The organism is Salinactinospora qingdaonensis (genome assembly GCF_039539445.1).
GTDB classification, from domain to species: Bacteria; Actinomycetota; Actinomycetes; order Streptosporangiales; family Streptosporangiaceae; genus Salinactinospora; species Salinactinospora qingdaonensis.
This window is the reverse complement of record NZ_BAABDD010000002.1, coordinates 301,404-359,074: the sequence shown is the minus strand read 5'-3', so window position 1 is coordinate 359,074 and position 57,671 is coordinate 301,404. Positions and strand designations below refer to the sequence as shown.

Genomic DNA, 57,671 nt, shown 5'->3' with positions numbered 1-57,671 from the left:
TGGGCGTGACCACGGTCTACGTCACCCACGACCAGACCGAGGCGATGACGCTGGGCGACCGCGTGGCCGTCATGCGCGACGGCAAGCTACAGCAGGTCGACACGCCGAAGAACCTCTTCGATCGCCCGGTCAACCTGTTCGTGGCGGGCTTCATGGGCTCGCCCGCCATGAATTTCGCGACCGCGCGTGTGGACGCTGACGGCGACGCCGGCAAGCTGTCCTTCGCCAACACGGTGCTGCCGATCCCGACCGAGACGCTGAACCAACGTCCGCAACTGCGCGACTACTTCGGCCGCGACGTCATCGTCGGCATCCGCCCCTCCGACTTCGACGACGCCGCGCTGGCCTCTCACACCAACGGCACTTTGGAGGTCGTCGCCGACGTCACCGAGGAGTTGGGCACCGAGATCAACGTGATCTTCAGCGTCGACACCCCGCCGGTGGACCACGACGCCACGGGCACCGCCAGCAGCGATTCCGACGATGAGGAAGACGCCGCACTGCCGCTGTCGGGTGAGAACCGTTCGGTGTTCACCGCTCGGGTCAACCCGCGCAGCAATGTCCGGCCCGGCCAGACCGTCCAGCTTGCGGTGGACACCCGGCACGTGCACTTCTTCGACAGCTCCACCGGCATGGCCATCGGCCTGTCCTGAGCCCAGCGAGCCCACGGCCGGCTCGGCTCGCCGGCACCGGCAGCCATGGCGCGGGGACCGATTCCGCTGTTGAACGGCGCCGGTCCCCGCGTATGTGCCCCTCCCGGATGGCACACGTCGGCGGGCCGGGCGGGACGCGGGCGCCGGCCTACTTCACGGCGCCCGCGGTGAGACCTTGGACAAAGTAACGCTGGAAGGCAAAGAACACCAAAAGCGGGATGACCAGCGACAGAAACGCCCCTGAGGCCAACACGTCGATGTTGGCCCCGAATTGGCGCATCTGCGACTGCAACGCCTTGGTCATGGGCTGCGTATCGGCGCCGGCGAACACCAGCGCTACGAGCAGATCGTTCCACACCCACAGGAACTGGAAGATCGTCAACGAGGCGATGGCGGGGCCGCCCAGCGGCAAGATGACGCGGCGGAAGACGGTGAACTCGCGCCCTCCGTCCATCCGGGCGGCTTCTAGCAGGTCGCGCGGGATGGCGGCGAAGAAGTTGCGGAGCAAAAAGATCGCAAACGGCAGGCCGTAGCCGACGTGGAACAGCACCACACCGGTGATCGAGCCGAAGATGCCCAGCGAGCCGTACAGCCGCGCGATGGGGATCAACGCGATCTGCAACGGCACGACCAGCATCGCCACCACTGCCAGGAACAGCCAATCCCGGCCGGGAAACTCCAACCACGCCAGGGCGTAGGCGGCCAGCGAGGCGATGACCACGATGATCACGGTCGAGGGCACCGTGATGGCGATCGTGTTCCAAAACGAGGCAACGAAAGAATCGTTACTCAACAGTTGAGCATAGTTGCGCAGGGTCAACTGCGAGGGCTGAGTGAACACCGTCCACCAGCCACTGGCACTGTTGTCGGCCGGTGAGCGCAAGCTGGCGATGAACAGCCCCAGTGTTGGGACGAGCCAGAACACGCCGATCACGATCAACGCGAACTGCATCAGGCCAGAACCGATCCGGCCGACGATGCGGGCCGCCACCGACCGCGGGGGCGCGCCCTCGCCCATAGCGGCCGGAGTCGTCTTGGCCGAAGGGCTGTGCGACTGTACGGGAGCCGCTTCCTCGCGTGTGCTCACTAGTTCTCCCGTCGGAAGCGCCGGACCTGGAAAATCATGGCCGGAACGACTAGGACCAGGAGGAACACGGCTAGCGCGCTGCCCATCCCCTGGTCATTGCCGCCGCCAAAGGAGACGCGCCACATCTCCAACGCGAGTACGTTGGCGTCGGCCTGGACCGATCCCGGCGCGATGATGAAGACGAGGTCGAAGATCTTGAGTACGTAGATCATCAAGGTCACGAAGACCACGAGCAGCACGGGCGACAGCAGCGGCACCGTGACACGGCGAAACACCTGCCACTCGGTGGCGCCGTCCACGCGCGCCGCCTCCAGCGCCTCACGGGGGATCGACGACAGCCCGGCCGCCACGAGCACCATCGCGAACCCCGCCCACACCCACAGGTAGGCGCCAATGATCGCCGGAGTGACCAAGGTCGGCCCCAGCCATGTGACGCCCTGGTAGGGCTCGGTGAAGTTGGCCGCAGCGAGTTGCACCGTGTAGCTGCCCTCCTGGAGGCCTGCGAAGGTGAACGTACCGTTGTCGTCGGTGCGCACACTGGCCACGACCTCGTCGTCGCGCACCGCCTGGACCCGCATCCCCGGCATGCCGGACTCGGTGGTGTCGATGACGCCGTTCCTGCCGGTTCCGCCTCGGGTGAAGTCCAACCAGACCACCCCGGAGATGCCTTGGGCGGTGCTTTGGGGCAGCTCAGCGGTGGTGGCGCCGGCGGGAAGCTCGTCGTCGGCCACCCCTACCATCGGCAGTAGCAGCGGCCCGTCCCCTGGGCTGACCTGCTCTGAGAGCGCGACCGCACCGTTGGGCTCCTCGGTGAGACCGACACCCTCGCGCGGGCGGGCCGTGGGGAAGGCGGCCGAGGGCACGAACGTGTCGTGGACGGTGGTGAGCACGGCGTTGGCCACCCCCCGGTCGGGGTCCTGCTCGTAGACGAGCCGGAAGATCACCCCCGAGGCCAGAAACGAGATGGCCATGGGCATGAACACCACGATCTTGAACGCCGTGGCCCAGCGCATCCGCTCGGTGAGCACAGCGAAGACCAGGCCGGCGACGGTGACGACCGTGGGGGCGACCACCACCCAGATGACGTTGTTGCGCAACGCCACGAAGGTGCTTGGGTCGGTGAACATCTCCACGTAGTTGGCCAACCCCACGAACTCCGTCCCCGAGGCGTCCCAAAGACTGCGGTAGACGGAGAACAGGATCGGATAGACCATGTAGGCGCCGAGAAAGACCAGTGCCGGTAAGAGGAACACCAGCGCGAACCAGGCGGGCGGGCCGAGCCGGCCCGCCCGCTGGGCTGTGGGTGTTCCGGCGGGTGTGGTCACGTCCTGCTGCGCCGCTGTATCCGTGTTGGCCATCGAAGAGACCCAGCTTTCTCGCGTGTCACTGTCCGGCTTCCGTGGCGGCCTGCTCCAGCTTCTCGGCGGTGGCCTCGGGATCGCCGGGATCGCGCAGGTGGTCCTGGAGGATGGCCCACATCCCGGAACCGGCCGTGGCGCCGAAGGCGCTGGGAACCTGGTCGGAGAGGTCGTAGCGGACGTTGTCGCCGGCGTCGAGAATCGTTTGGGCGAGTTGACGGGTGAATTCGTCGGCGTAGGCCTCAGCCGGGACGTTGCTGTTGGCCGAGAGGTAGCCGCCCAGCTCGGCCCAGGTGGTGCCGGCTTCGGGTGAGGCGAGGTAGGCCAGCAGTTGCTGTGTTCCCTCCTGCTCACTCATGGCCACGGCGATGTCGCCGCCGACCACGACCGGCGGCTCGTCGCCCACGGCCGGGAAGGGGAAGGCCTGAGCGCTGGCGCCCACCTCGGCGCCGGACTCCACGATGTTGGCAGAGGCGAAGTCGCCCTCGTAGACCATGGCGGCCTCCTGCTGACCGAAGACCCGGCTAACGCAGTCGGGAAAACCGGTGTTGACCGCACCGTCGGTGCCGTCCAGCATCAGCTCCGGGGCGTCCCAGATCTCGTTGAGGGTCTGCAAGGCGGTGACCACGCTGTCGTCGGTCCAGGGGATCTCATGGGCGATGAGCTGGTCGTAGGCGTCGGGGCCGGCTTGGGAGAGGTAGACGTTTTCAAACCAGTCGGTCAGGGTCCAGCCCGAGGCGCCGCACATCGCGAAGGGGGCGCTCCCGGCGTCGGAGAGGGTGGCGGCGGTGGTGGTGACCATCTCGTCCCAGTCGGTGGGCGCGGTCACGCCAGCCTGCTCGAAGGCTTCGGGACGGTACCACACGATCGACTTGTGGGCGGCTTTGATCATGATGCCGTAGGAGTCCCCCGCCACGCCGCCGAGCCGCTGCCAGTAGTCGCCGTAGTTGTCCTCAAGCGCCTGGGCCGCCTCGCCCTGCAAGGGGTAGAGGGCGCCTTGGTCGACGTACTCGGCTACCAGACCGGGTTGGGGCAGGACGGCCACGTCGGGCGGATCGCCGCCCTCGATGCGGGGACCGAGGTAGGCACCGGTGTCCTCGCCGGTGGAGTCGTAGGTGACCGTGGCTCCGGTCTTTTCTTCAAAAGCGTCGAGGACCTGTTCGAAGTTTCGCTGTTCCACTCCCGTCCACTTGGCCGCCACCAGCAGCTCGACCCCGTCGAGCTCGCCGCCCTCCGCGGTGGTGCCGTCCCCGCCTGCGCCCCCGCCGGGGGCGCAGGCGGTGGCCAGTAGCACGCTGGCGGCCAGCAGTGCCAGGCTGGAGGGGAGGGCGCTGCTGTTTCGCTTTCGCTCAGCCATGGATCTCCTCTTTCTCGTGGCGCACGGCATCGGTGCTGTCGCCCCTGATTGCCACTCCGGTCTCGGGATCGAAGAAGTACAGCAGCCCAGTGTCGAGCCACACGCGGAGCTGAGCGCCTTCGGTGGCGCGCGAGCGGGGGCTGAACCGGGCGATCATGGCGGTGCCTGGCGTGGCTCCGTCGAGTTGGTCGACTCCGGTGTCCCGAGCCAGTTCCTTGGTGTCGTCGGTGCTTACTGGGGTGGCGTCGATGCGGAAGTGAACGAGCAGCTCCGAGCCCAGCGCCTCGACAAGATCGGTGACCGAGGTCAGCACGGCGCCCTCGGTGTCGGGTGCGAGGTCGGCGTCTTGCAGCGCCTCGGGGCGAATCCCCACCGCGACGTCGCGGCCGGCGTAGTCGCGCAGGGCCGGCCGCTGACTCAACAGCCCGGGGGGCAGGCTCACGATCTGGCTGCCCAGGGTGAGTGTGGCGGCGTCGCCGTCGAGTTCGAGCCGGCCGGAGACCAGGTTCATGGCGGGAGAGCCGATAAAGCCGGCGACGAACAGGTTGGCGGGGCGCTCGTAGAGCTCTTGGGGTGGCGCGACCTGCTGGAGTACGCCGCGTTTCATGACCGCGACCCGGTCGCCCAGGGTCATCGCCTCGATCTGGTCGTGGGTGACGTAGACGGTGGTCACGCCCAAGGCGCGTTGGATGCGGGAGATCTCGGCGCGCATCTGTACGCGCAGCTTGGCGTCGAGGTTGGACAGCGGCTCGTCCATGAGGAACGCCTGGGGCTGACGCACGATCGCGCGCCCCATCGCCACCCGCTGGCGCTGACCGCCGGAGAGGTTGCGGGGCCGACGGTCGAGATGGTCGGTGAGACTGAGGGTGGCGGCGGTCTGTTCCACGCGCCTGGCGATCTCGGCCTTGGGCATCCTGCGCAGTTGCAGGCCAAAACCGATGTTGTCGCGTACCGACAGGTGGGGGTAGAGCGCGTAGCTCTGGAAGACCATGGCGACGTCGCGGTCGCGTGCGGGGACGCGGTTGACGGTGCGCTCGCCGATGACGAGCGCACCGCTGCTGATCTCCTCCAGGCCGGCGATCATGCGCAACGCCGTGGTCTTGCCGCAGCCGGAGGGTCCCACGAGAACGAGGAACTCGCCTTCGGCGATATCGAGGTCCAGGGACTGCACCGCGGGCGTCCCATCGGGGTAGACCTTGCTGACTCCAGCCAATCGGACCTGCGCCACCGTGTCTCTCCTCAGCTTCGTGGTCGCTGTCGGAACCTCTGCATCGTGCTGTCACCCGCACCGGTGGTTATGCGTCGTACATCACATAGTCGTACATCACATAACTGCGACGGAGCCGTGATATCAAGCGAGATACATGCCAGAACAGAACGTAATGTCGTCTGTTATGAATCTGTTTCCCTATTTGACGGAACAGTCAGGTTACGGTATGTGCCCGAATTAACCCATCGGGACCCATGATGACCGAAACTGGCCAGGGGAAGGGTTATGCCTCCCGAGCCACATACCTACCGATAATTACCCGCTGTATCTGGTTAGTGCCCTCCACGATCTGGAGTGCCTTGGCCTCGCGCATCAGTCGTTCGGCCGGAAAGTCCCGGGTGTAGCCGTACCCGCCGAGGATCTGCACGGCGTCGGTGGTCACGCGCATCGCGGTGTCGGTGGCGAAGAGCTTGGCCATGGCTGCTTGAGGCGTGAACGAGCGGCCGGCGTCGCGACGGCGCGCGGCGGTGAGGTAGAGCTGGCGAGCGGCTTCGATCTGGGTGGCCATGTCGGCGAGGAGGAAGGACACGCCCTGAAAGTCGGCGATGGGGTGGCCGAACTGGACGCGGTGGCGGGCGTGGCTGGCCGCGAGGTCCAAAGCGGCCTGAGCGATACCGACCGCGCACGCGGCGATACCGAGCCGCCCGGAGTCGAGCGCGGCAAGTGCAATGGCAAAGCCCCGTCCCTCCTCACCGATGCGCGCCTGCGGGGCGAGCCAGAGGTCATCGAAGTGAACGACGGCGGTGGGCGAGGACCACATGCCCATCTTGCGTTCGGGTGCGTCGACGCTGAGGCCGACCGTGGCAGCGGGCACGTGGAAACAACTGATGCCGTGCGTACCGGAGTCGGGAGCTCCGGTACGGGCGAAGAGCGTGTAGAAGTCGGCGACCCCGGCATGGGTGATCCACGACTTGGCGCCGTTGATGCGGTAACCCTGGCCCTCGGGCTCGGCGCGCGTGCGCATGGCGGCGGCGTCAGAGCCGGACTGCGGCTCGGAGAGGCAGTAGGCGCCCAGTTGCTCCCCGCCGAGCATGCCGGGCAGGAGCGCCGCCCGCTGCTCGGGACTGCCGTAGTCGGCCAGTGCGAAGCAGGAGAGCGTGTGTACGCTCACCCCCAGCCCAACGGCCAGCCAGGCGCGCGCTAGCTCTTCGACTACCTGGAGGTAGACCTCGTAGGGCTGACCGCCACCGCCATAGTCGACCGGATAGGGCAAGCCCAACAGTCCAGAGCGCCCAAGCAGCGCGAACAGGTCGTTGGGGAAGGTCTCGGTCTCCTCGTCGGGGGTGGCTCGCGGCGCCACCTCTTTGGCGGCGATGTCGCCGGCGAGCTCCAAGAGCTCGGCGGCCTCCGGAGTGGGAAGAGCGCGTTCGACTCGCATCCGGGCCCCCAACCATCGTCACACCTGGGTGGCTGTAGCCACTCCAGCTCACCACCGAACAGCAGATACTTGGCCGTCCAACTATATGGTGACGGAGGCAACTTTATCTCACGATGCGAACGAAGGGCCATCTATACAGCCGTAAGCGGCGTAAATAGGACAATCCCAGGTTTCGGTGAGTCGCCCCCGGTTTCCCGGGGGCGACCCCGTGGGGGAAGCGCTCTCTCAGTCGAGCCGAGCCTGACTCGTCAAGGAGCGGTGGTGGTCGAGGACACGCGGCTGGCCGGTCAGGTGAACGGGCAGCCGGTAGCGCACATCAGCGCTGGAGGCGGCCAACCTCAGCTCCAACTCCCCCGGCTCCACAATGCGGCGCCCCGCCGGGTCGGTGTAGCCCGCCAGGTCGGCCGGCACCCGAAACTCCACGCGGCGCGACTGCCCTGGGGCGAGATCGACCCGGGCGTAGCCGATCAGGAGATGTTCCGGCCTGGCGACCCGAGCCACCGGGTCACTCAGATAGAGCTGCACCACCTCGGTGCCGGTGACCTCCCCGGCATTGCGCACACTGCACCCCACCGTGATCTCACCATCGGTGGCAATGGTGACAGGAGCCTGCGCAACCGGCGCCTGACCGGCTATGGTCGGGGCCTCCCAGGAAAAGTGCGTGTAGGACAGACCATGGCCGAAGGGGTAGAGGGGGGTGGGATCAACCGAGCTGACCTCGCTGGCACGCCCCAGCGGTGCCGCGAGGTAGGTCGAAGGCTGCCCCCCGGGACGGCGCGGCATGCTCACCGGCAGCCGCCCTGACGGGCACACCCGCCCCGAGAGCACACCGGCGACCGCTGCGGCTCCCTCCTCCCCAGGGAAGAACGCCTGCACGACCGCCGCGAGCCGGCCGGAGAAGTTGCCCAGCGCATAGGGACGGCCGGTGAGCAGCACCAGCACCACCGGCGTGCCCGACGCCACGAGCGCGTCGAGCAGTTGCTCTTGGACCCCGGGCAGCCGCAGATCCTCAGCGTCGCACCCCTCCCCCGAGGTGCCTCGCCCAAACAGTCCCGCGCGATCGCCCAGGACGGCGACGCACACATCGGCGGCGCGGGCGGCCTCGACCGCCGCGGGGATGTCCGACACGTCGGTGCCGTCGACCTCGCAGCCGTGGTGGTACTCGATGGCGCTTTCGGCCATCTCCTGGCGCAGCGCCGCGAGCACAGTGGGCACCTCGACCCCCATCGCCACGTCGGGGTGCTGGGCCCCCACGTGGCTGGGAAAGGAATAACAGCCGAGCATGGCCATGGCGTTGTCGGCGCTGGGGCCCACCACGGCCAGTCGAGCGCCCGAGGAGAGCGGCAACGTAGCGGCACTGTTGTCGAGCAGCACGACCGACTCCTCAGCCACGCGACGGGCGAGTCCCCGGTTCTGTGGCGGGTCCAGCTCGCCCCCCTCCGCCGTCACAGCCGGATCGTGGGGGCCGGCCAGCGCCGGCGGCTGGGGGGTGTAATCCGCGTCCAGCAGGCCCAGTTCACACTTTTGGGCCAGGACCCGCCGAACGGAGCGATCGATCAGGGATTCGGCGACCTCGCCGCTGCGAATCGCGTCAAGCAACGGCTGCCCGAAACAGTGAACGGTGGGAAGTTCGACGTCGACCCCGGCGGCCAAAGCCATCGCCGCCGCCTCGCCGGACGTCTCGGCCACGCCGTGCAGGAGACGCAGGAACGCGACGCCGAAGTAGTCGGCCACCACCGTGCCGGTGAACTCCCACTGGTCGCGCAACAGCCCGGTCAGCAGCGAGGTATCCGCCGCGGCGGGGAGCCCGTCGTTGTCGTTGTAGGCATGCATCACCGAGTCGGCGCCCCCCAGGCGCAGCGCCATCTCGAAAGGCGGCAGCAACACGTCGGCCATCTCGCGCGGTCCCACCGAGACAGGCGCCAGATTGCGGCCGGCGCGCGAGGCCGAGTAGCCGACGAAGTGCTTGAGGGTCGCGATGACGCCGGTGGACTGTAGCCCCCGCACGTAGGCGGTGCCGATCGTGCCCACCAGATAGGGATCTTCACCGATGGTCTCCTCGGTGCGGCCCCAACGGGGGTCGCGGGTGACGTCGAGGACGGGAGCCAACCCTTGGTGGATGCCGACATCGCGCATGCCGGTGCCGATGCGCTCGGCCATCTGCTCGACCAACTCGGGATCGAACGTAGCTCCCCAGGCCAGCGGAGTGGGAAAGATCGTAGCGGTCCACGCGGTGAAGCCGGAGAGGCACTCCTCGTGGGCCAGCGCCGGGATGGCAAAGCGGCCGGCAGCCATGATCCGCTCCTGGGAACGCGCGAGCGCCCGGGCTCCCATGAGCGGATCGACCGGCGCGGTGCCGAAGGGGCGGGTGAGCTGGCCCAGCCCATGGGGGATGAGCTGCTCCCAGTCGGGGGGTTCCTCAGCCATGTCGTGCTGATGAGGAGCGACCTCCTCTCCCGATTCACTCGCCCCGACCCATACCCCGTAGAGCTGGGCGACTTTCTCCTCCAGTGTCATATGCCGGAGAAGGGACTCGACCCGTTGCGCTGTGGGCAGGTTCGAGTCGCGCCAGGGAGCGGTACCGGCCTGGGTCGCGTGGCCCGGCCGGGGCGCCGGCTCGGGCTCGCTGTCGGCCGAGAGCGTCATGCGTGGTCCTCTTTCGGGTCGGCGCGTTGGATCGCGGAGCTGAGGAGGACTGGTGGCCCGCGGCCATGCCGCGGCGGCAGGGCCGGCAGCGGTGCGCCGCGCAGCCGTCACAGCCACCCCAACCTTTCGAAACTATCGGATATAAAGCCGAAAACTTTGGGATCAAATTACCGCACAACCCTCGAAACACAGCACCCAGGTCTACCGCTGGACATGAGGTGCAGATCACTATCTCTACTGTGCTTCGCGCTCTTACCGGCTACAATGAGGCAGCGTGACTGCGAAATCGACTCCGGGCCACTACGGTCTCCCTGAAGACACGGCCGACACTGAGCCGATCACTATCTCGAAAATTGCGAAGGCCGCCAGCGTCTCCGTACCAACCGTGTCCAAAGTGTTGAACGGACGTGCCGACGTCGCACCCGAGACGCGCTCCCGAGTCGAGGAGCTGATCCGCAGACACGGCTACCGACGCCGCCGCGGACCGGGCAGCAGCCAGCCGGCAACAATCGACCTGGTCTTCCACGAACTCGACAGTGCCTGGTCCATCGAGGTAATCCGCGGGGTGGAGCGGGTGGCACGCGCTGAGGGACTCAGCGTCGTACTCTCAGGGTCGGCCGGCGCGCAGCGCCCCCAAGAGTCCTGGCTGGACTCGGTCCTGGCACGGCGCACCACGGCCGTGATCTTGGTGCTGTCGGACCTGGACGCCACACAGCAAGCGCGTCTGGCCGCCCGCGGTATCCCCTTCGTCGTCGTCGACCCCCTCGGCGACCCCGGCGAGAACGTGCCCTCGGTGGGATCGGCTAACTGGAACGGCGGTCTGGTCGCCACCCGCCACCTCATCGACCTCGGGCACCGACGCATCGCCGTGATCGGCGGCCCCGAGAACATCCTGTGCAGCCGCGCGCGCGTGGACGGCTACCGCGCCGCGCTGGACACCGCCGGGCTGCCCATCGACCCCGGATTGATCCGTACCGGGGACTTCCACGTCGAAGGAGGCCACCGCAACGGGAGTGAGCTGCTGAACCTGGACGACCCGCCCACAGCGATCTTCGCCGGCAGCGACCTGCAAGCGCTCGGGCTCTACGAAGCGGCTCGCGAGCACGACGTACGGGTGCCTGAGGATCTCAGCGTCGTGGGCTATGACGACCTGCCCTTGGCACGCTGGGTGGGACCACCACTGACCACGGTGCGCCAACCGCTGACCGAGATGGCCGAAGAGGCCACCCGCATGGCGCTCAGCCTCAGCCGTGGCGAACGCCCCGCCAACCTCCGCCTGGACTTGGCCACAAGCTTGGTCGTGCGCCATAGCACGGCGATCCCCGGTCAGCGCTGAACGGCCACCGCCCCGCCGGCTGCCAAGGTGGGTTATGGTCGACAGACCTCCCCACCACCTTTACGTTGTAGATTCAGTAGATCCATATGTGGGTGCGATGGGACGCGCGCCCCTCCCCGCCTGTACTGGGGGCGCCACCCCCACCGCTGCCCGACCGCAGGGTGAGCGCGCGGCCCCGCGTGCCTGGCGCGAAAGGGCAAGGGCGGCGCTCTCGGAGCAGACGCGCGGCCGACGCCATCCGCGCCAGGCTCACCCCACCGAGGAGTAAGCGACCACCCCGCGGCGGATAGCGTCGATGGCGGCCCGGGCGTTACTGCGGACGGTGCCGCCCTCGGGAGCGGCCCCCATGATCTGGCTGAGCATGTCGATGAGCTGCTTCGTGGCGCGCACGAAGTCCCCGGCGGGCATCTCGGCGTCGTAGAGGATGTGGTCGAGCTGGTCGCCCTTGGCCCACCGGTAGGTGAGCCACACGAATCCCAGATCGGGCTCGCGCAGGAACGACACGCGGTGGTCACGCTCGGTCTCGTGGAGATCGCCCCACATCCGCACCATCTCGGTCAACGCCTCCTCGGTGGCTCCCCGCGGGACGCGGGGGAAGGCGTCGTCGGTGCGGCGCGACTCATACACCAGCGACGACACGCACGCGGCCAGCTCCACCGGAGAAAGCCCCTCCCACACCCCACGGCGCAGGCACTCGGCGGCCAGCAGATCCAACTCGGAGTAGATCTTGGCCAGGCGCACCCCCTCGTCGGTGACCGTGTCGCCGTCGAGGTAGCCAAGCTGCTCGAGCACGCCACACACCCGGTCGAACGTACGGGCGATGACATGAGAGCGGCCCTCCACCTTGCGGCGCAGCCCCTCGGTTTCCTTGTGGAGACGGAAGTAGCGCTCGGCCCACCGCGCGTGGTCCTCGCGCTCGTCACAGCCGTGGCAGGGGTGGGCGCGCAGCTCACGGCGCAACCGCGCGATCTCGGGATCTTCGCCCGCGGTGGCCTCCCTGCCCTTGGGCGGCGGCTCGGTGCGCAGGTCGGCTAGCTTGTTGCGCAACGTGGCGGCAAGGTCGCGTCGCGACTGAGCGGAACGGGCCGAGAAGTTCTTCGGGATGCGGACGCGGCCCGCCGGCTCCACCGGTGCCGGGAAGTCGTTGGCGTTGACCCGCTTGGCCTGCCGGTTGACGGTCAGTACCAGCGGTGCCGGAACATCGCCGCGGGTTCCTGGGTCGAGCACGACGGCGAAACCGGCGTGACGGCCGGTGGGGACCTCGATGATGTCGCCGGGGCGCAGATTCTCCAAGCTGCGTAGGGCTTCGCTGCGGCGGCGGTCCTTACGGGTTTTGGACAGCTCGGCCTCGCGGTCACTGAGCGAGCGGCGTAGCTGCGCGTACTCCATGAAGTCGCCCAGATGGCACTGGGCCGCCTGGGCATAGCCGTCGAGGGCCTCCTCGTGTTTGTGGAGCTGGCGGGTCAGGCCGACGACGGCACGGTCGGCCTGGAACTGGGCGAACGAGGATTCCAACATGGTGCGGCTGCGCTCGCGCCCGACCTGGCCCACAAGGTTGACCGCCATGTTGTAGGACGGTTGGAAGCTGGAGTTGAGAGGGTAGGTGCGGGTGCTGGCCAACCCCGCGACCGCCTCAGGGTCGGTGCCGGGCTGCCAGACCACCACGGCGTGGCCCTCCACGTCGATCCCGCGCCGGCCGGCCCGCCCCGTGAGCTGGGTGTATTCTCCCGGCGTCAGGCTGGCGTGGGTCTCACCGTTCCACTTGTCGAGCTTCTCGATGACCACGGTGCGCGCCGGCATGTTGATGCCCAAAGCCAGGGTCTCGGTGGCGAAGACCGCGCGGATGAGGCCGCGGGCGAACAGGGTCTCGACGATCTCCTTGAAGGTGGGCAGCAGGCCCGCGTGGTGGGCGGCGATCCCCCGTTGCAGCGCCAGCAGCCACTCTTGATAGCCCAACACGGCCAGGTCGGCGGCGGGGATGTCGGCGCACTGGCGCTCGGCGTAGGCGCGGATCTCCTCGGCCTCTTCGTCGGTGGTGAGGGTCAGCCCCGACACCACGCACTGGCGCACGGCGGCGTCGCAGCCGGCGCGACTGAAGATGAACGTGATGGCCGGCAGCAGGCCCTCGTTGTCGAGTTCGTCGACGATCTGCACCCTGCTGGGCGGCGGAAACTTGGCGCGGGGGCGAGGCGTGCCGCCGCGGGCGCGCGTCTGGGGATGGCGCCGCCGGTGGGCGAGCTGGGTGAGCCGGCCCTCCTCTTGGGCCAGTCGAATGAGCCGAGGATTAACGCGCATGCGCTCGCCGTTGACGACGATCTCACGTCCGCCAGTGGCGCGCTGGCCGGAGTTTCGGTCGCGCTTGCGGGTGCGTTTACTGCCCGAGGGCTCGGTGTCGCCGTCGCCCTCCTCGTCGGCGTCGACCGTGACGAAGAGGTCATGGAGGCGCTTGCCGGCCATGACGTGCTGCCATAGCGGCACCGGCCGCTTCTCGTCGACGATGACCGTGGTGTCACCGCGCACCTGCAACAGCCACTGCCCGAACTCCTCAGCGTTGCTCACCGTGGCCGACAGCGCCACCGTACGCACCGAGTCGGGCAGGTGGATGATGACTTCCTCCCACACCGCGCCCCGGAAGCGGTCGGCGAGGTAGTGCACCTCGTCCATGACCACATAGGAAAGGCCCGCCAGCGTATGGGAGCCGGCGTAGAGCATGTTGCGCAGCACCTCGGTGGTCATGACCACGATCGGGGCTTCGCCGTTGACGCTGTTGTCGCCGGTGAGCAGACCAACACTGTCGGAGCCGTAGCGGCGCACGAGGTCGGTGTACTTCTGGTTCGACAGCGCCTTGATGGGCGTGGTGTAGAAGCATTTGCCGCCGTCGCGCAGCGCCAGGTGGATCGCGAACTCTCCAACGACGGTCTTACCCGATCCGGTGGGCGCCGCGACGAGTACACCGTGCCCAGACTCCAAAGCCTTGCACGCCCGAATCTGGAAATCGTCGAACTCGAAGCCGTAGAGGTGCTGGAAGTCCTCGATGGCGGCACTGGAAACGCCCTGGCGCCGGCGGAATTGGGCATAGCGCGCGGCGTGAGTACTCATATCGACCAAGCCTATGGTGTGTGTAAAGTCGAGTGGACTCGTCACCGCAGCGCGTCGCTCCACCACCACGCTCCGCAGTCGCTTCCGGCCGCAGAGCGTGGCCCGTGTCGCCGGCTCACCGCGGCCTGGGCTGTGGGCCGCGCATCGCCGCGGGAGAGACTCCGGCGGGTCCCGGCGGCACGCCGCACCGTGGCGCGTATCGCCGCCGGGACCGCCTAGCACCGACGAGCACGCGGCCCTGCGGACTTACTCGGCTTCTTCGGCCTCACGATTGTTGGTGGGCGAGGGCACGGCGTGGACCGGCACTTCTCCGCGCTGCATGGCGATTTCCTCTGGGGTGAGGTACTCCTCGGGGATGTCGAACTCGCCGTCCTTGGCCCCGAGAACGAACGCCTCCCACTCGGCGGGCGTGAAGAACAAGATGCCCTTTTCGGGGTTCTTACCGTCGCGCACCGCGCGGTAGCCGTCGTCGAACTTGGCGACCTCGACGATGGCGTCAGAGTCCTCGCGCGAAAGCGAAGAGCGCAGCCACACCGCATCGGTGGTGTCGTGCCACTTCTCGTTGCCCTGCGCCTCGGGCGGCAGATCGCGGCGGGCGGCACCCTCACCGGCGTGCTCATCACTCATGGCGGTCCCCTCTTTCTTCGTCACCTGGATGCGTAGCTAGCCGTACACAGACGGCATGTTTCAGAGGCGACACTAACGCTTGGACGAGGTCTGCGCTGCCTCGTCGTCCTCCTCCAAGGGGGAGATCTCGTCGTCGTCGAGCTCGGCGAGGGGGTCGGCGTTGCGCTTGCGGCGGTCGTTGAGGAAGGCGATAAGTTCGGCGATCTCGAACAGCACCACCACAGGCACGGCCAAAGCGAGCATCGTGAAGGGCTCACCGCCGGGAGTGGCGACAGCGGCGAAGACGAACGCGAGGAAGATGATGAGGCGCCGCCACTTGGCGATGACCTGGTGGGAGAGGATACCCAAGAAGTTGAGCAGCACCACGACGAGGGGCAGCACGAACGCTGTGCCAAACACCAGCAACATCATGATGATGTAGCCGAGGTAGTTGTCGATGGTGATCATCGGCATGGCGTTGTCGGGCGAGAACCCGAACATGATCTCCATGCCCTTTTGGGTCACGAAGTAGGCCAGGGCGGCGCCGCCGATGAAGAGCGGGACCGCCGCCCCCACGAATATGTAAGTATAACGGCTCTCGCGCCGCTGAAGGGCCGGGACGATGAACGCCCAGAGTTGATACAGCCAGAACGGGCAGGAAACCAGCAGGCCGATGATGACGGCGACCTTGAACCGCAGGAAGAAAGCGTCGAAGATGCCCGTGAAGATCAGACCGCAGTCCTCGGAGGTACCGCCGCGTACCTCGGCGGGCAGCGCGCAGTAAGGGCGCTCCAGGAATGCCCAAACCGGGTCGAAGACCAAGGCGCCCACCACCATGCCCAGCGCGATGAAGATGAGCGCTTTGAACACCCGGCCGCGCAGTTCGCGCAGATGGTCTCCCAGCGACATGCGCCCCTCCGGGTTCGCCTCTCGCCGGCTTCGCCACAACCGCATGTCGCCTTACCCTCTATGACCCGAAGACGAAGTGTTTACCGTCGATGCGGCACCCCAAAGCTACCGCGCACATAAGTTCCCCGGGGCCGCCGCGTCGGCTGCCGCCGGGACGTCTACCGAGGTCTCAGCCGCCGTGAGCGTGGCGGCTGGGCTCACTGTCGGTGTCGACGATGCGCTGGCCCGCCGGAAGCTGCGGGTAGCCCTGCTGGCGCGGCTGTGCGGTGTGACCGCTCTCCTCGGCCGAAGCCTGGTGACTGCTTTGGTGAGGGGTGTCGTCCTTGGGGGCCGGCTTGTCCTCGCTCTTGGTGTCGTCGGAGTCCTCGTCGGCGAGTCCCTTGGCCTCGGACTTGAGGATCCGGGCGCTACGGCCCAGCGAACGCGCCAGTTGCGGCAGCCGGCTGGCCCCGAACAGTAGCAGCGCGATCAGGAGGAGAATGAGCATCTCTCTGGGACCGAAACTCATGGCTGAATCCTCTCCGCAGGAGCCCCCTCGTACCGTTGAGGGCGTGTCCCGCTATGCGACGGTGTACCCGGACGTCCAACCCGTGCCCGCTTACTCTAGCTCACGTAGCACGCGGTAGCGGGGTGCCAACTCCGCTCTGGTCCGCGACACGTGCGCTTGCAACTGTCGTACCCCCAGCAGGAGCCGAAATACAAGGGCCCCTATGACGAGTAACCCAGCAGCGGCGACAGCGAGGAGACCGAAAATAGCGAGCACGCTGCAAGCTTACTCGGATGCGCGTGAAAAACCAGTGGAGCCGGAGTAAACCAGGCGGGGCTACCCCCGAAACGGAAGCATTTCCGCCCCGCTGGGAGCCCCTCAATCATGGGAGGCTGCGGCCCTATAGGCGGCGAGGGCGCGTTGGGCGTCGGCGCGTACCCGTTCGGCCAGATCGGTGGGGGCGAGGATACGGGCGGTGGGCCCCAACCGCAGCACCAGCCGCCGCGCCCATGAGGGAGCAGGCGTGCGCAGCGTGGCCCGCACTCCCCCATCGGAGAGTTCGCTGACGTCGACACACACGTATTCCTCGATGACCCAACGCGCCGCGGGGCTCAGTTCCAGGGTGACCAGCGCATCCTCTGCGGTGAACTGGAGGACACCGCCGGTGAGGTCGCGCCCGCGCGCGTGCTCGGGCACCTCAGCGGCCACGGGCAGCACCGTGAGGTCCAGAATCCGGTCGAGCCGAAACAGGCGCACATCCCCGCGCAGCCGGCACCAGCCTTCCAGGAACGGCAGACCGTCCTGAGTGATCAGCCGCATCGGGTCAACGTCGCGCTCAGTGACCTCGTCGACATAGCCCGACAGGTAACGCAGGTGCAGCAACTGGCCGGCTTCCAGGGCATCTTGGACGCGCCGTTGAACAGCGCGGACCTCGTCGCTGAGATCCACCCCCACCCGCACCACGTCGGCAAGCCGCTCGACCGCGGTGTCAGCGGCCGTGCGCAGCTTATCGGCCACCCGTTTGAGGACATCGTCGCCGCCGGTTCCGGCCTGTAGCTCGCGCAGCAGCTCCACGCCGACGATCAGGCTGGCCGCCTCGTCGGCGGTGAGCCGCAGCGGTGTGGCGATGGTTTCGGCGTTGCCGATGATGATCTCGCCGGTGGTCTGGGCGGCTTCCAGGTCGACCTCGATCAGGTCACCGGGAGTGTAGCCGGGCAGGCCACACATCCACAGCAGGCTCAAGTCGCTGCGGACCTGCTTTTCGGTGAGGTCGAACATGTCGGCCACCTCCGCGACGCGCACGTCGCGGTGGAGCGCGTAGGGAACCAACATGAGCAACCGGCGCAACTGTTCGGCCGAACGCACCCCCCGCCGCGGCTGGTCCTCGGGCGCCACGGCGGGGACCGCGGGCTCCCCCGGAGAAGGGATCTCCCGCTCGGTCACAGCGCTGAGGTGGTCGGCGAGAGCCGTACGGGCCTCGGCAGGGGCGTCGATGATGACCCGATCGCCGAACTCGGCGACGTCGGCCACGAGGCGGGCAAGGTCGGTGTAGGGGTACTCGACACGGTCCCATCCGGGGGCGTTGGTGGAGTGCTCGCCGGGAACGATCCGGCGCGCGGCACGGCGCAACTGGTGGGCGGAGTCGGGACGCACCCGCAGGAGGGCGACCGCTTCGGGGTCGCCGTGGTGACCGCTGACGATGGAGCGCACGTCGACGTCGTCGGGGATGGTGACCTCGGGTCCGGTGCCGAGGATCGTCACCGGGCCCACGATGCGTCCCAGCCGAAAGACCCGGCGTTGGACGACGTCGCGGTCGTGGCCGGCGAGATACCAGTGGCCGCGGCGGTTGACCACACCCCACGGCTCCACTTTGCGTCGCCGGACGCCTTTGCCTGGGGTGCGGTAGTCGAAGGTGACCGGCCTGCGGTCGCGCACCGCCTGCCAGATGGGCAGGAACGCGGGTTCGGTGGTGCCCACGACGGGAGCGATGATGGGGCCGGTGTCGCCGTCGACGGAGATGCCGGCAGCGCGCAGCTTGACCATCGCGTTGGCGGCGGCCTCACCGAGCGCGGCGTTGCGCCAGGCGCGCGCGGCTAGTCCCAGCACCGCCGCTTCGTCGGGCTTGAGTTCGATGGGAGGCAGCTCGTAGTCGGCGCGGGAGATACGGTAGCCCTCCTCGTCGCCCCACACGTCGACCGCACCGGTCTGGATCGGGATGCCGGTGGCGCGCAGCTCCTTCTTATCGCGCTCGAACATGCGTTTGAAGGCGGCGTCGCTGTCGGCTTCCTCGTAGCCGGAGACGGTGGCCCGAATCTCCTGGGCAGTCAGGAAACGCCGAGTAGCCAGCAGACAGATCACCAGATTGAGTTGCCGTTCGGTCTTGCGCCGCGACATCGACACGCCCTTCCCCCGCGTTACACGCCACTTCCCGCATCGCCTCCAGCGCAAACGGTACCGTGCCAACGTGATCCGATGGCGCGACGGTGAAGTGATCGCAACGAACGATCAGTGGCCGGGTGTGGTTGAGCTGGAGGTTGCGGTGCGCGAAGAGGACGCACACGTGCCATGTCCGGCGCTAGCCTATACCGAGCTGGTGGGCCGCCCCGAGGTCGGCGAGCGGGTCCTGCTCAACACCACGGCCCTGGAACTGGGGTTGGGCACGGGCGGCTACGCCATGGTCGTGGCAGTCCCCGACCGGCCGCCGCCCGATCCCACCGGCCCTGGACACCTGATGAAGGCCCGCTACACCCCGTCCCAGACCACCGTGCTGGGCGTCGACGAACCGGCGTCGCCCCATCACGCGGTACTGCGCGACGCCGCCGACGTGGCCGGCATGCCAGTGGTCACCGCCGATCTGCATTCGGCGCTGCCGGCGGTGATCGCCGGGGCGCGGCTGGAGCGTCCCGCGGTGCGGGTGGTCTATGTGATGCTCGACGGCGGGGCGCTGCCGGCGTGGTTCTCCCGCACCACGGCCGTGCTACGCGCGGCAGGGCTGCTGACGGCGACGGTGACGGTGGGGCAGGCTTTCGGCGGCGATGTGGAGGCCGTGACCGTGCACAATGGGCTGTTGGCAGCGCGCCACGTGCTCGACGCGGAGTTGGCTGTCGTCGCCCAAGGGCCGGGCAATCTCGGCACGGGCACCGCGTGGGGCTTCTCCGGTGTTGCCGCGGGCGAGGCGCTCAACGCCGCCGCCGTGTTGGACGGACGGGCCGTGGCTGCGCTGCGGGTGAGCGCGGCCGATCCGCGCGAGCGCCACCAAGGCGTGTCGCACCACAGCCTGACCGCCTACGGCCGGGTGGCGCTGGCCCCGGCCGACGTCGCTGTGCCCGACCTGGCCGGGGAGATCGGGGAGCGCGTGCGTGCCGACGCTGCCGCCTTGGGACAGCGCCACCGGCTGGTGGAGGTCGATCTTGACGGTGCGATGACGGCGCTGCGCCGGCTCCCGGTGCGACTGTCGAGTATGGGGCGCTCGCTGGAGGAGGATTCCGCCGCCTTCCTGGCCAGCGCGGCGGCCGGACGTCATGCCGCGCGGCTGGTCAACGACAGTGCACGGCCCTAGCCACATCAGGGCGCAGGCGGCGCCCGCCCCGTTTCCTTGGGGCGTGGCCCGACTGACGCTCGGGCCACGCCCCAAGGTGGCAGGCCGAGGTGCGTTCCCGCCCATAGCTGGCGTCGGGGAGATCTCGTCTTCCGTTGGCCGCAGCCCGCCCCAGGCTGTCGAGATTGCGCAGCGATCGAGGAAATCACGGAAAGCGGCTCACCCCACGGCCGAAGCCATAGGGTGAGCCGCCCGTATCCCGATCAGCCGGCTGTCGGGGCTACTCCTGCTGGTCCTGCCCCTCGGAGGGGTCGGTGGAGGGTGTCGCGGGGGCGCTGGGCGAGGGCGGGGCCGTCTGCTCGGGCTGGGAGTCGACGGCGCCGAGGATGTCGACGACGAAGACCAAGGTGCCGGTGGGCTGTCCGGAAGCCTGCGAGGACTCGTCGGCTTCGCCGTAGGCGAGATCCGGCGGGATCACCAGCATGACGCGGCTACCGACGTTCGCGCCGACCAGTCCCTGGTCCCAGCCGGGGATGACTTGGCCCACCCCGATAGGGAAGCTCGACGGTGCGCCGCCGCGCTGCCAGGTGGCATCGAAGACCTCACCGTCGTTCCAGGTGACGCCGGTGTACTGGGTGACCAACTGTTGGCCTTCGGTGACCTCGGGGCCGTCGCCCTCGATGAGGGTGACGGTCTCCAGCTCCTCGGGCGGGTCGCTCTCGGGGATCTCGATCTCGGGCATGTCGTGACCGGTGTCGGTCACGGTGGGCAGCCCATCGCCACCGTTGGTGCTCTGCTTGCCCGGCACGACGTCGCCCTTGCCGTAGCGCTCGTGGATGTCGACGATCGACACCGAGGCCCCCGGCTCAGGCGAGGGGCTGGCCGACTGGGAGGAACCGGTGGAGGGGAAGACGTAGGCGACGCGACTGCCCACCGGCTGGTCGATGAGGGCCTGCGTGATCTCCTCGCTGAGCTGTCCCATCTGCAACAGCACCGGCGTGCCGGTCTCGTAGGTGGACTGGTCCTGCTCGGTCTCGCCCTTGGCCGTCCATTTGTAGCCGACGATGTCGGCGAGGAGGATGTCGTCGGAGCGGACGAGTTCGCCGCCCTTGTTCTCCCCCTTCTCGATCACGCCAGAGATCTGTTCCTCGGGGGGAACAATGTCGGGGAAGGAAACCTCGGGGGGGTCGCCGACCTCACCGTTGACCGTGGGCAACCTGTCGTCGAGCTCGCGCTCGTCGGATTGCATGAAGGCGGGCGTCCGCCAGTCCTCGGGTATCGCCCCGCATCCCGTGGTGGCCAGGAGCAAAGCTGAGAACGGCACCGCGAGGAGCGCGGTTGCACGTGGACGCATATCTCACTACCTCTAGAATCCGACGGAAGTCCCAGACACTGTATCGGAACCGTCATAGTGCACCCGCCGGGTAAAGAAAGAGTAAGAATGCGGGAAGACGCCCCCGGCCCCGCGCCGGAACGGGCAGGCGGGGCCGGGCAGGCGGTCTTACATTCCAGCGATGAGCTTTTCGACGCGCTCGTCGACCGCCTTAAACGGATCTTTACACAACACTGTACGTTGTGCCTGGTCATTGAGTTTGAGGTGGACCCAGTCGACGGTGAAGTCGCGGCGCCGCTCCTGGGCCTTGCGGATGAACTCGCCGCGGAGTCGGGCCCGCGTACTCTGCGGCGGCACCGACTTGGCTTCGAAGCTCTTCAGGTCGGTGATGACGCGCTCCAACTGACCTCGGCTCTGCATCAGGTAGAACAGCCCCCGCTCGCGGTGGATGTCGTGGTAGGTGAGGTCGAGTTGGGCCACGCGCGGCGACGAGAGCGACAGCCCGTGCTTGTCGCGGTAGCGCTCCAGAAGCTGGTATTTGGCTACCCAGTCGATCTCGCGCTCGACCAACGAGAGGTTGCCCGTCTCGATGGCTTCCAGGGTGCGCTGCCACAATTCCAGGACCCGCTTGCCGATGGCGTCGGTGCCGCGGCGATCGACAAAAGACTGCACCTTCTCCAGGTACTCGCGCTGGATCTCCAGCGCGCTCGCTTCGCGACCGTTGGCCAGACGGACCTTGCGCCGGCCGGTCATGTCGTGGCTGACCTCCCTTATGGCCCGGATGGGGTTTTCCAGGGTGTAGTCACGCATCACCACGCCGTCCTCGACCATGCGCAGCACCAGGTCGGTCGAGGCGAGCTTGAGGAGAGTCGTCACCTCGCTCATGTTGGAGTCGCCTACTATCACGTGGAGGCGCCGGAACCGCTCAGCGTCGGCGTGGGGCTCGTCGCGCGTGTTGATGATGGGGCGCGACCGGGTGGTGGCCGAGGAGACCCCTTCCCAGATGTGTTCTGCGCGCTGGCTCACGCAAAACAGCGCGCCACGCGGTGTCTGCAACACCTTGCCCGCTCCACAGATGAGCTGGCGCGTCACCAGGAAGGGGATGAGGATGTCGGCCAGCCGCCCGAACTCGCCGTGGCGCCCCACCAGGTAGTTCTCGTGGCAACCGTAGGAGTTACCGGCCGAGTCGGTGTTGTTTTTGAACAGGTAGATCTCGCCGGCGATGCCCTCTTCGTGGAGGCGCTGCTCAGCGTCGACCTGGAGCCCCTCCAGGATGCGCTCGCCGGCCTTGTCGTGAGCGACGAGGTCGAGCAGGCTGTCGCACTCGGGGGTGGCGTACTCGGGGTGACTGCCCACGTCGAGGTAGAGCCGTGCGCCGTTGCGCAGGAAGACGTTGCTGCTGCGCCCCCACGACACCACACGGCGGAACAGGTAGCGCGCCACCTCGTCGGGGCTCAGCCTGCGCTGCCCCCGGAACGTACAGGTGACGCCGTATTCGTTCTCCAGGCCAAAGATGCGACGTTCCATGCGCCTTGACTCCCGTCCCACGACGCCGCAGGTGATCCGTACGGCGCTCCTGTCATCACATTAATGCGCTGCCCGACTCGCTAGCCATGAGGGCGCCCCGGAGTTGGAGCCAGGGACCGGACCGCATGGGTGCCGGCCGGGAAGCCCGGCCGGCACCCATGCGGCGGCGTCGGCACGCCGCTGTCAGGAATCGGCGCTGTCGCCTCCCCCCTGGCCGCTGTCGCTGCTGTCACTACTGTCGCTGGCGGTGGAGGATGTGGCGTGGCCGCCGGCCGGACGCGCCTCCTCGATGAGGCGGGTGAGCCGCTGACCCTGCACTCGACGAAACTTGCGGTGCTCCCGGGCGCGATCGAGCACGGCGACTTCGAGGCTGCCTTGTTCCAGCTCACGGCGCTCCCCGTTCTCGTGAGCGAGGGCATGCATAGCCGCGGACATGGCTTGGGACAGCGAGGAGCCCTTGGTGTAGCGCTCCTTCAAAGCGGTGGCGACCTGATCGGCCGAGCCGCCCATCGCCACGAAGTTGCGCTCGTCGACCACGGAGCCGTCGAAGGTGACGCGGTAGATCTGGTCGCTGTCGGAGCTGTCGCCCACCTCGGCGACAACGATCTCGACCTCCCACGGCTTGCTGCTCTCGGTGAAGACGGTGCCCAGGGTCTGGGCGTAGGCGTTGGCGAGCATGCGGCCGGTGACGTCGCGACGGTCGAAGGCGTAACCGTGGGAGTCGGCGTAGCGGACCCCGGCCAGCCGCAGGTTCTCGAACTCGTTGTAGCGGCCCACCGCGGCGAAGGCGATGCGGTCGTAGAGTTCGCTGATCTTGTGCAGGGTGCGGGACATGTTGTCGGCCACGAACAGGATGCCCTGGTCGTACTGGAGCACGACGGCGCTGCGGCCACGCGCGATTCCTTTGCGCGCGTAGTCCGCCTTGTCCTTCATGACCTGTTCGGGCGAGACGTAGAACGGCATCGACACCGCGGATCTTTTCCTTTACTGGTCGGGCCGGTGCCCTGGTGGGAAGGGCCACCGACCAACGGGCGGGGCGGGAGGGGTCAGCGCAACGGGGCGGCGGGACCGTCGGGACGCTCGGCACGCTCCTGGACCACCGACTCGGCGACCTGAGCGACTTCCGCAGCGGGGAGCCGGCGGTACCCGTCGTCGTTGATGACATCGACCAAGGGGTAGATCTTGCGGTGCACGTCGGGGCCGCCCGTGGCGGAATCGTCGTCAGCGGCGTCGTAGAGTGCCTGCAACGCCACGAGAACGGCGTCATCCTCGGTGAGACCTTCGCGGTAGAGCTTCTTCAACGCACCGCGGGCATAGACCGAGCCCGAGCCGATGGAGTGGTGGCGCATCTCCTCGTACTGCCCACCGACGGCGTCGTAGCTGAAGATCCGCCCCTCCCCGCTGGCCTCGTCGTAGCCGACGAGCAGCGGAACCACGACGAAGCCCTGCATGGCCATGCCGAGGTTGCTGCGGACCATAGCGGCCAGCCGGTTGGCCTTGCCCTCCAGCGACAGCGGCCGGCTCTCCCGCTTCTCGTAGTGCTCCAACTCCACCTGGAACAGCTTGGCGAGCTCGATGCCGATGCCGGCCGCACCGGCGATGGCGACGGCACTGTACTCGTCGGCACGGAAGAGCTTGTCGACGTCGCGGTTGGCGATGACGTTGCCAGAGGTGGCACGGCGGTCGCCGGCCAGCACCACACCACCGGCGAAGGTGAGGGCCACGATCGTGGTGGCTTCCGGGGTGAGATGAGAGGAGGAACCGCCCTCGGGCAGTTCGCGCCCGCCTGGAAGCAACTCCGGACTCGTCGCACGGAGGAAGTCGACAAACGACGATGTACCGGGGTTCATGAACGCTGCGGGCAGCCGTCCGCCGCCCTCGAACGCTTCAGACACGCGACTCCCTTCGGTAGCGCCGCACCCGAGCCGAGGGGTGAGCACGGCGCGATGGTCTTTGTTGTCGGGCCGGTTGTCGACTCGTGGTTGTGACCCTACTGAGGACGGTGGCCAGTGTGGGGCCGCAGCCTCCTATCTCGCTGTGGGCGAACTGCGGGCGGCACCCGCTGCCGGGAGAGAGCACCGGCCAAGGGCCACGTCAACGCCGACACGACGAAAAATCGCGGCGGCGCGACGTCGCCACTACCGGCCGGGGCCGTGAGCGCAACCGGACCGCCGTGGTGCGTGAGCACCACGGCGCCGGAGCGGTCAGCGGCCTACCAGAGGGGCCGTGCGGCTACTGTCCACCCTTTTGCACGAACTGCCGCACGAAGTCCTCGCTGTTGGTTTCCAGCACGTCGTCGATCTCGTCGAGGATGTCGTCGACGTCCTCGGTGAGCTTCTCGTTGCGCTCCTGGGCGTCAGTGCTGGCTTCGACCTCTTCGGATTCGTTTTCGCGCCGGCTGGTGTGCTTCTGACCGCCACTGTCCTTCGTCGCCATTTGCAACCTCCGTGTCGGGCACCGTCGGGACACTATCGGGGCCCTCGCCCCTTATATTGGCCCATCGGCCCCCTGCTGAACCGTCTTTGCGACGCTTGTTCTGCCGAGTTACCCAGGAGGGAACCCGTACACACGTCCGAAACGTGTGAAGGGGATGTTCGGTTCCCCACGTGACAGAAGCGACGAGGCCCGCTGTGCTGTGCGGGAGCGGCGGGGCTAGCGGGCGAAATGGCCGACCAAAGTGCCGCTGGCGACCGCGTTGTCACGGAGCTGGCTGCGCAACTGGTCGCTAGAGTAGCCCGATTGCAGGTCGAGCGGGTGTTGGCAGGCGTAAACGTGGAAGAAGTAGCGGTGCGGCGGGTCGCCCACCGGCGGCTGGGGGCCGCCGTAGCCTTGGAAACCGTAGTCGTTGGTGCCCTCCGTCGCCCCTTCGGGCCGCTCGCCGGGGCCGAGACCGCTGGTTTGGGCGGGGATACCGGCCAGCAGCCAGTGGACGAACGTCCCCACGGGCGCATCAGGATCTTCACAGGTCAGCACGAGTTCAGCGGTGCCGTCGGGGACGCCGGACCACTCCAGCGGCGGCGAGGTGTCGCCGGCCTGGTGCGAGTAGGCCGCCGGGATGGTGTCGTGGTCGCCGAATGCGGAACTGCGCAACGTGATGTCGGACATACCTGCACTGCTGCCCGGCGGGGAGGCAAGTATGCGCGACCTGGGGCGCCGTGGCCCAGTCGGGGACGGCGCCCGGACAGGCGTCACCGGTGAGGCAGGCGGCTGGGCGAGGCGAGGAGATCGGCGAGAAACGTGGCCTCGGTGACGATCGCGATGTCTTGCCCCTTGGCCGCATAGGTCTCGGCGCGGCGCTGCTTTTCGGTCTTGGCCGCGGTGGCCGCACCGATGACGAGGACATCGGTGCGGCGGGTGACGTTCTTGGCGGGGTGGCCACCGGCGGCAGCGATGCGCTGCCACGCCTCAAGTTTGGACAGCTCCCGCAGTTCACCGGAGACACAGACGGTGCGCCCATACAGCGGTCCGGAGGGGTCGGCGCCGGGATCGGGGGCGGGCAGCGGGGCACGGCTCTCCTCGCGCCACCGTGCGAAACGGTCGCTGGGAGCCACCGCTGCCGGCCCGGGCGCGGCGGAGGCGGTTCCGGCGGGCAGCGTCCGCAGCAAAGCACCAGTGCGCGCGGCGAGTTCGGGTAGCGAGGAGACGCCGTGCTCGGCCAGCGCGGCGAGCATGATCTGGGCGGCGGCCTCGGCGTCGGCGTCGGCACTGTGGTGACGTAGCAGCTCGTGACCGATACGCGCGCATACGGTGGGCAGCTTGTAGTCGGGCAGGTCGCGCCAGACACGGCGCGCCGTGGCCAGGCTGCACGTGTAGGGCAGCTCTGGCCATGAAAGTCCCGCCTGGGCGCAGGCCGAGCGGATCACCCCCATGTCGAAGGTGGCGTTGTGCGCCACCAGCGGAGCGCCGGCGGCGAAGTCGAGGATGTGGTCGAAAACCTCCGGCCACTCGGGAGCGTCAGCAACGTGTGCTGGGGTGATGCCGTGAAACTCGATGTTGAACCGAGCGAACCAGTCGACCGGCCGCGGCGGGCGCACAACGGTAGTGCTGCGGGCGACGATCTCGCCGCCGCAGATCCGCACCAGCCCCACCGAGCACACGCTGCCCGGGTGGGAATTGGCCGTCTCGAAATCGATGGCGCTCCACACATCGCCGGTGTCGCTCACAGACCACAACTCCTTCCCCTTTTCTCCAGGATGGCTCACCTCACCGACATGTGCAGGCTATTGCGGAAGAAGTCGCGCTCACTGCGCGAACGCCGGCCACGCCGGGCCGTCTCCGGAGCGGGCGGTGTCGCGGCGACGGGCGCCGCACCGACGGGTAAGGGGGTTATGAGCAGGCACAGCGGCGGGAAGCCGACATCCCACGGAGGGAGGGTGCCGGATTCGCGTGTCTTTACCTGGATCAGCGTGGCCGGTAGGCGAAACTTGGGCTCAGACGGGGGTCGGGGCTCGACCAGGGTGCTCCACGTCCCGGCGGTCATGCCGAATGTGACTCAGGGGGAATCATTCATGATCAAGCGCGGGAAACCGGGAAAGGACGGCCGTTGCAGGGTGACGTTCACGCTGCCGTTGGGGGAGCCGGCCGGGCCCGTGTCGGTGGTGGGCAGCTTCAATGAGTGGGACCCCACCGCCCATCCGCTCGTGACGCGCAGCAACGGCATGCGTAGCGCGGTTGTGACCGTGCCGGCAGGCACCGACCTGCATTTCCGCTACCTCGGCGAAGGTGGCCTGTGGTTCGATGACGAGGACGCCGACTCGGTGGACGAGGTCGGTGGACGCATCAACGTTTGAGAGCGCGTCGCCGAGCCGAACGTCTCGGCGGGGGGCGCCACACACCGCCGCGCGACGGCTATCGACCCGGGCGGCCCTGTGATCGGAGGAGCCGGCTGAGGGCGGTCGCGGCGGTGGCTGCCCAGTGCCGAACCGCCGAGCCCACAGGAAGGGCTGCGCGCAGCGGGGAGCGGCCGCCGGTCCCGGCGGCGACCGTCTCGTGGCGGTGCGGCGGGCCCGGCGTGCATCCGTGGGCGGATGTAGGGCGCGTCCGAGGAACGTTCCTGGAGCCGCTGGGACCACGCCACGATCCCGACGGCGGCGCACTGGTGGATCGGCGGCGGAGACGGCGGTCCAGCGGGGCGGCCGCGCTTGCACGTCCTGCGCCGGCGCCCTTGCCCGAGGGCGCCCCAGGGCGGAGCCGCCCCGCTCATGCGGGCAGTGCCGCCCTGGCCTGCCGGTGCGACGGCGGCGCTGGAGCGGCGCGACCTCGCCCAGCGCCCTGACATCTTGAGGTGGGGACCACCAAGGACCGCGACCGGCTTGGACCGGCTCGCACGCTGGGACAGCGAACTGGGGATGCTCCCCGCGATCGAGTGACTGTGGCCCAGGTACTGGCTGGCCCCGCCCGGCGCGCGCCACCGGCTGGGCGTGGCCCCTGCCCTCGTGAGGGCCCCGTTGCCCCGTCTGCTGTCGTGGTTGACCTACAGTCGGCGGCCAAACCGGGCGGGGCCGCACCGGCTGCCCCTCCGCTCTGGCCGGACACCACAGCCGCGTTCGGCAAGGGCTTCGCCGGGACCGCTTGCGCTACCGACATGGCCGCGCCGGTCATCACGGTGGTGCGTCCCGCCCGCCGTGACGAGGCCGCCGGCGGTTTCGCGGCCTGGCCGCGCCGGCGCATCGATTCGGCGCCCCAGCGTCAACGGCCGACTCGGCCCGCAAGCCCTCGGCCGCGGCCGAGGGCTTGCGGGCCTGCGGCGCGGAGCAAACGCTCACTGCTCCCTACGCCTCCGCCTGCCTGGAACCACACCGGCCGTCCAGTTCCGAGCGCACTGGGCACGAGGTGATAAACGACGACAAATTGACTGGATAGTAAAACTCTCTAATATTGGCGAGTGAAACTATCCAATTGGAGGTCGTCATGTCCACGACAGCGCAGAGTACGGTCGGCATTTTGCTCATCACGGTTCCCCTCGTCGTGTGGGGCGGCTACTCGCTGCTGTACTTCCTCACCCGGGCCACACCGGGTTACCTCGACAACCCCATGCGGCGCAGCATGTTCACCGCCGGACACGCCCATGCCGGTGTACTCGTACTCTTCGCCTTGGTCACGGTGCCCTATGTGGCCCTGGCCGGATTGGGCGAGCCGTGGAGCACGGTGGTGAGGTTGATGCTGGTGGCCCCACCGATCCTCATGCCGCTGGGTTTCTTCCTGTCCGTGGCCTCGCCGCGCGCGAAACGCCCCAATGCGCTGTTGTGGCTGGTCTACCTCGGCGCGGCCTCGCTGTTCGCCGCGACGCTAACCCTTGGCATCGGACTGTTGGTCTAGGGCCACCGCGATAGTCAGTCGGGGCAGCGGGCACGGACGGTCTCGACGGTGTCGAGAACGGCACGCAGGTGCCCTCCGGGGGACGGCCTCACCAGTGGCCAGATCGCCGGCGGCGATCGCTTCGACGACACTGCGGTGCTCGGCGAACAGGTGAGCGGGGCCGGAGGTGGTCGGAAGTAGCGAGTCTGCGGATGCGATCCATGTCGGGGCGGGCGCGCCGAGCCACCTCGCCCGCGCCGGCGTGGCCCGCGACGTCGAACAGCACCTGAATGAAACCGGTGGTCGAGGTGGAAGAACGCGGCGGAGTCGGCCTTTCGACCGCACGCACCTGTACGGGGCGTGCTCGGGCTCGCACGGCGCCGGCGACCTCTCCCCCATCTCGTTCGCGGCTGCGCTCCACCTGGACATGGCCATCCCCAACGTCGGAATCCAAGGAGTACACGGGTCACCTGGAGCCTTGGCAGGAGGTGTTCACAGTGGGCTACACCGTCAACGAGGGCCGCTCTCCCCAACCCGGCGACGCCCCCGGCTTGGGGAGAGCGGTCGAGGGGACGGCCGCAGCCCGCTATCCCTACGAGCCGAGATACCTGCCGGTGAACCGGCTGCGGGACGGCTCGATACACAACTGGTGAGCGAGCCGCCCGCCGCACGCTTGCTAATTGCGTTGTCCCGTCAGCACGGCAACCAGATCGACCGCGGTCGGTGAACGCTCCAGGAGGGACTCCACGTGGTCCTTGGTGCCCCGCAGCGGCTCCAGGGTGGGGACGCGCTGTAGCGAGTCGTGCCCGGGAAGGTCGAAGATCACCGAGTCCCATGAGGCCGCTGCCACCGCATCGGCATACTTGGCGAGGCAGCGCCCGCGGAAGTAGGCACGGGTGTCGGTGGGCGGTTCGACGATAGCCCGCTGCACATCCTCTTCGGCGACCATACGCTTCATCCGGCCGCGCGCTGCGACCCGGTTGTACAGCCCCTTGTCCTGGCGTACGTCGGAGTACTGGAGGTCGACCAACTGGAGCCGGTGGTGGCCCCAGTCGATGCCGTCACGGCTGCGGTAGCCCTCCAGGATCTGGAGCTTGGCCACCCAGTCCAGTTCCGTGGCGAGCTGCATGGGGTCTTCGTCGAGCCGGGTGAGCGTGCTTTCCCAGCGGTCGAGCACGTCAGCGGTATCGGGGTCGATGTCGGCGCCGAGACGGTCCTCGGCGTACTTGCGGGCCTGGTCGAGGTACTCGTGCTGGAGTTGCAGTGCGGTCATCCGGCGCCCGTCGCGCAGCCGAACGGTGTGGGTCAGCGACGGATCGTGGGAGATGGCTCTGAGGTCGGCCACCGGCGTCTCCAACGCCAGGTCGGCGTTGATGAAACCGTCCTCGATCATCGACAGCACCAGCGAGGTGGTACCGAGCTTGAGATAGGTGGCGACCTCGCTCATGTTGGCGTCGCCAATGATCACGTGGAGCCGCCGATACCGGTCGGGGTCGGCGTGCGGCTCGTCTCGGGTGTTGATGATGGGCCGCTTGAGCGTGGTCTCCAGCCCCACCTCAACCTCGAAGAAGTCGGCACGCTGACTGATCTGGAAGCCACTGTCGCGGCCGTCGGCCCCGATACCGACCCGGCCGGCCCCGCAGATGACCTGGCGTGAGACAAAGAACGGGATCAGATGACGGACGATGTCGGCGAAAGGGGTCGCCCGGCGCATGAGGTAGTTCTCATGACAGCCATAGGAGGCGCCCTTGTTGTCGGTGTTGTTCTTGTAGAGCTGGATGGGCTCGACACCGGGAATGGTCGAGGCGCGCTGGCAGGCATCGGCCATGACGCGCTCACCGGCCTTGTCCCACAGCACGGCGTCCAGCGGGTTGGTGACCTCGGGCGCGGAGTACTCGGGGTGGGCGTGATCGACGTAGAGCCGCGCGCCGTTGGTCAATATGACATTGGCGAGTCCGAGGTCTTCATCGGTGAGTTGGGTGGGGTCGGCGACCTCACGAGCGAGGTCGAACCCACGCGCGTCGCGCAGGGGGTTCTCCTCCTCAAAGTCCCAGCGAGCCTTGCGTGCCCGGGCGGCCGAAGCCGCCAGGTAGGCATTGACCACCTGGGTCGAGGTCACCATCGCGTTGGCACCGGGATTGCCGGGCACGGAGATGCCGTACTCGGTCTCGATGCCCATAATCCGCCGCACACTCATGTAAGAAGGCTATCCATGGTTGCTGGCTTTCGAACGCGCGTTGGCGAATTGTGGCTGATTAGGTGTCACCAGAATACAGTTCGCACACATGCGGCCACGCACTGTCGAACCCTAGTGACGTGCTTCAACGCGGCGCGCCGCGCCGGCTTTGGCCGGCGCGGCGCGACCGATGCCCTGTACCGCCGCGCGGGCTACAGGTACTGGCCAGTGTTGGCCACGGTGTCGATGGAGCGACCGGAGTCGGCGCCCTTCTTGCCCGAGACCAGCGTGCGGATGTAGACGATGCGCTCGCCCTTCTTGCCGGAGATGCGAGCCCAGTCGTCGGGGTTGGTGGTGTTGGGCAGGTCCTCGTTCTCGCTGAACTCGTCGACACAGGCCTGCAACAGATGCGAGACCCGCAGTCCCCTGATGTTGGAGTCGATGAGGTCCTTGATCGCCATCTTCTTGGCGCGGTCGACAATGTTTTCGATCATGGCTCCGGAGTTGAAGTCCTTGAAGTACAGGACTTCCTTGTCCCCGTTGGCGTAGGTGACCTCCAGGAACCGGTTCTCCTCGGTTTCGCCGTACATGCGCTCCACGACCCGCTGGATCATGGCGTCGACCGTGGCCTGTCGCGATCCCCCGTGCTCGGCGAGATCATCGGCGTGCAGGGGCAGGTCCGGGGTGATGTACTTGGCGAAGATGTCGCGCGCCGCCTCGGCGTCGGGACGCTCGATCTTGATCTTGACGTCGAGCCGGCCCGGCCGCAGGATCGCGGGGTCGATCATGTCCTCGCGGTTGGAGGCGCCTATGACGATGACGTTCTCCAGGCCTTCGACACCGTCGATCTCGCTGAGCAACTGCGGCACGATCGTGTTCTCGACATCACTGGAGACCCCCGAGCCGCGCGTGCGGAAAATGGAGTCCATCTCGTCGAAGAACACGATGACCGGGGTGCCCTCGCTGGCCTTCTCACGGGCCCGTTGGAACACCAGCCGGATGTGGCGCTCGGTCTCACCGACGTACTTGTTGAGTAGCTCCGGCCCCTTGATGTTGAGGAAGAAGCTCTTGCCGACGTCGCGACCGGTGCGCTCGGCCACCTGCGTGGCCAGCGAGTTGGCCACCGCCTTGGCGATGAGCGTCTTACCACAGCCGGGAGGACCGTAGAGCAGCACACCCTTGGGCGGGCGCAGCTCGTGCTCGTAGAAGAGGTTCTTGTGCAGGTAGGGCAGTTCGACGGCGTCACGGATCATCTCGATCTGCCCGCCGAGGCCGCCGATGTCGGTGTAGGCGATGTCGGGGACCTCTTCGAGGATCAGCTCCTCGACCTCCGACTTGGGGATGCGCTCGTAGACATAGCCCGAACGCGATTCCAGCAGGAGGGAGTCCCCCGCCCGCACGGGCTGATCCCGCAGCGGTTCGGCCATCCGAACGATCTTTTCCTCGTCATGGTTGGAGATGACGAGGGCTCGCTCGCCGTCCTCAAGGACCTCCTTGAGCATGACGACTTCACCAACGGTCTCGAAAGACTGGGCCTCGACCACATTGAAGGCCTCGTTGAGCATGACCTCCTGGCCGGGGCGCAGCTTGTCGACGTCAATCGAGGGACTGACGTTGACCCGCATCTTGCGGCCATTGGTGAAGATCTCGATGGTGTCATCTTCGCGCTTGCCGAGGAAGACGCCGAAGCCGGAAGGCGGCTGGGCCAACCGGTCGACCTCCTCTTTCAGCGCCACGATCTGGTCTCGGGCTTCCTTCAGCGTGGCCACGAGGCGCTCGTTTTGCCCATTGGCGGCGGCCAGATTGGCCTGTGCCTCCCGGAGCCTGTCTTCGAGCAGCCGTACGTGGCGAGGGGAATCGGCGAGCTTGCGCCGGACTACGCTGAGTTCCTTTTCCAAATAGGAGACCTGGGCCGTGAGATCGGAAACCTCACGGTCGCGCTCCGTCTGACGCTCGTCGTCGCGATCGGCCACGTCCGCCACCTCCCTATAAGAGGACGACTACTCGAAACCCTACCTACCCCTCTGCTATTCCTAACCTGTAGGCGGCACCGAGTGTCGAAGGACTCACTTTCCGACCTTGAGAATCCCGCGATCTGGCTGGTAGGGACAGCAGGCGTAATAAGAACGTAATATTGTGTTTGGCGGCCACAGCCAGCAATCGCACCGCGACCGGGACGTCCAGGTGAAACCGCTACCCCGCCGATGCGGGGACGTCGCCGTCACCGCCGTGTGCAGCCGTCGACGTGGCCTCTTCGGGGGGTGCCTCCTGTCCGGAGGGGCGGGACGACCCAGCCGAGGGGGCCGACTGGCCGGTATCGGACGCGCGCGCCTGCTGCGCGGAGGCCGCCTTGGCGGGCCGACGGCGACGCTCGGGGGGACGGACCCCCTCAGCGAGGCGGCGAGCGGTCACCAGAAAGCCGGTGTGGCCGATCATGCGGTGGTCGGGCCGCACCGCCAGCCCCTCGACATGCCAGTTGCGCACCATGGTCTCCCACGCATGCGGCTCGAAGAAGGAACCGTGTTCGCGCATAGCTTCGACGGTGCTGGAGACCTGCGTGGTGGTGGCGACGTAAACGCAGACGAGACCGCCGGGAACCAGCGCCTTGGCCACGGAGTCCAGGCATTCCCACGGCGCGAGCATGTCCAAGACGACCCGGTCGACGTCGGTCTCGACGAGGTCGGTGGCGAGATCGCCCACCGTGAGACTCCAGGCGGGGTGCTCCGTGCCGAAATAACGCTCGACGTTGGTTCGGGCGATCTCGGCGAAATCGGCACGACGCTCATAGGAGAAGACCCTGCCCTCCTCGCCGACCGCCCGCAGCAGCCAGCACGACAGCGAGCCGGAGCCGGCCCCGGCCTCGATGACCCGCGCGCCCGGAAAGATATCGGCCTGCGCCACGATCTGCGCGGCGTCCTTGGGGTAGACGATGGTGGCACCGCGCTTCATCGACAGCGTGAAATCGGCCAGTAGCGGGCGCAGTGCCACGTAGGCGGTACCGGAGCCAGACGTGACGACGCTTCCCTCGGGAGCGCCGATGAGATCGTCGTGGCTCAGGCTGCCCCGATGGGTGTGGAACGCCGCCCCGGTGCGCAGGGTGATGGTGTGCATCCGCCCCTTGGGGTCGGTCAACTGCACGGTGTCGCCGTCTTGCAACGGCCCGCGGCGGCCGTGAATGCCGGTCACTTGTCCTCGTCTTTCGTCGCGTCGATCAGTCACTGCCGGAGACGGTCGCTCAGCGTATCGGCCCTGACCTGCCACGCTGTAATCGAGCAGCGCAGACCGATGCCCGGCGCGCGGCTGGCCGCGGCCGGCCGCGATTGAATGGGCAGGGGGTGGGATATGCCCACCCCTTGGACGTAGAAAGGCAACGACAGCCATGGACAAGACGGCGCCGAAGGTCGGCATCGGTATCGACATCGGTGGCAGCGGGATCAAAGGCGCACCCGTCGATCTGCGCGCGGGGAGGTTCACGGCCGAACGTGTCAAGATCGCCACGCCCCACCCCTCGACTCCCGAAGCCGTGGCCACTGCGGTCACGGAGATCGCGGCGTCCTTCCCCGACCAGGTGGCTCCCGAATGCCCATTGGGCATCACGTTCCCCGCCGTGATGCAGCACGGTGTCGCCCGCAGCGCCGCCAACGTCGACCAAAGCTGGATCGGGACCGACGTTGCCCACCTCATGGCCGAGGCGACGGGCCGCCCCGTAGTCGCCGTCAACGACGCCGACGCCGCGGCGGTGGCCGAGCACCGCTTCGGGGCCGCAGCCGACGTCAATGGGGTCGTGCTGTTGACCACCCTGGGGACCGGCATCGGCACGGCCCTGCTCACCGACGGCTACCTCGTGCCCAACACCGAGTTCGGGCACCTGGAGATCAACGGTCAGGACGCGGAGAAGCGGGCGGCAGCCAGCGCCCGCGAGGACGAGAAACTGTCGTATGAGGAGTGGGCTGAAACCCGGCTACAGCGCTACTACTCGACACTGGAGAACCTGCTGTGGCCCGATCTGATCGTCGTGGGCGGTGGGGTGAGCCGTAAAGCCGACCGCTTCTTGCCGCTGTTACGGCTGCGCTCTCCCATCGTGCCCGCCGAACTGCGTAACACGGCCGGGATCGTCGGCGCGGCAACGCTGGCTTGGGAGCAATTGAGCCCGGCGCACGAGTAGAGCGCGGGCCCGACCGGGCTGCGAACGCCACCCCAACGCCCGTCACCGGCACCGCCCCCGCGCCCACTCTGCCGGGGGCGGCCCTCCCATATGGCTCGCCCGCGGACTCAGCCCGCCGTCGGTACGGTGGCGTGGTTGGCCTGTCCGCCGCGGAAGGGGCGCAGCGTGGCGACGATACGTCGAACGGCCTCGGAGGTATGGCTCGCCGGCGCTAGCGGTACCAGCGTCGACTGCCCGGGGTGCTCAAGGGGGCAGGCGTGCTCGGAGGGCCACCGCAGCCACCACCACAGTTGGCCACGGTGCGGACGCAGGATGACTCTGCGTACCGTGGGACCGGGCCATTGCTCACCGGCTCTGTACATCGCGTCGACCGCGCCTATGGCGCTATCCAACTGGACGTCCAGACCGTAACCGCGCAACTGAGCGTCGAGGCTGGCGAGCATGGCCAGTGCCCCTCTGCACGAAACGTCGTTGCTGTCAAGGTGGTGGCCACTTCCGGCCAGGGAACGGCTCCCCGTAGCTGGCGTGTCAACAGTCATCTCGACCCTCCTCAGTCACCGGAAACCCCTGCGGAATAGGGACTTTCGACTCTTGACCCTGCCGCAGACACCGGCCTGAAAAACAGTCTCATGCAGACCGCGCATAGCTTCATCTTTCATACACATAGTCAAAAGAGCAGGTGATGTCCCTAGCCTAGGCTCATGCCCCAGCGTGACAGCGCACTCCCGCAGGAGTTTTGGACACGCCCCGACGTGGTCTCCGCATTGGCCACGTGCGACGTGGCGGCGATCGTCGAACAAATCAGGGTCACCCGCGGATGGTCGCAGGCGGAGTTGGCCGACGCTTTGGGTTACTCCCAAAGCTGGGTCTCCCGAGTCGTCAACGGCCAGCAGTCGCTGACCATCGACCAAGTTCGCAAGATCGCCCACCGGTTAACCATCCCGGTGCACCTCCTCCGGTTCGCGAGCGTGGGGAACGGCCCCGCTCCCGGAGCGCTGGCACGCCCCGCCGACGCGCGTGCGGCGGGTCAGGACAAGGGGGCGAGTACAACGCGACGGAGGGATTTCGGGAAAGTCGTCGCCATGGCGACGCTGCCACTTCCGGCTGCGTCGGCCAACAGCGACATCGACGAGACCACAGCGCCCACCCTGCACGCCATCACCGGGGGACAGCGGCGCCTGGACGCCTCGTCGCCGGCGCGCGAACTAGCCAAGGCCGCCCTCGGGCACCTGGAGCTGTCCGGCCGGACGTTGGCGCGGGCCCGAGGCACCCCGTTCGCCTCGGAGATCGCCGCCGCTTCAAGCGAGGCGGCGGGGTTCGCCGCGTGGCTGCACGCCGACATGGCCGACAGCGGTTCGGCCCGCACCTACTATCGGGTGGCCGTCGACCGGGCGCGCCAAGCGGGCTATGGGCTCCTCGACGTCTACATGCTCGGCAGCCTCGCCGCTTTCGAGATCGAAGCCGAGGAGGGCCAAGCGGGATTAACCCTGGCGGCGGAGGCGCAACGCAGACTCGACGACACCGACGGCGCGGTCCACCCCACCGCCCGCGCGTGGCTGTCGTGCGTGCGCGCACTGGGCCACGCGACGTTGGGTGACACCGCGGCGGCGCGCCATGAGTTGGCGGTAGCCGAGCGTTCGGTGGCCCAGCACGATAACGCCGAACCGCCATGGCCGTGGGTGTTCGCCTTCACTGAGGCCAAGGTGGCGAGCTACCGGGCGCTGGCGGCGGTGCGGCTGCGCCGCCCCAATGACGCGCGAAGCGCCTTCGCCGAGGCGTTCGAGGGAGGTCCGTCCAGCTCTAAGCAGCAAGCGGTACTGATGGTGGAACTGGCGCAGGCCCACGCCGAGGCCGGGGACGCCGACGAAGCCTTCCGGCTCGCCACGGCGGCCTTGCGCATCGGGACGTCGTTGGGGTCGGAGCGAGTCGTCGACCGGGTGCGCCGGTTCCGCCGCAGGCACCGCCGGACAAAGGCACCAGAGAGTGACACTCTCGATGAGATGTTGATCACGCATGTCACCAGTGCGCTAGCACCGTGACCCGCCGCAGGGGGAACAACCGAAACGTGCGGTTCCCGTGGGAGTGCCATGGTGAGACGAGCGCCGCCCCGGTGTGAGCGGCTATAGCGCCGCCCCGTCCCACCGTGCAGACACTCGCCCTCGGGGAAGCGTGACCCGAGCTGAGGAGTGATGCCGTGTCTTTACACCGCCTGGCGTTCACCGGCCATCGCGACGCCCCACCGCAGGTAGAGCAGATGCTAACCAGCGAACTGCGCAGCGAAGCCAACCGTCTGGGGGGCAGGGCTGTGGGCTTGACATGTCTGGCCGACGGCGCCGACACCATGTTCGCTCGCGCGGTAGCCCGGTGCGGATGGGATCTTGAGGTGGTAGTACCGGCCGAACAGTATCGGGAAAGCCTCCCTCCCGAGCACTGGCCCTCCTATGACGCCTTCCTGGCCATGGCTGTAAAAGTGCACCGGCTCCCGTTCGTGGGCTCCACCCCCGAGGCGCACCTGGCCGCCGGCCAGTACATGGTCGACCACTGTGATGCGCTGTATGCGGTTTGGGACGGCGAGCCCGCTCGCGGTCCCGGGGGCACGGCCGACATCGTGGCCTATGCCCATGAGCGTGGATGCCCCGTGAAGGTCGTCTGGCCCGAGGGAGTACATCGCTGAGCCAGTTTTGGCTGGCTGCCGCACACGGCAGCCAGCCAACCTCTCACCTGCGGTTGAACACCGCCTCGACGTCGGCGGCACGCAGGACACCGACCACGTGCTCGCTGTCGACCAGCAGGTAGTCCGGAGCCGGATGGTGGCGCAGTGCCTCCAACAGGTCGGCGCCCTCCAAAGCGGCCGAGACCACGCTCCCGGAAGTGATGGCGCGCGCCACGCTCGACACCGGCACCCACGGGCGCCGCTGCTCCGGCACGGCCTGGGCTGCGGCGTCGTTGACGATCGAGGTGGCCGTGCCCGCTGTGTCGGTGACAACGACGGCGCTGGCGCCGGCCTCGTCGCTGCGCCGCAGTGCTTCGCTGAGGGGAGTTTCCGCGGGCACGGTGATCGGACGGTGGGCCAGCTCGCGGGCGCGTAGCCGCGGCAGACGCCGCCAAAAGCGTGCAGAACGCAGCGCGCTGCTGGCGCCCATCCAGATGAATCCGCCCAGCACAACCCCCGAGGCCACCAGGAACAGGTCAGGGCGCGTCGCACTGAGCCAAGCCAACAGCAGCGGCAGCGCGATGACGCACACTGCTAAGGCACGGCCGCCCCAGGCTGCGGCGACGGTGCCGGTGGTCGGGTTGCCCGTGAGAGCCCACACAGCGGCGCGCAGCAGCCGCCCCCCGTCCAGCGGCAGCCCGGGCAGCAGGTTGAAGACCCCGACCAGGAGGTTGGCCACCCACAACTGCCACACGAGAACACCCGCCACGGTGGCCGGGTCGACGAAGCGGTAGCCGACGAAGCCGACAGCGGCCAAGACGAGTGACAGCAACGGCCCGGAGAAGGCGACCCAAAACTCGCGCCCCGGAGTTTGGGGTTCGCGGTCGATGTGAGAGACACCGCCGAGCATGTAGAGCGTGATGCCGCGCACGGGTAAGCCATAACCGCGCGCCGCGAGCGCGTGGGCGAGTTCGTGGATGAGCACCGAGGCGTACAGCAGCACCGCGAACAAGAACGCGACCAGGTAGGACAGTGCTCCCAGCCCGAGGGAGCGCTCGACCACCGGCTGGTAGAGCACGGTGATGATCGCGGCGATGATCAGCCACGAGGGGGACAGCCGGACGGCAATCCCAAAGGGACGACCCATGAGCAGGCCGGTGGGTGTCGAATGCCGGTCGGCGCCATTGTGGCGTTGTGCGGGCTCCGGGGTGCCATTGTGCGTCACGCTTCAAGGCTACGCGGTCCCCACCGGGGTGCCGTGGCAGCGGGCTGTGGGTGGTGCTGCCGGGGGGACGGGCGGAGATCGTAGGGTGAGGACCCATGAGTTCCCAGCGCGTGCCTTCCCTGGTCCCAACGCTGTCGCCGTCGCGGGCGGTCGATTTCCTCCAATGTCCCCTGCTGTTTCGGTTTCGCGTCATCGACCGGTTGCCGGAACGGCCCAGCGCCGCTGCCGTGCGGGGGACGCTCGTGCACGCGGTGCTAGAGCGGCTGTTCGAGTTGCCGGCTGAGTCGCGCACGGCGACTTCGGCCCTGGAGCTGGTGCGACCGCAGTGGGAGCGGTTGCGTACGAAACAGCCCGAGGTGGCTGAACTGTTCGCCGACGACGCTGAGGTGGCGGCTTGGCTCGATGAGGCGCGCGGGCTGCTCCGGCGCTACTTTGAGCTGGAACAGCCCCAGTACCTGGAGCCGCGCGAGCGCGAGATGCGCCTGGAGGTCACCTTGGAGTCGGGGCTGCGGCTGCGCGGCTATCTGGACCGGCTCGATGTCGCCCCCACCGGCCACATCCGGGTCGTCGACTACAAGACCGGTTCGGCGCCACCGCCACGCTTCGAGGACAAGGCGAAGTTCCAGATCTTTTGCTACGCCGTGATGATCTGGCGGGAATTCGGCGAGGTCCCGACGCGGCTACAGCTCATGTATTTGGGCGATGGCCAGGTGCGCTGGTACGAACCGACCGAGGAGGAGCTGCGGGCGGCCGAGGCCGATGTGCTGGCGATCTGGCGCGATATCGAGGCGACGGCACGCTCGGGGGTGTGGCCGCCGCGCCGCAGCCGGCTGTGCGACTGGTGCGACTACCAAGCCCACTGCCCGGAGTTCGGCGGTACCCCGCCGCCGTTGCCGGAGGGGGCGAGGTAAGCGCTGCGCCTCGCGGGAAGGGACGGGACGCGGTCTCGAGGAGGTCCTTCCCGTCCCGCCCCAGAGCAAGCGCAGGGCGGGCATCCCCGGTGCAGCTAAGGGCTGGGGACGCGGCCGGCACGGCCGCTGGCACACCCGCGCACGGGGCGGTGCCGGCCAAGGAGTGCTCGCGGCTCACCCCAGCCGCACGGCGTGGAGCACGAGACCAGGGCCCTCCCCGCTGTGTAGGCGCCCGCTGGGAAAGGCGTGAACGCGGCGGTGCGGACGCCGACGGCGCCTCGTCGGCAGGGCTCAGCCGGTGGGGTGGATCGGGAAGAATTGACGTATGTCCATCCGTGTCCTACTCGTCGATGACCAGCCACTGCTGCGCGCCGGCTTCAAGCTCATCTTGGAGTCAGAGCCCGACATCACCGTGGTCGGCGAGTCCGGTGACGGCAACGATGCCCTCGCTTCAACCAAACAGTTGCTGCCCGACATCGTGTTGCTGGATGTCCGCATGCCGGGCAAGGACGGTATCGCGGCCACCCGCGAAATCGTGGCCTGGGCCGCTGAAGCCGAGCAGCAGGTGCGTGTTCTGGTGTTGACCACGTTCGACCTGGACGAGTACGTCATCGAGGCCCTGCGGGGCGGCGCGAGCGGATTCCTTCTCAAAAGCGCTCCCCCCGAGGAGCTCCTCTCCTCGATCCGGGTGGTCTCCAACGGTGCGGCTGTCGTGGCGCCCACGGTCACCCGGCGACTCCTCGACCGATTCGCCCACCAGTTGCCCACGGTGCGCCCCGATGCCCACCCTCCCCGGTTGGAGCAACTCACCGAACGGGAGCGGGAGGTGCTGCGGCTGCTTTCTCGCGGGATGAGCAATGCCGAAATCGCCGGCCGGCTGGTCGTGAGTGAGACCACCGTCAAGACGCACGTCGGCAATGTGTTGACCAAGCTCGATCTGCGCGACCGGGTCCAAGCGGTGGTCTATGCCTATGAAGCTGGACTGGTGCGCCCCGGCGACAACCGGGACTAGTATCGGCTCTCGGTCGGATCAGGTGGGGCCAGCGGCCCGCTGGTGGCACACGCGGCGGCCCCACCTGATCCGACCGCGTGCTCCCACCCGCCACGCCACGTGGCGCTACCGCAGACCGGGGCGAGCGCACGGCCCCGGGGAAGCGGGGCGGCCAGGGCTGACGGTGCAGCCGGTGGCCCCGGAGAGGAATCGCGGGCGGCAGCGGGATGACACTGCCTGCTGGCCGCGTTGCCGACACAGGGCCTCTCTCCACGAGGCACTGCATGGTGTGTCCCACGTCACTCTCGCTACACGGGGGGCGCACGCCAACCGGGCGACTCCAGGAAGCGTCTCCTCGGTAGCACTCAGGGGTATCCGCTCGGCTTTTGGATCTGTCGCGCACCACTGTCCATGTCGTCTCCCGCGCGGGCGAAGCCCGCCCGCGGGGGCACCGTCAGCTCCACAGCCCCGACTCTCCCACCCACGCTCGTCGCCGTGACCGTCTGCCCGGCGGCCACCGCAGAAGGAGGTAGTACATCCCGCCGATGGTGCAGCGACCGCAGCGGCCGGGGCCGCTCAACGATGAGACCCTGTTGCGGCGACTCCGTAGCTGGCGTGTCGCCCACGATACGGAGTTCAGCGCCGACCTGCTCGATGACGACTCCGCTGCCTTGGCCGATCCCCGAGCGATCGATCTGGTGCTGCGCGTGGGAGAACTGCTGCTGGCCAGCGGCGAGGGGACGGAGGTCGTCAGCGAATCGATGCTGAGCCTGGCGGTGGCTTTCGAGCTGCCGCGCAGCGAGGTGTCGGTGACCTTCACCGCCATCACGCTGTCGTGCCACCCCGGCGAGGGTCACGCCCCCATCACCGGCGAGCGGGTGGTACGGCGCCGGGCGCTGGACTACTTCCGGGTCAACGAGCTGCACGCGCTCGTGCAGGACGCGGCGTTGGGCCTGGTCGAGCTGGAAGGGGCCATCGCACGGCTACAGGACATCAAGCGCTCCCGCCCGCCCTACCCCAAATGGTTGCTGGTCACCGCCTTCGGATTGATCGCCTCCAGCGCCAGTCTCATGGTCGGCGGGCAGCTCATCATCGCCGCTGCCGCGTTTGTGGCGACCGTGCTGGGCGACCGGATCTCGGTGGTGTTGGCCAAGCGGGGCGTGGCGGAGTTCTACCAGATGGCGGCAGCCGCGACGATCGCCTCCAGCATCGGGGTGGCGCTGCTGTGGATCAGCGCCGAGCTCGATCTGGGGCTGGCGGCCGGCGCCATCATCACCGGGAACATCATGGCACTGCTGCCGGGGCGTGCCCTGGTGGCAAGCTTGCAGGACGGGATCAGCGGCAGCTACGTCTCCTCGATCGCACGGTTACTGGAAGTCTTCTTCACGCTGGGCGCGATCGTGTCGGGCGTGGGTGCGGTCGCCTACACGGCGGTGCGTCTGGGCGTCGGCATGAACCTGGACGACCTGCCCACCGTGAGTATGGAGATCAACCCGGTCGTGATGCTGGGAGCCGCCGGGATCGCCGTTGCCTTCGCGGTCTCGCTGGCCGTGCCAGGTCGCGCCCTGCCGGCCATCGGGGTCTTGGGGCTGTTGATCTGGCTGATCCACGCGGGACTACGCGCTTTCCTGGATGTGCCGGTGGTCGTGGCCACAGCGGGAGCGGCCGTGGCGGTCGGAGTCGTCGGACACTGGCTGGCGCGCCGGGAACAGCGGCCGGTGCTGACCTATCTCGTGCCCTCGATTGCGCCGCTGCTGCCAGGCAGCATCCTCTACCGGGGGCTGTTGCAGTTCAGTCTGGACGACGCCGGCGTCGTCCCCGGCTTGCTCAGCCTGTCGGAGGCGGTCGCGGTGGGGCTCGCGCTGGGCGCCGGGGTCAACCTGGGCGGGGAGCTGGTGCGCGCGTTCCAGCGCGGTGGCCTGGCTGGAGCGGGCCGACAGACCCGGCCTGCGGCACGCCGGACCCGTGGCGGCTACTGACCACCGCCACGGCGCGGGTCAAGACGCCACTCCTTCGTCGCCGACGGCCTCGCGGAGTCGCTGGCGCTCCACGCGCCGCTCGTGGGCTTCCTCGGGATCGAGGACGGGAACGGCGGCGAGAAGCTGACGAGTGTAGGGGTGTTCGGGGGTGTCGTAGACGGCGTCCCCGTCGCCGCTCTCCACGACGCGGCCCTGACGCATGACGACAACCCGGTCGCTGACCTGGCGCACCACGGCTAGGTCGTGGGCGACGAAGATCAGAGTCAGGTCGAGGTCGTCCTGGAGCTCAGCCAAGAGGCGAAGCACCTGTTCCTGAGTGGAGACGTCGAGGGCCGAGACCGGCTCGTCGCAGATGACCAGCTTGGGGTTGAGGATGAGCGCCCGCGCGATCGCGATGCGCTGGCGCTGGCCGCCGGAGAAGGCGTGGGGAAAACGGTCGTAGTGGTCGGGCTCCAGACCAACCCGCTCCAACAACTCTTTGACTTGGCGTTTGACGGCCCGGCTGTCCCGGTTGCCCTGAACGCGCAGGCCGGCGCCGACGATGTCGCCGACGGTGCGGCGCGGGTTCAGCGACGAGTAGGGGTTCTGGAAGATGATCTGCATGTCGCGGCGCAGGGGCCGCAGCGCGCGCTCGCTGCTGTGGGTGATGTCGTGGCCGTCGAAGATGATCCGCCCGTCCGTGGGCGGGAGCAGGCGGGTGATCATGCGCGACAGGGTGCTCTTGCCCGAGCCCGACTCGCCGACGATGCCCAGGCTCTCCCCGCGGTGGACCTGCAACGAGACACCGTCGACGGCGTAGAAGTGGCTGGCCCGCCCGAAGAGGCCACCGCGCACCCGGAAGCGGCGGCGCAGGTTCTCCACGCGCACCAGCGGTTCGGCGTCGACCGGCCCGCGGGGGGAGGGGTGCGGTGCGGGGGTGACGTGAGCGGAACCGGTGCCGCTTTCGCGGGCCCGGCTCCGTTCGGTGCGTAGCCGGGCGAGCCGTTCCTGGCGGGAAAGGTCCAGACGAGGCACGGCGTCGAGGAGGTCGCGCGTGTAGGGGTGTTCGGGAGACTTCAAGACCTGGCGCACATCGCCGCTTTCGACCTCGCAGCCCTCGCGCATGACGATGATGTCCTCGGTGGAGCCGGCGACCACCCCCAGGTCGTGGCTGACCAGGATCAGGGCCATGCCCGTGTCAGTGCGCAGGTCTTCGAGCAGGTCGAGAATCTGGGCCTGCACGGTGACGTCGAGGGCGGTCGTAGGCTCGTCGGCCAGCAGCACCTTCGGTTCGCACACCAGGCCCATCGCGATGAGTACCCGCTGCTTCATGCCGCCGGAGAACTCGTGGGGGTAGGCGTTGATGCGCGTGGCCGGGTGCGGGATTCCCACGCGGTCGAGGACGTCGATGGCCCGCTGGCGAGCCTGGGCGGCGCTGGCCGAGCGACGGTGGGTGCGGTAGGCCTCGACGATCTGATTACCGATGGTGTACTGCGGGTGCAGGGCCGACATCGGGTCTTGGAACACCATGGCGATGTCGTTGCCCCGCATGGCGCGCACGGTGGCGTCGTCGGCGCGGCTCACATCGACGCCGGCGACGGTGATGTCGCCGGTGACCGTGGCGTTGGTGGCGCGGTGCAGCCCCATCAGCGCCAGCGAGGCCGCGCTCTTACCCGAGCCCGACTCGCCGACGATGCCCAGCGCTCCGCCGGGAGACAGCTCGAAGGAGAGTCCGTCGACGGCGGTGAGCGGTCCCTCCAGCGTGGGGAATGTGATACGCAGGTCACGCACGCTGACGACCGGAGGCGGTGTCACGGGGGGCGTCGGCGCGGGCGAGGCGTTGGTCATGGTCACTCCACGGTTGGACTCGCAGGCCCCGAAGGGGCGGGATCGGATCAGGAGGGGGCCCGCACGCGCGGGTCCACCCAGACGTAGAGAAGGTCGACGAGCAGGTTGGCCACCACGACGAACAGCGCCGTGAACATGGTGACGCCGAGCACCACCGGCAAATCGTTGGCGCGGATGGCGTCGACCGCGAACTTGCCCAATCCGGGCAGTGAGAACGTGCTCTCGGTGAGCACGGCCCCGCCGAGCATCAGTCCTAGGTCGAGGCCGAAGATCGTGATGATGGGGGTCAGCGCGGCGCGCAGCCCGTGCTTGGTAACCACGGTGCGTTCGGGCAGCCCCTTGGCGCGGGCCGTGCGGATGTAGTCCTCGCCCATCGTGTCGAGCATGCCGGCGCGGGTCATGCGGGCATACATCGCCGCGTACAGAAACGCCAGGGTCAGCCATGGCAGGATCAGGCCATAGGCCCATTCCAGCGGGTTGTCCAGCAGTGGGGTGTAGCTGCCGCCGGGCGGGAAGATCTGCCACTGGTAGCTCAGCAGCGCCAGCGACACCAAACCGGTGAAAAAGATCGGCAGCGAGACTCCGGCCAGTGCGGTGACCATGGCGGCGCGGTCGATGAGGGTGCCGCGGCGCAGCGCCGAAAGCACGCCGATCGATACCCCGGCGCCGAGCCAGATCACGGCGGCTCCGGCGGCCAGCGAGGCGGTCACCGGCAGCCGGTCGACGAGTTGGGGCCAGACTTCGAGGTTGTTGTTGAAGGAATAGCCGAAGCAGGGCGCCGAGCAGTGGATAACGTCGGTGCCGCTGTCGTAGTCGGTGCCCATCACCAGGCCCTTGACGAACTCTGCGTACTGGACGGCGATCGGGTCGTCCAGGTTGAGGCGTTCCTTGACCGCGGCCACGGCTTCGGGGCTGGGCGATTTGCCGACGTAGCGGGCGGCCAGGGTGTCGGCGTCGGCGCCGGCCACCCGCGGAACCAGGAAGAAGATCGCGAAGACGACCATGCTGACCACCAACAGCAGGCCGACGCCGGCGACGAGGCGGCGGAGAATGTATGTGATCACAGCGGGCGGCCGTGGCCTTCACCTGCCTTGCGCTAACGGGGCCGAGGGGGGCGGGCCCGGCACAGCCCGCCCCCGTGGTCACTAGTTCTGGGCGACGCCCAAGCTGACGTAGTCGTACATGTGGTAATTGGGGTTGACGAAGACGTTGGTGAGTTCTTCGGGCCGGTAGAGCAGGACCTTGCGGTTGGCGAAGGGCAGGAACGTGGCCGAGTCCATGGCCAGCTCGTCGATGCGGGCGTAGATTTCCTCGCGGCGCTGCTTGTCCTGGCTTTGGGCAGCCTCGTCGAGCAGCTTGTTGATCTCGGGGTTGTCGAGCTCGGAGATGTTGGAATTGCCGGCAGGCTTGATGGCGTCGCCGTCGACGATCTGGGAGAGGAAGCCGTACCCGGAGTTCCAGTCGGGTCCCCAGCCGTAGATCATGATGCCCAGTTCCTCTTGACGGACGAATTCCGGTGAGCCCGCCTGTTCATTGGTGTAGGTGCCGCTGGGGTAGCCCTTCAGGTCGGTGGTGATGCCGTACTCGCTCAGGGACGCCTGCAACGCTTCGGCGGCCTTCTGTCCGGCGGGCCGGTCGGAGCGGTAAGCGATGTTGGCGGCGAAGCCGTCCTCGTGGCCGCACTCGGCGAGCTTGGCTCGGGTCTTGTCGGGATCGCCCTCGTGGTTGGGGGTGCCGTAGGGGTCGATCTCCTCGTAGCCGGGGACGACGGGTGGCAGCAGGCTCGTGGCGATGTCACCTGCGGTGGGTCCGCCGAAGGCGGTCTGGAGTTGCGTCTTGTCGGCGCCGTAGAGGACGGCTTCGCGGCAGGCTTTGTTGTCGAAAGGCGCCACGTTGGGGTTGATCGCGAAGTAGAACAGGAACGCGGTCTTCGGATTGTCCGATCTGGCTTTGAGGTTGTCGTCGCGCAGGATGCGGCCTCGAGCGGCGGTCTGCACGCCGACTCCGGCCGCTCCGACGAGCAGGTCTCCCGAGAGCAGCCGGTTGTCGATGTCGTCGGCGTTTTGCTTGAAGGAGAGCTGGATCTCGTCGGGCAGGTTGCGCACCAGCGGGTCGGTTTCGGGGTCGTAGTGCTCGTTGCGGACCAGCGTCAGGGTGGAGCCGGGCTGCCACTGGCCGTCGAACTGGTAGGGCCCGGAGGAGACGACCTCGGTCTGGTACTGCGTGCCGGTGTCGGCGTCGGGGGGCACCGGCGCGGTCTGGGGCATCGTGGCCAGGTAGTCGAACTCGCCGAAGGGTTCCTTGAGGTGGAACACGATGGTGCGCTCGTCGGGGGTCTCGATGGCCTCGAAGTTGTCGAGGTCGGAGTCTTGGTAGGGGCCGGCGTAGTCGTCTTCGTCGAGGAGGTCGGCGAAGTAGGTGGGGCCCTTGTTGATGACGTCGGTGGCGAAGTTGCTGCGTGCGATGGCGTACTTGATGTGCTCGGCGACGATGGGGCTGCCGTCTTGGTATTTCACCCCTTCCTTGAGGGTGTAGGTCCAGGTCAGGCCGTCATCGCTGACCTCGCCCAGGTCGGTGGCCAGGTCGGGGACCAACTCCTGGCCGGCCTCGCCGGGCTGTTGGGCGTAGGTGACCAGCCGGCGCGCGTAGAAGCGGCTGAAGTTCCAGTTGGCGGCGTAGTAGGTGTTGCCCGGGTCCATTGAGTCGAACTCGTTGGAGTGGGCGAAGGTCAAGGTGCCGCCCTGTTCGTCAGTGGGGCGGACGATGCCGTCGACGGCCTCATTTTGTGCGGCGTCACCGCTGTCGGTGCCGCCGCAGGCACAGAGACCCAAGCTCGCTGCGACGCCCAGCGCGGTGAGCTTTAAGTAACGTCTTTTCACGGTACGTACCTCTCGTTTGCAATAGCTCGGGACGTGAACGGGACAGGGTGGGGCCACGCCCGAACGTGGCGCGTCGGGGCGGTCGACTAGTGGGTGCGCGGGTCCAAAGCGTCGCGGAGTCCGTCACCGAAGAGGTTGAAGGCCAAGACGGTGACGAAGATGGCGATGCCGGGGGCGAGCATGAAGTTGGGCGCGGCGTTGTAGAACCGCACCGCGTCGGAGAGCATGCCTCCCCACGTGGGGGTGGGCGGGGCAACGCCTACCCCCAAGAAGGACAGCGCCGACTCGAAGAGGATGTTGGTGGGGATGAGCAGGGTCGAATAGACCAGGATGGGGGCGACGAGGTTGGGGAGCAGTTCCTTGCCCAGGATGTGGAGATGGCCGGCCCCCAGGCTGCGCGCGGCCTCGACGAACTCGCGTTCTCGCAGGGAAATGGTTTGGCCCCGGATGATGCGACCGATGTAGGGCCAATTGAAGAAACCGATGATGAAAACGAGGATGGCGATGCGCAGCGCGTTGCCCTGAAGTCCGAAGGCGGCGTCGGGGAGCACGCCGACAAGGGCCATCGCGAACAACAACAGGGGAAACGCCAGGAAGACATCCATAGCGCGGCTGACGAGGGAGTCGACCCAGCCGCCGAAGTAGCCGGCGACGATCCCGAAGAACGTGCCGATGACTACGGAGACGAGGGTGGCCAAAAAGCCGATCAGCATGGAGACGCGGGCACCGTAGACCACCCTGCTGAACAGGTCGCGCCCGTTGACGGGCTCCACCCCGAAGAGATATTCGGCACTGACCCCGCCCCAGGGCTCGTTGGCGGTGCTCAAGACAGGATCGATCATCTCCTGGTGCCACTCGTTGGGCGGGTGGCCCAAGAATTTGACGATGACAGGGGCGAACAGGGCTACCAGGCACATCATGACGACGATGACGGCGCCGGTCATGGCGACTTTGTCACGCTTGAGCCGCAGCCACGCGATCTGCCCGAGCGACTTGCCTTGGCTCGCCGCTTCCCTGCCCGGGCCGGGGGACGCGGCGGCCGAGGCGGAACTCTCGGGCGCGTCCAATGGCGCGTTCATGACCCATCACTCCCCACAGGTCGTGCTTGGGGCTGTTAGCGATCCACCCCTACCTACGACAACCGAAAGTAGCTGAATACCCACTTTTGGCTATTGCGACACCAAATGATGACATGGAGTGACGGATACCGGCATGCGGCGACCGCTCCCCCATGGGCACCTCCTGCCCCCTGAGCCACAGGGAGAGCACGCGACACGACAGCTCCGGCGCCCGCACCGATCCTTCGCCGCACCGCCACCTCGATGGGGGCGACGCTGCACACCTCCTCGGACGCATTGTGTTATGCGATGGAGGCGGTCGGGGGCAGCCACGCCGACGCTGGTTGATCCGCCGCCAGCCGGCCCAGCCGTACTCAGCGGGCCACCGCGGGCGGTGTCCCGGCGCGTTGCCGCACTCTTCAGGCGGGAACCGCGGCGGTCTTGCCCCGGCGGCGATTCCGCCGGTCTCGCCCCACTAGCGCGGGAAAAGGCGGCTCCGTGTGGAGCCGTGACCGACGCAGCACCGCCGCCGTTTCAGGAAGCGACCAGGAGACTCAGCCGATACCCCGCCGGCGCAAAATCTCCTCGATGTCGCCGAAGTCCTCGTCACCCGATCCGCTGCCCTGCTGCTGGGGCGCTTTGGCCCCACCGAGCTGCTGCTGGGACCGATCGGCGCCTTTGCCGGCGGCGGTGGCTTCGGAGCCGCCGCTGCTCGCTGCCTTGGTGTCCTTGGCGCTCTTGGCGCCGCGCCCCTTCGTTCCCAGACCGCGGGCTCTCATCACCCCGGAGACGACCCACAGCACCACGGCCAAAGCGGCAACGGCGACTCCGGCCCACACCACCGGGTTGAACACCAGTCCCGCGAAAAAGCCCACGATCTCAGTGACTAGTCCCCACAGAATGGTCATCAGGCCCATCAGGCCCGCGGCCAACGGCAGCAGGGACCACGCGACTCCCCGCAGTCCCGCAGCCGCACCTCTACGGCGCCACACCACCCACGAGATGAGCAGCCCGACAATCGTCAGGGCCGCGCCCAACATCGAACCTTCGATTGGGAGTTGTGTTGGCATACCCCCATTCTCCCACTCCACCGCCGGCTGGACCATCGGGCGATTCCCCTAGGGAGTGCGGTCACCCCTCAACGCGCGACAAGGGGGCGGCAGGGTTTTCTGCCGCCCCCTTGTCGCGCGTTGTTTCGTGAAGGTCAGCCGCCACGCGAGCCGGTCATAGCGCGGTGTCGCGCGGATCGGCCCAACCAGTCAAGGTCGACTCCGACCAGCGAGTCGATGACGACCCGTCCCGGAGCCGGGTCGATCGGCACCAGATGCGGGATGGCCACCGTGGTACACCCCGCCGCCTGCGCGGCTGCCACACCGGCCGGCGAGTCCTCCAGGGCGACGCAGTGGGCCGGGTCGACTCCCAGCAGTCGGGCCGCCGTCAGGTAGGGCTCGGGGTGGGGCTTGTTGTACTCCACCTCGTCACCGGTGACCGTCACATGGAAGTGCTCGGCCCCGATGGCGGTAACCGAGATCTCCATGATCGGACGGTGGGTCGAGGTGACCAGCGCCGTGGGAATCCCGGCGGCCGCCACCTCGGCGACCAGCTCTTTGGCGCCCGGCATGACGCCGGGACCGGCGGTGAGCCGACGCCGCATAGCGTCAGCCAGCATCGTCATGACTTCCTCGGAGCTGACCGGGGCACCGGTCAGCTCCAGGATGTACCGGGCAGCCGCCCGCGCCGATCCACCCACGTTGCGCTGCTGGTCTTCGGCCGTCCACACCCCGCCGAGGGCATTGGCGACCTCCTGCTCGGCGGCCATCCACATGCCTTCGGTGTCGATCAGGGTGCCGTCCATGTCGAACAGGACAGCCCGCATCGCAGTGTCGAACGTGTGCGGATCAGTGACGGGAGTGCCGATAGAGGTCATACGTTGAAGTATTTCGCCTCAGGGTGATGGACCACGATCGCGTCGGTTGCCTGCTCGGGAACAAGCTGGAACTCTTCGGACAACGTGACCCCAACACGGTCGGGTTGGAGGAGATCCATGATCTTGGCGCGGTCCTCCAAATCCGGACAGGCGCCGTAGCCCAGCGAGAAGCGGGCACCGCGGTAGCCCAGCTTGAAGAACTCCTCGATGTCGGCGGGGTCTTGGCCGGCGAAGCCCAGCTCGGAGCGGATTCGCGTGTGCCAGTACTCCGCGAGTGCCTCGGTGAGCTGCACCGACAGACCGTGCAGTTCGAGGTAGTCGCGGTAGGCGTTTTGCTCGAACAACTCCTGGGTGGCTGCACTGATGCCCCCGCCAACCGTGACCACCTGGAAGGCGACCACGTCCAACTCGCCGGAGGACTTGGGGCGGAAGTAGTCGGCCAGGCACAGGTGGCGGTCTCGGCGCTGGCGCGGAAAGGTGAACCTGGTGCGCTCGTTGCCGTCCTCGTCGAGGACCACCAGGTCGTCCTTTTCGCTGTAGCAGGGATAGTAGCCGTAAACCACCGCCGCCTCCAGCAGGCCCTCGGTTTGGATACGGTCCAGCCACATCCGCAGCCGGGGGCGGCCCTCGGTTTCGACCAGTTCCTCGTAGCTAGGGCCGTCGCCACGCGATCCCTTGAGCCCCCACTGGCCCATGAAGGTGGCTCGCTCGTCAAGGAAGGCGGTGTAGTCGGCCAGCGGGATGCCCTTGCTGATGCGCTCGCCCCAGAACGGCGGGGTGGGCACCGGGTTGTCGGTGGCCACGTCACTGCGTTCGGGCATATCTTCGGGTTCGGTGACGTCCAGGGTCGCCTTGGTCTTGACGCGGCGTTGGCGCAGCTCAGGCAGCTCCGCGCCCTCCTCGCCGCGCTTGACGGCCATGAAGGCGTCCATCAGACGCAGCCCCTCGAACGCATCACGGGCGTAGCGCACCTCGCCGTTGAACATCTCGGCGAGGTCCTGCTCGACAAAGGAGCGGGTGAGAGCGGCACCGCCCAGCAGCACGGGGTAGTCCTCGGCGATCCCCCGGGAGTTCATCTCCTCGAGGTTTTCCTTCATGATCACGGTGGATTTCACCAGCAGGCCGGACATGCCGATGATGTCGGCCTTGTGCTCCTTGGCGGCGTCCAGGATGGCCGAGACGGGCTGCTTGATGCCGATGTTGACGACGTCGTAGCCGTTGTTGGACAGGATGATGTCGACGAGGTTCTTGCCGATGTCGTGGACGTCGCCTTTGACGGTCGCCAGCACGATGCGACCCTTGCCCTCGTCGTCGGCCTTTTCCATGTGCGGCTCAAGGTAGGCCACGGCGGACTTCATGACCTCGGCCGACTTGAGCACGAAGGGCAACTGCATCTCGCCGGAGCCGAACAGGTCACCCACGACCTTCATACCGGCCAGCAGCGTGTCGTTGACGATGTCCAGGGCGGAGCGCTCTTGCAGCGCCTCGTCGAGATCGGCTTCCATGCCGTTCATCTCGCCGTCGATGATGCGGCGTTGCAGCCGCTCGTCCAACGGCAGCGCGGCCATCTCCTCGGCGCGGGAGGCCCGCAGCTCCTGGGCGTCGACGCCTTCGAAGAGCTGGAGGAACCGCTCCAGCGGATCGTAGCCCTCGCGACGGCGGTCATAGACCATGTCGAGGGCGACCTCGCGCTGCTCGTCAGGGATGCGTGCCATCGGCAGGATCTTGGAGGCGTGGACGATGGCCGAGTCGAGACCGGCATCGACGCACTCGTTGAGGAACACCGAGTTCAGCACGATCCGAGCCGCGGCGTTGAGCCCGAAGGAGACGTTGGAGACGCCCAGCGTGGTCTGCACCTCCGGGTAGCGGCGTTTGACCTCGCGGATGGCTTCGATGGTCTCCATGGCGTCGCCCCGGGTCTCGTCCTGGCCGGTGGCGATAGGGAAGGTCAGCGTGTCGACGATGATGTCCTCGACGCGCATGCCCCACTTGTTCTTCAGTTCCTCGATGAGCCGGACGGCTACGCGCACCTTCCACTCGGCGGTGCGGGCCTGGCCGTCCTCGTCGATGGTCAGCGCGACCACGGCGGCGCCGTGCTCCTTGACCACCGGCATGATCCGGTTGATGCGCGCCTCGGGGCCGTCGCCGTCTTCGTAGTTGACGGAGTTGATGACGGCGCGGCCCCCCATGTGCTCCAGACCGGTCTCGATGACGGCCGGCTCGGTGGAGTCGATCACCAGCGGCAGCGTGGAGGCCGTGGCCAGCCGGGAGGCGAGCTCGGTCATGTCGCGCACACCGTCGCGTCCCACGTAATCGACACACAGATCGAGCAGGTGGGCGCCGTCGCGGATCTGGTCGCGGGCGATCTGGACGCAGTCGTCGTAGCGCTCCTCGACCATGGCCTCGCGGAACTTCTTGGAGCCGTTGGCGTTGGTGCGCTCACCGATGGCCAGGAAGCTGGCGTCTTGGCGGAAGGGCACACTCTGGTAGACCGACGACGCCGCGGCGGCGGTCTCGATCTGGCGCTGTTTGATCTCGCGTCCGCCGACCCGTTCGACGACCTGACGCAGGTGCTCAGGGGTGGTGCCACAGCAGCCGCCCACCAGGGACAGGCCGAACTCGCTGGTGAAGGAGTCGTGGGCGTCGGCCAGTTCGTGGGGCTGGAGGGGGTAGACCGCGCCGTTGGCGCCCAGTTCCGGCAGGCCGGCGTTGGGCATGCACGAGATGGGCAGGCGGGAGTGTTGGGCGAGGTAGCGCAGGTGCTCGCTCATCTCGGCGGGCCCCGTCGCACAGTTGAGACCGATCATCTCGATCTCCAGGGGCTCCAGCGCGGTCAGCGCCGCACCGATCTCCGAGCCAACCAGCATGGTGCCGGTCGTCTCGATGGTGACCTGCCCGATGATGAAGATGTCAGAGCCCATGGCGCGGCGGGCGCGCTGGGCGCCGATGATGGCCGCCTTGGTCTGAAGTAGATCCTGACAGGTCTCGACGAGAATGGCGTCGGCTCCACCGTCGATGAGCCCCCGCGCGCACTCCTCGTAGTAGTCGCGTAGCGTTCGGTAGGGGGCATGGCCCAGCGTGGGGAGCTTGGTGCCCGGGCCTACGGAGCCGAGGACGTAGCGGGGGTGGTCAGGGGTGGAGTAGGAGTCGGCGACGTCGCGGGCGAGCCGCGCGCCGGATTCCGCCAGTTCGTAGGTGCGTTCCGTGATGTCGTACTCGCCGAGATTCCCGAAGTTCGCGCCGAATGTGTTGGTCTCGACGCAGTCGGAGCCGACGTCGAAGAATGCGGCATGGGTGGCGCGCACCACGTCGGGGCGGGTGACGTTGAGAATCTCGTTACAGCCTTCGTAGCCCTGAAAATCGTCAAGGCTGAGGTCGTGTTGCTGAAGCATGGTCCCCATCGCCCCGTCAGCGACGAGAACGCGCTCAGCGAGTGCTTCCCGGAAGGTGAGTCGAGAGCTCATAACCCTTCACTGTAGTGTCGGCGGCTCGCCGACCCACAGACACGGGTCGCCTAACAGCGCTCGCCTGCTGTGGGTCGACGGATGGATCCATGGCCGGTGACAGCGCTGTCGTTTCCGGTCGCTGGCACATGAGACTATCGCACGGCCTCAATCCAGCTATGGCCTACCGGGGTGATAGGCCGTATCCGACACCCCGGACAGCGGGAGTGCCGCCCCGGTCGCGGCGCCGGTGGGAACAGCGAAGGCTCCGACGGTGTTGCAATGAGGGCAAGACGCGCCTGGGGGTGCGCGCGGTGCCACCCGCATGGGTGGCCGACACCCGCGCCGTAACTCTGCGCCATTCAGCACGAGCGCGTAGGGTGGGCGTATCTGGCCGAGTTGGGCTCACCTTGCGCGCACGGCGAAAGTGCTACCGCTGCGACGGTGGGTCGTGGTAAGGCTGGAAGTACGCGTCACGAAACGAAGGTGTAGCCGAGATATCGCCCCAACGGGGGCCAAGTGAGGAGGCGGCCGGTGCCTGAGCTCGACAGCGTTCCTGAGCTCGTCGAGCCGGTCATGGTGGCCGCGTTCGAAGGCTGGAACGACGCCGGCGAGGCCGCAAGCGGGGCCATCGACCACCTGGTGAAGGCGTGGGAAGCCGAGGAACTGCTCGCCCTCGATCCCGATGACTACTACGACTTCCAGGTGTCGCGGCCACGTGGCGATGTCGCCAACGGCGAAAGCCGTGGTATCACATGGCCAACGACGCGCGTCTACCTCGCGCGGCGGCGTGTCGCCGGGCGTGACGTCCTGCTCGTGCGCGGGGCGGAGCCGAACATGCGCTGGCGCGGATTCGCCGGCGACCTGCTAGCCGTGGCCCGCGAGCTCGGAGTGGGCCGCGTCGTCATGCTGGGCGCCCTGCTGGCCGACTCCCCCCATACTCGCCCCGTGCCGATCACCAGTGTGGCCGCACCCGAGAGGTTGGGGCGCGAGCTGAACCTGGAGCCCACCTCCTACGAGGGACCCACCGGTATCGTGGGGGTGCTCCAAGAGGTCTTCGCCACCGCCGGCATGGAGACGGTCTCACTGTGGGCTGCGGTGCCGCACTACGTGGCGCACCCGCCCTGCCCCAAGGGAAGCCTGTCGCTGCTGCGGCGCGTGGAGGACATCCTCGATTTGACCGTGCCCTTGGGAGAGCTCCCCGAAGAGGCGCGGGCGTGGGAGCACGGGGTCGATGAACTCGCCTCGGAAGACTCTGACATCGCCGACTACGTCCGCAGTCTGGAAGAGGCGAAGGATGCCGCCGAGCTTCCCGAAGCCACGGGCGAAGCGATCGCCCGGGAGTTCGAGCGCTACCTCAAACGCCGCGGACGAGGCTAGTCGGCCGATGCCGCCCCGGCGGCGGCGTGGCCGACTCAATACGCGATGGAGCGCCACTCCCCCGTGGCGAGCAGGGTCGCCCACGCCCCGGCGATACGCGCCAGACCGCGGCGCACCTCGTCGACCACAGCGGGCGCAAGGGGAGGCTGGTGGGGATCGCCGTCGGGGCTCAGGCGCACGGTGACCCGCAGCCCGTCGAGAACCCGCTGACCCCGCGCGAGTGCTTCCTCATCGGGGACTTCGCCCGCGGCATGGGACAACTGTGCACGTAACCCCTCGCGCAGGGTGATCGCTTCGTCGAAGTCGGCGAGGGTGATTGGGATCGAGCCCTCGGTCACGAGGTGGTGTTGCCGCAGAAAGCCGGCCAGATCGGCCCGGTCGGCCAGGGTGTCGCCGGTGGCCAGGAACGCCTGGACGAGCGCGGCGGCAGTGCTGTGACTGCTGTGAGGCGTGGGGGATGTCATCCGCTCGCTTGGCGCCCTTTGGCCGACGGAAACGCCGAGGGGATAAGGGCGCCGTCCTCCCTACTGTGCTATCGCGTACCTGCTGAACTACCTTTCGCACCGGCACCCCCTCGGGAGCAGAGCCCGACCTCCCAGCACTGCCAAGGGCCAGCGGGGCGTGGCCCACCGTGACGGCGCCAGCGCCACTCCCGCACCACCACCTCAGTTGCCAGGGAGGTCGTGCGACGGCCGACCCATGGGCCGCGTCCGGCAGAGCGCGGCCATGCGAGGGGCCCGCGGAAAGGATGCTCGCGGCTTCGACGAGGCCCTCCGGAGACGCTGCCAGAGCGGGATCGTCTGGCAGTCGCGCCTACCTGCCGGCTCACAGCCGGCCGCTGGAGCGGGAAACTACACCGAAGCCACGAGTGTAATCATAGCGTCATTATCGTCCCATCAGGGCCAGTCGAGGGGCGAGGAGCACCGCTCCTTGCGGCGGGGAGCCCGCGCGCGACCACGGCATCGCCACGGCGCCGCGCGCCCGATCCCGGCCGGCGTTTCGGCCGCGCAGGCCAGCACGGGACTCCGAGACGGCGCCTACCCCACCGCCCTGCCACGCGACGGCACTGGCGGGGCCGCACGGGAAACTCCCGGAGCTGCCGACCACCTGGCTGCGGCCAGCAGGCCCCGGCGCGCCCGCCGCTTTCGGAAAGCTGTCTGCTCGCGCAGCGGCCACCGCCGTTCAGGAAACGTGTCCCGAGCCGTCGCCATGCGGCGCGGCGTTGGCCCCGCCCTGGCGGGCGGGGCCCTCCCGGCCATACCGCCGCCACCACAAGGAGTGGTCTTAGGCGGGTTTCCAGCGGACTCGTTTACCGTCGCCCCGCACCGCGGCGAGGACGCGACCCCGGCGAGGTCTCTCACTCAGGTACGGCGTGGTTCTCACCGGACCACTGAGTCAACAAATCACCACGAATGGTGACATTTTTGCGCAAACCAACGGCCTGCCGCTCCCCGCCTAGCCGACCGTTGAACGGCGGGCTGGGCTGGAGCGGGAAACAGCCGCTCCTCACGCGGCGCCCCGGCGCCCGGTCCCGCGGACAAAGAGAGCTCACCGCTTGGGCAGCTCCACACCCAGCAGCGTGTCGGCCGTGTCGCGCATGAGCGCGGGAGCGGCGGCATCGTCGCCCTCGCCGGCGAGCGCCGCCGCAGCCCATGCGTCGATCTCGCTCAGGGCAGCGGCGGTGTCGAGATCGTTGGCGAGGGCCGCACGGACCCGATTCAGCATCGGCATGGCGTCAGGGCCGTACTCGGTCGTCGCGGCGCGCCGCCAGCGCGCCAGCCGTTCCTCGGCGCCGTGGAGTTGCGCGGCTGTCCAACTCCACGACTCACGGTAGTGGTGGGACAGCATGGCCAGCCGCACCGCCATAGGGTCGACTCCCTCGGCGCGTAGTCCGGAGACGAAGACGAGGTTGCCGCGCGACTTCGACATCTTCTCGCCGTCCAAGCCGACCATGGCAACGTGGACGTAGCTCTTGGCGTGCGGCCCGGTTCCCGTCGCGCTGCGCACCTCGGCCGCACCCATCTCGTGGTGGGGAAAGACGAGGTCGTCCCCGCCGCCGTTGATGTCGATCCCCATGCCCAGCTCGTGCAGGGAGATGGCGCTGCACTCGACGTGCCAGCCCGGCCGGCCGGGCCCCAACGGGCTGTCCCAGGCGGGCTCGCCCGGTCGTTGGGCA

47 protein-coding genes (2 of these 47 cut by a window edge) are annotated in these 57,671 nt (G+C 68.0%); 14 read left to right on the top strand and 33 right to left on the bottom strand.

What is annotated here, in order from left to right; translation table 11 throughout:
• Positions 1-653: the 3' portion of an ABC transporter ATP-binding protein gene (locus ABD848_RS03720; RefSeq protein WP_344967246.1), read on the top strand. 550 nt of this gene lie to the left of the window's left edge; only the last 653 of its 1,203 coding nucleotides appear in the window; the start codon falls outside the window, past its left edge; the stop codon is at positions 651-653.
• Between the two features lie 148 nt (positions 654-801).
• Here the strand turns inward: ABD848_RS03720 and ABD848_RS03715 are convergent, their stop codons facing one another.
• The 6 genes from ABD848_RS03715 to ABD848_RS03690 form a co-directional block, all read right to left on the bottom strand.
• Positions 802-1,671, bottom strand: a complete 870-nt coding sequence (locus ABD848_RS03715; protein WP_344967351.1) for a carbohydrate ABC transporter permease — start codon at positions 1,669-1,671, stop codon at positions 802-804.
• Between the two features lie 68 nt (positions 1,672-1,739).
• The gene (locus tag ABD848_RS03710; RefSeq protein WP_344967245.1) at positions 1,740-3,098 is read right to left on the bottom strand and encodes an ABC transporter permease; all 1,359 of its coding nucleotides are present in this window, start codon (positions 3,096-3,098) and stop codon (positions 1,740-1,742) included.
• A 25-nt stretch (positions 3,099-3,123) separates the two neighbouring features.
• Positions 3,124-4,455: an ABC transporter substrate-binding protein gene (locus tag ABD848_RS03705; protein ID WP_344967243.1), complete on the bottom strand. Its 1,332-nt coding sequence runs from the start codon at positions 4,453-4,455 to the stop codon at positions 3,124-3,126.
• Positions 4,448-5,683 (bottom strand): ABC transporter ATP-binding protein, encoded by a 1,236-nt coding sequence (locus ABD848_RS03700; protein WP_344967242.1) that lies wholly within the window; start codon positions 5,681-5,683, stop codon positions 4,448-4,450. The genes ABD848_RS03705 and ABD848_RS03700 overlap by 8 nt, the downstream gene beginning before the upstream one ends.
• A gap of 265 nt (positions 5,684-5,948) precedes the next feature.
• Entirely contained in the window at positions 5,949-7,103 is a 1,155-nt protein-coding gene (locus ABD848_RS03695; protein ID WP_344967240.1) for an acyl-CoA dehydrogenase family protein, read from the bottom strand.
• A gap of 225 nt (positions 7,104-7,328) precedes the next feature.
• A complete protein-coding gene (locus ABD848_RS03690) occupies positions 7,329-9,749 on the bottom strand; it encodes a beta-xylosidase/alpha-l-arabinosidase (RefSeq protein WP_425567409.1) in 2,421 nt (806 codons plus the stop codon).
• Positions 9,750-10,086: 337 nt separating this feature from the next.
• Here ABD848_RS03690 and ABD848_RS03685 point away from each other — a divergent pair, with 337 nt between their 5' ends.
• Complete coding sequence (locus tag ABD848_RS03685; RefSeq protein ID WP_344967347.1) at positions 10,087-11,085, top strand: LacI family DNA-binding transcriptional regulator; 999 nt, start codon at positions 10,087-10,089, stop codon at positions 11,083-11,085.
• A 249-nt stretch (positions 11,086-11,334) separates the two neighbouring features.
• Here the strand turns inward: ABD848_RS03685 and ABD848_RS03680 are convergent, their stop codons facing one another.
• The 5 genes from ABD848_RS03680 to ABD848_RS03660 all read right to left on the bottom strand — a co-directional run bounded on the left by ABD848_RS03680 (position 11,335) and on the right by ABD848_RS03660 (position 18,580).
• Positions 11,335-14,184 carry a DEAD/DEAH box helicase gene (locus tag ABD848_RS03680; RefSeq protein WP_344967238.1) on the bottom strand — a complete coding sequence of 950 codons (2,850 nt, stop codon included), beginning with the start codon at positions 14,182-14,184 and terminating at the stop codon, positions 11,335-11,337.
• Positions 14,185-14,430: 246 nt separating this feature from the next.
• On the bottom strand, positions 14,431-14,811 hold the full coding sequence (locus ABD848_RS03675) for a DUF397 domain-containing protein (protein ID WP_344967236.1): 381 nt from the start codon (positions 14,809-14,811) through the stop codon (positions 14,431-14,433).
• Positions 14,812-14,883: 72 nt separating this feature from the next.
• The gene (gene tatC / locus ABD848_RS03670; RefSeq protein ID WP_344967234.1) at positions 14,884-15,699 is read right to left on the bottom strand and encodes a twin-arginine translocase subunit TatC; all 816 of its coding nucleotides are present in this window, start codon (positions 15,697-15,699) and stop codon (positions 14,884-14,886) included.
• Positions 15,700-15,868: 169 nt separating this feature from the next.
• The gene (gene tatA / locus ABD848_RS03665; protein WP_344967232.1) at positions 15,869-16,207 is read right to left on the bottom strand and encodes a Sec-independent protein translocase subunit TatA; all 339 of its coding nucleotides are present in this window, start codon (positions 16,205-16,207) and stop codon (positions 15,869-15,871) included.
• A 357-nt stretch (positions 16,208-16,564) separates the two neighbouring features.
• On the bottom strand, positions 16,565-18,580 hold the full coding sequence (locus ABD848_RS03660) for a helix-turn-helix transcriptional regulator (protein WP_344967230.1): 2,016 nt from the start codon (positions 18,578-18,580) through the stop codon (positions 16,565-16,567).
• Between the two features lie 70 nt (positions 18,581-18,650).
• Here ABD848_RS03660 and ABD848_RS03655 point away from each other — a divergent pair, with 70 nt between their 5' ends.
• Complete coding sequence (locus ABD848_RS03655; RefSeq protein ID WP_344967228.1) at positions 18,651-19,745, top strand: DUF3866 family protein; 1,095 nt, start codon at positions 18,651-18,653, stop codon at positions 19,743-19,745.
• A 259-nt stretch (positions 19,746-20,004) separates the two neighbouring features.
• On the opposite strand, the gene ABD848_RS03650 is transcribed toward ABD848_RS03655, so the two are convergent.
• The 8 genes from ABD848_RS03650 to ABD848_RS03615 all read right to left on the bottom strand — a co-directional run bounded on the left by ABD848_RS03650 (position 20,005) and on the right by ABD848_RS03615 (position 27,064).
• Positions 20,005-21,078, bottom strand: coding sequence for an FKBP-type peptidyl-prolyl cis-trans isomerase (locus ABD848_RS03650; protein ID WP_344967226.1), 1,074 nt, complete (start codon positions 21,076-21,078; stop codon positions 20,005-20,007).
• Between the two features lie 147 nt (positions 21,079-21,225).
• The gene (gene pafA / locus ABD848_RS03645) at positions 21,226-22,584 is read right to left on the bottom strand and encodes a Pup--protein ligase (RefSeq protein WP_344967224.1); all 1,359 of its coding nucleotides are present in this window, start codon (positions 22,582-22,584) and stop codon (positions 21,226-21,228) included.
• A gap of 183 nt (positions 22,585-22,767) precedes the next feature.
• On the bottom strand, positions 22,768-23,547 hold the full coding sequence (gene prcA, locus ABD848_RS03640) for a proteasome subunit alpha (protein ID WP_344967345.1): 780 nt from the start codon (positions 23,545-23,547) through the stop codon (positions 22,768-22,770).
• Positions 23,548-23,630: 83 nt separating this feature from the next.
• Positions 23,631-24,479, bottom strand: a complete 849-nt coding sequence (gene prcB, locus ABD848_RS03635) for a proteasome subunit beta (RefSeq protein ID WP_344967222.1) — start codon at positions 24,477-24,479, stop codon at positions 23,631-23,633.
• 337 nt (positions 24,480-24,816) lie between these two features.
• Complete coding sequence (locus ABD848_RS03630) at positions 24,817-25,020, bottom strand: ubiquitin-like protein Pup (protein ID WP_344967220.1); 204 nt, start codon at positions 25,018-25,020, stop codon at positions 24,817-24,819.
• Positions 25,021-25,236: 216 nt separating this feature from the next.
• The gene (locus ABD848_RS03625; RefSeq protein WP_344967218.1) at positions 25,237-25,689 is read right to left on the bottom strand and encodes a YbhB/YbcL family Raf kinase inhibitor-like protein; all 453 of its coding nucleotides are present in this window, start codon (positions 25,687-25,689) and stop codon (positions 25,237-25,239) included.
• An 83-nt stretch (positions 25,690-25,772) separates the two neighbouring features.
• Positions 25,773-26,747, bottom strand: a complete 975-nt coding sequence (locus ABD848_RS03620; protein WP_344967216.1) for an exonuclease domain-containing protein — start codon at positions 26,745-26,747, stop codon at positions 25,773-25,775.
• Between the two features lie 35 nt (positions 26,748-26,782).
• Entirely contained in the window at positions 26,783-27,064 is a 282-nt protein-coding gene (locus ABD848_RS03615; protein WP_344967214.1) for a hypothetical protein, read from the bottom strand.
• 28 nt (positions 27,065-27,092) lie between these two features.
• On the opposite strand from ABD848_RS03615, the gene ABD848_RS03610 reads away from it, so the two are divergent.
• From ABD848_RS03610 to ABD848_RS03595, 4 genes are all read left to right on the top strand, one after another.
• The gene (locus ABD848_RS03610) at positions 27,093-27,374 is read left to right on the top strand and encodes an isoamylase early set domain-containing protein (protein ID WP_344967212.1); all 282 of its coding nucleotides are present in this window, start codon (positions 27,093-27,095) and stop codon (positions 27,372-27,374) included.
• Between the two features lie 411 nt (positions 27,375-27,785).
• Positions 27,786-27,953: a hypothetical protein gene (locus ABD848_RS03605; RefSeq protein WP_344967210.1), complete on the top strand. Its 168-nt coding sequence runs from the start codon at positions 27,786-27,788 to the stop codon at positions 27,951-27,953.
• A gap of 541 nt (positions 27,954-28,494) precedes the next feature.
• Positions 28,495-28,902 (top strand): hypothetical protein, encoded by a 408-nt coding sequence (locus ABD848_RS03600; RefSeq protein ID WP_344967208.1) that lies wholly within the window; start codon positions 28,495-28,497, stop codon positions 28,900-28,902.
• A gap of 269 nt (positions 28,903-29,171) precedes the next feature.
• Positions 29,172-29,534 carry a hypothetical protein gene (locus ABD848_RS03595; protein WP_344967206.1) on the top strand — a complete coding sequence of 121 codons (363 nt, stop codon included), beginning with the start codon at positions 29,172-29,174 and terminating at the stop codon, positions 29,532-29,534.
• 23 nt (positions 29,535-29,557) lie between these two features.
• Here ABD848_RS03595 and dop read toward each other — a convergent pair whose 3' ends face one another.
• The 3 genes from dop to ABD848_RS03580 form a co-directional block, all read right to left on the bottom strand.
• Positions 29,558-31,078: a depupylase/deamidase Dop gene (gene dop, locus ABD848_RS03590; RefSeq protein ID WP_344967204.1), complete on the bottom strand. Its 1,521-nt coding sequence runs from the start codon at positions 31,076-31,078 to the stop codon at positions 29,558-29,560.
• 191 nt (positions 31,079-31,269) lie between these two features.
• Complete coding sequence (gene arc, locus ABD848_RS03585; protein ID WP_344967202.1) at positions 31,270-33,039, bottom strand: proteasome ATPase; 1,770 nt, start codon at positions 33,037-33,039, stop codon at positions 31,270-31,272.
• Positions 33,040-33,250: 211 nt separating this feature from the next.
• On the bottom strand, positions 33,251-34,243 hold the full coding sequence (locus tag ABD848_RS03580) for a tRNA (adenine-N1)-methyltransferase (protein WP_344967200.1): 993 nt from the start codon (positions 34,241-34,243) through the stop codon (positions 33,251-33,253).
• Positions 34,244-34,436: 193 nt separating this feature from the next.
• Here ABD848_RS03580 and ppgK point away from each other — a divergent pair, with 193 nt between their 5' ends.
• Entirely contained in the window at positions 34,437-35,222 is a 786-nt protein-coding gene (gene ppgK, locus ABD848_RS03575) for a polyphosphate--glucose phosphotransferase (protein ID WP_344967198.1), read from the top strand.
• Positions 35,223-35,329: 107 nt separating this feature from the next.
• Here the strand turns inward: ppgK and ABD848_RS03570 are convergent, their stop codons facing one another.
• Positions 35,330-35,761, bottom strand: a complete 432-nt coding sequence (locus tag ABD848_RS03570) for a hypothetical protein (RefSeq protein WP_344967196.1) — start codon at positions 35,759-35,761, stop codon at positions 35,330-35,332.
• A 162-nt stretch (positions 35,762-35,923) separates the two neighbouring features.
• Between ABD848_RS03570 and ABD848_RS03565 the strand changes: the two genes are divergently transcribed.
• Positions 35,924-37,261 (top strand): helix-turn-helix domain-containing protein, encoded by a 1,338-nt coding sequence (locus ABD848_RS03565; RefSeq protein WP_344967194.1) that lies wholly within the window; start codon positions 35,924-35,926, stop codon positions 37,259-37,261.
• Positions 37,262-37,476: 215 nt separating this feature from the next.
• Positions 37,477-37,896, top strand: coding sequence for a hypothetical protein (locus ABD848_RS03560; protein WP_344967343.1), 420 nt, complete (start codon positions 37,477-37,479; stop codon positions 37,894-37,896).
• Between the two features lie 43 nt (positions 37,897-37,939).
• Here the strand turns inward: ABD848_RS03560 and ABD848_RS03555 are convergent, their stop codons facing one another.
• Positions 37,940-39,100, bottom strand: coding sequence for a site-2 protease family protein (locus ABD848_RS03555; RefSeq protein WP_425567407.1), 1,161 nt, complete (start codon positions 39,098-39,100; stop codon positions 37,940-37,942).
• A gap of 95 nt (positions 39,101-39,195) precedes the next feature.
• On the opposite strand from ABD848_RS03555, the gene ABD848_RS03550 reads away from it, so the two are divergent.
• The 3 genes from ABD848_RS03550 to ABD848_RS03540 all read left to right on the top strand — a co-directional run bounded on the left by ABD848_RS03550 (position 39,196) and on the right by ABD848_RS03540 (position 42,981).
• Positions 39,196-40,011 carry a RecB family exonuclease gene (locus tag ABD848_RS03550; protein WP_344967192.1) on the top strand — a complete coding sequence of 272 codons (816 nt, stop codon included), beginning with the start codon at positions 39,196-39,198 and terminating at the stop codon, positions 40,009-40,011.
• A 325-nt stretch (positions 40,012-40,336) separates the two neighbouring features.
• Positions 40,337-41,023, top strand: coding sequence for a response regulator transcription factor (locus tag ABD848_RS03545; RefSeq protein WP_344967190.1), 687 nt, complete (start codon positions 40,337-40,339; stop codon positions 41,021-41,023).
• 524 nt (positions 41,024-41,547) lie between these two features.
• Complete coding sequence (locus ABD848_RS03540) at positions 41,548-42,981, top strand: threonine/serine exporter family protein (RefSeq protein ID WP_344967188.1); 1,434 nt, start codon at positions 41,548-41,550, stop codon at positions 42,979-42,981.
• A gap of 18 nt (positions 42,982-42,999) precedes the next feature.
• Here the strand turns inward: ABD848_RS03540 and ABD848_RS03535 are convergent, their stop codons facing one another.
• The 7 genes from ABD848_RS03535 to metH form a co-directional block, all read right to left on the bottom strand.
• Positions 43,000-44,808: an ABC transporter ATP-binding protein gene (locus ABD848_RS03535; protein WP_344967186.1), complete on the bottom strand. Its 1,809-nt coding sequence runs from the start codon at positions 44,806-44,808 to the stop codon at positions 43,000-43,002.
• Positions 44,809-44,855: 47 nt separating this feature from the next.
• Entirely contained in the window at positions 44,856-45,872 is a 1,017-nt protein-coding gene (locus ABD848_RS03530) for an ABC transporter permease (protein WP_344967184.1), read from the bottom strand.
• Between the two features lie 81 nt (positions 45,873-45,953).
• Entirely contained in the window at positions 45,954-47,687 is a 1,734-nt protein-coding gene (locus ABD848_RS03525; RefSeq protein ID WP_344967182.1) for an ABC transporter substrate-binding protein, read from the bottom strand.
• An 86-nt stretch (positions 47,688-47,773) separates the two neighbouring features.
• The gene (locus tag ABD848_RS03520) at positions 47,774-48,766 is read right to left on the bottom strand and encodes an ABC transporter permease (protein ID WP_344967180.1); all 993 of its coding nucleotides are present in this window, start codon (positions 48,764-48,766) and stop codon (positions 47,774-47,776) included.
• Between the two features lie 533 nt (positions 48,767-49,299).
• Positions 49,300-49,815 carry a cellulose synthase gene (locus ABD848_RS03515; protein WP_344967178.1) on the bottom strand — a complete coding sequence of 172 codons (516 nt, stop codon included), beginning with the start codon at positions 49,813-49,815 and terminating at the stop codon, positions 49,300-49,302.
• Positions 49,816-49,949: 134 nt separating this feature from the next.
• The gene (locus ABD848_RS03510) at positions 49,950-50,672 is read right to left on the bottom strand and encodes an HAD family hydrolase (RefSeq protein ID WP_344967176.1); all 723 of its coding nucleotides are present in this window, start codon (positions 50,670-50,672) and stop codon (positions 49,950-49,952) included.
• Positions 50,669-54,136 (bottom strand): methionine synthase, encoded by a 3,468-nt coding sequence (metH, locus tag ABD848_RS03505; RefSeq protein WP_344967174.1) that lies wholly within the window; start codon positions 54,134-54,136, stop codon positions 50,669-50,671. The genes ABD848_RS03510 and metH overlap by 4 nt, the downstream gene beginning before the upstream one ends.
• A 513-nt stretch (positions 54,137-54,649) precedes the next feature.
• Here metH and ABD848_RS03500 point away from each other — a divergent pair.
• Positions 54,650-55,495, top strand: coding sequence for a PAC2 family protein (locus ABD848_RS03500; protein ID WP_344967172.1), 846 nt, complete (start codon positions 54,650-54,652; stop codon positions 55,493-55,495).
• 35 nt (positions 55,496-55,530) lie between these two features.
• Here the strand turns inward: ABD848_RS03500 and ABD848_RS03495 are convergent, their stop codons facing one another.
• Together ABD848_RS03495 and mshC are read right to left on the bottom strand one after the other, a co-directional pair.
• Complete coding sequence (locus ABD848_RS03495) at positions 55,531-55,959, bottom strand: ABATE domain-containing protein (RefSeq protein ID WP_344967170.1); 429 nt, start codon at positions 55,957-55,959, stop codon at positions 55,531-55,533.
• A 1,084-nt stretch (positions 55,960-57,043) separates the two neighbouring features.
• Positions 57,044-57,671 carry the 3' portion of a cysteine--1-D-myo-inosityl 2-amino-2-deoxy-alpha-D-glucopyranoside ligase gene (gene mshC / locus ABD848_RS03490; RefSeq protein ID WP_344967168.1) on the bottom strand. 608 nt of this gene lie beyond the right edge of the window, so only the last 628 of its 1,236 coding nucleotides appear in the window; its start codon lies off the right edge, out of view; it ends in the stop codon at positions 57,044-57,046.

Bases quoted from the DNA above. Each gene is read 5' to 3' on its own strand.
- ABD848_RS03710 (WP_344967245.1), bottom strand. From the start codon at position 3,098: ATGGCCAACACGGATACAGCGGCGCAGCAGGACGTGACCACACCCGCC.
- ABD848_RS03535 (WP_344967186.1), bottom strand. From the start codon at position 44,808: ATGACCAACGCCTCGCCCGCGCCGACGCCCCCCGTGACACCGCCTCCG.
- ABD848_RS03545 (WP_344967190.1), top strand. From the start codon at position 40,337: ATGTCCATCCGTGTCCTACTCGTCGATGACCAGCCACTGCTGCGCGCC.
- pafA (WP_344967224.1), bottom strand. From the start codon at position 22,584: ATGGAACGTCGCATCTTTGGCCTGGAGAACGAATACGGCGTCACCTGT.
- prcA (WP_344967345.1), bottom strand. From the start codon at position 23,547: ATGCCGTTCTACGTCTCGCCCGAACAGGTCATGAAGGACAAGGCGGAC.
- ppgK (WP_344967198.1), top strand. From the start codon at position 34,437: ATGGACAAGACGGCGCCGAAGGTCGGCATCGGTATCGACATCGGTGGC.
- ABD848_RS03595 (WP_344967206.1), top strand. From the start codon at position 29,172: ATGAAACCGGTGGTCGAGGTGGAAGAACGCGGCGGAGTCGGCCTTTCG.
- ABD848_RS03625 (WP_344967218.1), bottom strand. From the start codon at position 25,689: ATGTCCGACATCACGTTGCGCAGTTCCGCATTCGGCGACCACGACACC.
- ABD848_RS03610 (WP_344967212.1), top strand. From the start codon at position 27,093: ATGATCAAGCGCGGGAAACCGGGAAAGGACGGCCGTTGCAGGGTGACG.
- ABD848_RS03630 (WP_344967220.1), bottom strand. From the start codon at position 25,020: ATGGCGACGAAGGACAGTGGCGGTCAGAAGCACACCAGCCGGCGCGAA.
- ABD848_RS03605 (WP_344967210.1), top strand. From the start codon at position 27,786: ATGCGGGCAGTGCCGCCCTGGCCTGCCGGTGCGACGGCGGCGCTGGAG.
- ABD848_RS03695 (WP_344967240.1), bottom strand. From the start codon at position 7,103: ATGCGAGTCGAACGCGCTCTTCCCACTCCGGAGGCCGCCGAGCTCTTG.
- ABD848_RS03675 (WP_344967236.1), bottom strand. From the start codon at position 14,811: ATGAGTGATGAGCACGCCGGTGAGGGTGCCGCCCGCCGCGATCTGCCG.
- tatA (WP_344967232.1), bottom strand. From the start codon at position 16,207: ATGAGTTTCGGTCCCAGAGAGATGCTCATTCTCCTCCTGATCGCGCTG.
- ABD848_RS03520 (WP_344967180.1), bottom strand. From the start codon at position 48,766: ATGAACGCGCCATTGGACGCGCCCGAGAGTTCCGCCTCGGCCGCCGCG.
- ABD848_RS03650 (WP_344967226.1), bottom strand. From the start codon at position 21,078: ATGCGTCCACGTGCAACCGCGCTCCTCGCGGTGCCGTTCTCAGCTTTG.
- dop (WP_344967204.1), bottom strand. From the start codon at position 31,078: ATGAGTGTGCGGCGGATTATGGGCATCGAGACCGAGTACGGCATCTCC.
- ABD848_RS03680 (WP_344967238.1), bottom strand. From the start codon at position 14,184: ATGAGTACTCACGCCGCGCGCTATGCCCAATTCCGCCGGCGCCAGGGC.
- ABD848_RS03600 (WP_344967208.1), top strand. From the start codon at position 28,495: ATGTCCACGACAGCGCAGAGTACGGTCGGCATTTTGCTCATCACGGTT.
- ABD848_RS03515 (WP_344967178.1), bottom strand. From the start codon at position 49,815: ATGCCAACACAACTCCCAATCGAAGGTTCGATGTTGGGCGCGGCCCTG.
- ABD848_RS03495 (WP_344967170.1), bottom strand. From the start codon at position 55,959: ATGACATCCCCCACGCCTCACAGCAGTCACAGCACTGCCGCCGCGCTC.
- ABD848_RS03565 (WP_344967194.1), top strand. From the start codon at position 35,924: ATGCCCCAGCGTGACAGCGCACTCCCGCAGGAGTTTTGGACACGCCCC.
- ABD848_RS03660 (WP_344967230.1), bottom strand. From the start codon at position 18,580: ATGTCGCGGCGCAAGACCGAACGGCAACTCAATCTGGTGATCTGTCTG.
- ABD848_RS03715 (WP_344967351.1), bottom strand. From the start codon at position 1,671: ATGGGCGAGGGCGCGCCCCCGCGGTCGGTGGCGGCCCGCATCGTCGGC.
- ABD848_RS03510 (WP_344967176.1), bottom strand. From the start codon at position 50,672: ATGACCTCTATCGGCACTCCCGTCACTGATCCGCACACGTTCGACACT.
- ABD848_RS03690 (WP_425567409.1), bottom strand. From the start codon at position 9,749: ATGACGCTCTCGGCCGACAGCGAGCCCGAGCCGGCGCCCCGGCCGGGC.
- ABD848_RS03615 (WP_344967214.1), bottom strand. From the start codon at position 27,064: ATGACCGCCGGGACGTGGAGCACCCTGGTCGAGCCCCGACCCCCGTCT.
- ABD848_RS03540 (WP_344967188.1), top strand. From the start codon at position 41,548: ATGGTGCAGCGACCGCAGCGGCCGGGGCCGCTCAACGATGAGACCCTG.
- ABD848_RS03705 (WP_344967243.1), bottom strand. From the start codon at position 4,455: ATGGCTGAGCGAAAGCGAAACAGCAGCGCCCTCCCCTCCAGCCTGGCA.
- metH (WP_344967174.1), bottom strand. From the start codon at position 54,136: ATGAGCTCTCGACTCACCTTCCGGGAAGCACTCGCTGAGCGCGTTCTC.
- ABD848_RS03560 (WP_344967343.1), top strand. From the start codon at position 37,477: ATGCTAACCAGCGAACTGCGCAGCGAAGCCAACCGTCTGGGGGGCAGG.
- ABD848_RS03550 (WP_344967192.1), top strand. From the start codon at position 39,196: ATGAGTTCCCAGCGCGTGCCTTCCCTGGTCCCAACGCTGTCGCCGTCG.
- tatC (WP_344967234.1), bottom strand. From the start codon at position 15,699: ATGTCGCTGGGAGACCATCTGCGCGAACTGCGCGGCCGGGTGTTCAAA.
- ABD848_RS03570 (WP_344967196.1), bottom strand. From the start codon at position 35,761: ATGACTGTTGACACGCCAGCTACGGGGAGCCGTTCCCTGGCCGGAAGT.